This window comes from Marinobacter qingdaonensis (assembly GCF_034555935.1).
Lineage (GTDB): Bacteria > Pseudomonadota > Gammaproteobacteria > Pseudomonadales > Oleiphilaceae > Marinobacter > Marinobacter qingdaonensis.
In genome coordinates this window covers 2,976,599-3,032,873 of sequence record NZ_JAYDCJ010000003.1, presented here as the reverse complement: position 1 = coordinate 3,032,873, position 56,275 = coordinate 2,976,599, and the positions used below count along the sequence as shown (strand labels likewise).

The 56,275-nt window shown below is 62.2% G+C and carries 51 protein-coding genes and 3 tRNA genes (2 of these 54 cut by a window edge); 36 read left to right on the top strand and 18 right to left on the bottom strand.

Features of this window, described 5'->3' with window-relative positions:
- A protein-coding gene (locus U5822_RS17125; RefSeq protein WP_322856813.1) for a methyl-accepting chemotaxis protein crosses the window boundary here: on the top strand, window positions 1-1,869 show its 3' portion. It extends 162 nt beyond the left edge of the window; 1,869 of the gene's 2,031 nt are visible here — the last part of the coding sequence; its start codon lies beyond the left edge, outside the window; its stop codon occupies window positions 1,867-1,869.
- Between the two features lie 28 nt (window positions 1,870-1,897).
- On the opposite strand, the gene U5822_RS17120 is transcribed toward U5822_RS17125, so the two are convergent.
- From U5822_RS17120 to U5822_RS17100, 5 genes are all read right to left on the bottom strand, one after another.
- On the bottom strand, window positions 1,898-2,455 hold the full coding sequence (locus U5822_RS17120) for a cob(I)yrinic acid a,c-diamide adenosyltransferase (protein ID WP_322856812.1): 558 nt from the start codon (window positions 2,453-2,455) through the stop codon (window positions 1,898-1,900).
- Entirely contained in the window at window positions 2,448-3,362 is a 915-nt protein-coding gene (locus U5822_RS17115; protein ID WP_322856811.1) for a ketopantoate reductase family protein, read from the bottom strand. The genes U5822_RS17120 and U5822_RS17115 overlap by 8 nt, the downstream gene beginning before the upstream one ends.
- Window positions 3,363-3,366: 4 nt before the next feature.
- Window positions 3,367-6,219, bottom strand: a complete 2,853-nt coding sequence (locus U5822_RS17110; protein ID WP_322856810.1) for a valine--tRNA ligase — start codon at window positions 6,217-6,219, stop codon at window positions 3,367-3,369.
- Window positions 6,220-6,488: 269 nt separating this feature from the next.
- Complete coding sequence (locus U5822_RS17105) at window positions 6,489-7,001, bottom strand: DNA polymerase III subunit chi (protein WP_322856809.1); 513 nt, start codon at window positions 6,999-7,001, stop codon at window positions 6,489-6,491.
- A complete protein-coding gene (locus U5822_RS17100) occupies window positions 6,988-8,481 on the bottom strand; it encodes a leucyl aminopeptidase (protein ID WP_322856808.1) in 1,494 nt (497 codons plus the stop codon). The genes U5822_RS17105 and U5822_RS17100 overlap by 14 nt, the downstream gene beginning before the upstream one ends.
- 228 nt (window positions 8,482-8,709) lie before the next feature.
- Between U5822_RS17100 and lptF the strand changes: the two genes are divergently transcribed.
- Complete coding sequence (gene lptF, locus U5822_RS17095) at window positions 8,710-9,813, top strand: LPS export ABC transporter permease LptF (RefSeq protein WP_322856807.1); 1,104 nt, start codon at window positions 8,710-8,712, stop codon at window positions 9,811-9,813.
- Window positions 9,806-10,867, top strand: a complete 1,062-nt coding sequence (gene lptG / locus U5822_RS17090; RefSeq protein WP_322856806.1) for an LPS export ABC transporter permease LptG — start codon at window positions 9,806-9,808, stop codon at window positions 10,865-10,867. The genes lptF and lptG overlap by 8 nt, the downstream gene beginning before the upstream one ends.
- A gap of 24 nt (window positions 10,868-10,891) precedes the next feature.
- Here the strand turns inward: lptG and U5822_RS17085 are convergent, their stop codons facing one another.
- The gene (locus U5822_RS17085) at window positions 10,892-11,434 is read right to left on the bottom strand and encodes an RDD family protein (RefSeq protein WP_322856805.1); all 543 of its coding nucleotides are present in this window, start codon (window positions 11,432-11,434) and stop codon (window positions 10,892-10,894) included.
- A gap of 140 nt (window positions 11,435-11,574) precedes the next feature.
- Here U5822_RS17085 and alaS point away from each other — a divergent pair, with 140 nt between their 5' ends.
- From alaS to U5822_RS17055, 6 genes are all read left to right on the top strand, one after another.
- Window positions 11,575-14,205: an alanine--tRNA ligase gene (gene alaS / locus U5822_RS17080; protein WP_322856804.1), complete on the top strand. Its 2,631-nt coding sequence runs from the start codon at window positions 11,575-11,577 to the stop codon at window positions 14,203-14,205.
- Window positions 14,206-14,313: 108 nt separating this feature from the next.
- Complete coding sequence (locus tag U5822_RS17075) at window positions 14,314-15,552, top strand: aspartate kinase (protein ID WP_322856803.1); 1,239 nt, start codon at window positions 14,314-14,316, stop codon at window positions 15,550-15,552.
- Window positions 15,553-15,741: 189 nt separating this feature from the next.
- Window positions 15,742-15,939 (top strand): carbon storage regulator CsrA, encoded by a 198-nt coding sequence (gene csrA / locus U5822_RS17070; protein ID WP_007155535.1) that lies wholly within the window; start codon window positions 15,742-15,744, stop codon window positions 15,937-15,939.
- A gap of 126 nt (window positions 15,940-16,065) precedes the next feature.
- Window positions 16,066-16,156, top strand: a tRNA-Ser gene (locus tag U5822_RS17065).
- Between the two features lie 63 nt (window positions 16,157-16,219).
- Window positions 16,220-16,296 (top strand) — tRNA-Arg (locus U5822_RS17060).
- A gap of 25 nt (window positions 16,297-16,321) precedes the next feature.
- A tRNA-Arg gene (locus U5822_RS17055) sits at window positions 16,322-16,398 on the top strand.
- Window positions 16,399-16,444: 46 nt separating this feature from the next.
- Here the strand turns inward: U5822_RS17055 and U5822_RS17050 are convergent.
- On the bottom strand, window positions 16,445-16,981 hold the full coding sequence (locus U5822_RS17050; RefSeq protein ID WP_322856802.1) for a DUF2058 domain-containing protein: 537 nt from the start codon (window positions 16,979-16,981) through the stop codon (window positions 16,445-16,447).
- Window positions 16,982-17,089: 108 nt separating this feature from the next.
- On the opposite strand from U5822_RS17050, the gene dbpA reads away from it, so the two are divergent.
- The 4 genes from dbpA (at window position 17,090) to U5822_RS17030 (ending at window position 22,119) form a co-directional block, all read left to right on the top strand.
- Entirely contained in the window at window positions 17,090-18,463 is a 1,374-nt protein-coding gene (gene dbpA / locus U5822_RS17045; RefSeq protein WP_322856801.1) for an ATP-dependent RNA helicase DbpA, read from the top strand.
- A 225-nt stretch (window positions 18,464-18,688) separates the two neighbouring features.
- A complete protein-coding gene (locus U5822_RS17040) occupies window positions 18,689-18,940 on the top strand; it encodes an OadG family protein (RefSeq protein ID WP_008172126.1) in 252 nt (83 codons plus the stop codon).
- A gap of 40 nt (window positions 18,941-18,980) precedes the next feature.
- Window positions 18,981-20,771: a sodium-extruding oxaloacetate decarboxylase subunit alpha gene (gene oadA, locus U5822_RS17035; protein ID WP_322856800.1), complete on the top strand. Its 1,791-nt coding sequence runs from the start codon at window positions 18,981-18,983 to the stop codon at window positions 20,769-20,771.
- Between the two features lie 13 nt (window positions 20,772-20,784).
- A complete protein-coding gene (locus U5822_RS17030; RefSeq protein ID WP_322856799.1) occupies window positions 20,785-22,119 on the top strand; it encodes a sodium ion-translocating decarboxylase subunit beta in 1,335 nt (444 codons plus the stop codon).
- 236 nt (window positions 22,120-22,355) lie between these two features.
- On the opposite strand, the gene U5822_RS17025 is transcribed toward U5822_RS17030, so the two are convergent.
- The 3 genes from U5822_RS17025 to imuA are packed head-to-tail and all read right to left on the bottom strand — an operon-like array spanning window position 22,356 to window position 27,586.
- Window positions 22,356-25,475, bottom strand: a complete 3,120-nt coding sequence (locus tag U5822_RS17025; RefSeq protein ID WP_322856798.1) for an error-prone DNA polymerase — start codon at window positions 25,473-25,475, stop codon at window positions 22,356-22,358.
- Window positions 25,475-26,890, bottom strand: a complete 1,416-nt coding sequence (locus U5822_RS17020) for a Y-family DNA polymerase (protein WP_322856797.1) — start codon at window positions 26,888-26,890, stop codon at window positions 25,475-25,477. The genes U5822_RS17025 and U5822_RS17020 overlap by 1 nt, the downstream gene beginning before the upstream one ends.
- A gap of 6 nt (window positions 26,891-26,896) precedes the next feature.
- Window positions 26,897-27,586 (bottom strand): translesion DNA synthesis-associated protein ImuA, encoded by a 690-nt coding sequence (gene imuA / locus U5822_RS17015; RefSeq protein WP_322856796.1) that lies wholly within the window; start codon window positions 27,584-27,586, stop codon window positions 26,897-26,899.
- A 277-nt stretch (window positions 27,587-27,863) separates the two neighbouring features.
- Here imuA and U5822_RS17010 point away from each other — a divergent pair, with 277 nt between their 5' ends.
- The 17 genes from U5822_RS17010 (at window position 27,864) to U5822_RS16930 (ending at window position 40,363) form a co-directional block, all read left to right on the top strand.
- Window positions 27,864-28,868 (top strand): DctP family TRAP transporter solute-binding subunit, encoded by a 1,005-nt coding sequence (locus U5822_RS17010; protein ID WP_322856795.1) that lies wholly within the window; start codon window positions 27,864-27,866, stop codon window positions 28,866-28,868.
- Window positions 28,869-28,933: 65 nt separating this feature from the next.
- The gene (locus tag U5822_RS17005; protein ID WP_322856794.1) at window positions 28,934-29,428 is read left to right on the top strand and encodes a TRAP transporter small permease; all 495 of its coding nucleotides are present in this window, start codon (window positions 28,934-28,936) and stop codon (window positions 29,426-29,428) included.
- Window positions 29,418-30,722 carry a TRAP transporter large permease gene (locus U5822_RS17000; protein WP_322856793.1) on the top strand — a complete coding sequence of 435 codons (1,305 nt, stop codon included), beginning with the start codon at window positions 29,418-29,420 and terminating at the stop codon, window positions 30,720-30,722. Before U5822_RS17005 ends, U5822_RS17000 begins: the two co-directional genes overlap by 11 nt.
- A 93-nt stretch (window positions 30,723-30,815) precedes the next feature.
- Entirely contained in the window at window positions 30,816-31,163 is a 348-nt protein-coding gene (locus U5822_RS16995; protein ID WP_322856792.1) for a 4a-hydroxytetrahydrobiopterin dehydratase, read from the top strand.
- A gap of 222 nt (window positions 31,164-31,385) precedes the next feature.
- Window positions 31,386-31,712 carry a DUF2834 domain-containing protein gene (locus tag U5822_RS16990; protein ID WP_322856791.1) on the top strand — a complete coding sequence of 109 codons (327 nt, stop codon included), beginning with the start codon at window positions 31,386-31,388 and terminating at the stop codon, window positions 31,710-31,712.
- 66 nt (window positions 31,713-31,778) lie between these two features.
- A complete protein-coding gene (locus U5822_RS16985) occupies window positions 31,779-32,210 on the top strand; it encodes a GFA family protein (protein ID WP_322856790.1) in 432 nt (143 codons plus the stop codon).
- Window positions 32,211-32,478: 268 nt separating this feature from the next.
- Window positions 32,479-33,270, top strand: coding sequence for a substrate-binding periplasmic protein (locus tag U5822_RS16980; RefSeq protein ID WP_322856789.1), 792 nt, complete (start codon window positions 32,479-32,481; stop codon window positions 33,268-33,270).
- Between the two features lie 137 nt (window positions 33,271-33,407).
- Entirely contained in the window at window positions 33,408-34,052 is a 645-nt protein-coding gene (locus U5822_RS16975; protein ID WP_322856788.1) for a hypothetical protein, read from the top strand.
- Window positions 34,053-34,159: 107 nt separating this feature from the next.
- On the top strand, window positions 34,160-34,528 hold the full coding sequence (locus tag U5822_RS16970; protein WP_322856787.1) for a VOC family protein: 369 nt from the start codon (window positions 34,160-34,162) through the stop codon (window positions 34,526-34,528).
- 138 nt (window positions 34,529-34,666) lie between these two features.
- A complete protein-coding gene (osmF, locus tag U5822_RS16965) occupies window positions 34,667-35,590 on the top strand; it encodes a glycine betaine ABC transporter substrate-binding protein OsmF (RefSeq protein WP_322856955.1) in 924 nt (307 codons plus the stop codon).
- A gap of 33 nt (window positions 35,591-35,623) precedes the next feature.
- Window positions 35,624-36,781 carry an ABC transporter permease gene (locus U5822_RS16960; protein WP_322856954.1) on the top strand — a complete coding sequence of 386 codons (1,158 nt, stop codon included), beginning with the start codon at window positions 35,624-35,626 and terminating at the stop codon, window positions 36,779-36,781.
- A 22-nt stretch (window positions 36,782-36,803) separates the two neighbouring features.
- Window positions 36,804-37,751, top strand: a complete 948-nt coding sequence (locus U5822_RS16955; RefSeq protein WP_322856786.1) for an ABC transporter ATP-binding protein — start codon at window positions 36,804-36,806, stop codon at window positions 37,749-37,751.
- Window positions 37,751-38,485, top strand: a complete 735-nt coding sequence (locus U5822_RS16950; protein WP_322856785.1) for an ABC transporter permease — start codon at window positions 37,751-37,753, stop codon at window positions 38,483-38,485. Before U5822_RS16955 ends, U5822_RS16950 begins: the two co-directional genes overlap by 1 nt.
- Window positions 38,486-38,626: 141 nt before the next feature.
- Window positions 38,627-39,073, top strand: coding sequence for a cupin domain-containing protein (locus U5822_RS16945; RefSeq protein ID WP_322856784.1), 447 nt, complete (start codon window positions 38,627-38,629; stop codon window positions 39,071-39,073).
- Between the two features lie 90 nt (window positions 39,074-39,163).
- Complete coding sequence (locus tag U5822_RS16940) at window positions 39,164-39,607, top strand: hemerythrin domain-containing protein (protein WP_322856783.1); 444 nt, start codon at window positions 39,164-39,166, stop codon at window positions 39,605-39,607.
- An 80-nt stretch (window positions 39,608-39,687) separates the two neighbouring features.
- On the top strand, window positions 39,688-40,092 hold the full coding sequence (locus U5822_RS16935; protein ID WP_322856782.1) for a VOC family protein: 405 nt from the start codon (window positions 39,688-39,690) through the stop codon (window positions 40,090-40,092).
- Window positions 40,093-40,204: 112 nt separating this feature from the next.
- Window positions 40,205-40,363: a YqaE/Pmp3 family membrane protein gene (locus U5822_RS16930; protein WP_322856781.1), complete on the top strand. Its 159-nt coding sequence runs from the start codon at window positions 40,205-40,207 to the stop codon at window positions 40,361-40,363.
- A 75-nt stretch (window positions 40,364-40,438) separates the two neighbouring features.
- On the opposite strand, the gene U5822_RS16925 is transcribed toward U5822_RS16930, so the two are convergent.
- A complete protein-coding gene (locus U5822_RS16925) occupies window positions 40,439-41,362 on the bottom strand; it encodes a hypothetical protein (RefSeq protein WP_322856780.1) in 924 nt (307 codons plus the stop codon).
- A gap of 226 nt (window positions 41,363-41,588) precedes the next feature.
- On the opposite strand from U5822_RS16925, the gene U5822_RS16920 reads away from it, so the two are divergent.
- Window positions 41,589-43,781, top strand: coding sequence for an OsmC domain/YcaO domain-containing protein (locus U5822_RS16920; protein ID WP_322856779.1), 2,193 nt, complete (start codon window positions 41,589-41,591; stop codon window positions 43,779-43,781).
- Window positions 43,782-43,822: 41 nt separating this feature from the next.
- Here the strand turns inward: U5822_RS16920 and U5822_RS16915 are convergent, their stop codons facing one another.
- A complete protein-coding gene (locus tag U5822_RS16915) occupies window positions 43,823-44,425 on the bottom strand; it encodes a DUF2845 domain-containing protein (protein WP_322856778.1) in 603 nt (200 codons plus the stop codon).
- 158 nt (window positions 44,426-44,583) lie between these two features.
- Here U5822_RS16915 and U5822_RS16910 point away from each other — a divergent pair, with 158 nt between their 5' ends.
- Window positions 44,584-45,405, top strand: coding sequence for a methyltransferase, TIGR04325 family (locus tag U5822_RS16910; RefSeq protein WP_322856777.1), 822 nt, complete (start codon window positions 44,584-44,586; stop codon window positions 45,403-45,405).
- A gap of 15 nt (window positions 45,406-45,420) precedes the next feature.
- Here the strand turns inward: U5822_RS16910 and U5822_RS16905 are convergent, their stop codons facing one another.
- Window positions 45,421-46,428 carry a GlxA family transcriptional regulator gene (locus U5822_RS16905; protein WP_322856776.1) on the bottom strand — a complete coding sequence of 336 codons (1,008 nt, stop codon included), beginning with the start codon at window positions 46,426-46,428 and terminating at the stop codon, window positions 45,421-45,423.
- Between the two features lie 139 nt (window positions 46,429-46,567).
- On the opposite strand from U5822_RS16905, the gene U5822_RS16900 reads away from it, so the two are divergent.
- Entirely contained in the window at window positions 46,568-47,311 is a 744-nt protein-coding gene (locus U5822_RS16900; protein WP_322856775.1) for a hypothetical protein, read from the top strand.
- Window positions 47,312-47,326: 15 nt separating this feature from the next.
- On the opposite strand, the gene U5822_RS16895 is transcribed toward U5822_RS16900, so the two are convergent.
- On the bottom strand, window positions 47,327-48,115 hold the full coding sequence (locus tag U5822_RS16895) for an OmpA family protein (RefSeq protein ID WP_322856774.1): 789 nt from the start codon (window positions 48,113-48,115) through the stop codon (window positions 47,327-47,329).
- 19 nt (window positions 48,116-48,134) lie between these two features.
- A complete protein-coding gene (locus U5822_RS16890) occupies window positions 48,135-48,512 on the bottom strand; it encodes a DUF4398 domain-containing protein (protein ID WP_322856773.1) in 378 nt (125 codons plus the stop codon).
- A gap of 248 nt (window positions 48,513-48,760) precedes the next feature.
- Here U5822_RS16890 and yghU point away from each other — a divergent pair, with 248 nt between their 5' ends.
- Window positions 48,761-49,642 (top strand): glutathione-dependent disulfide-bond oxidoreductase, encoded by an 882-nt coding sequence (yghU, locus tag U5822_RS16885; RefSeq protein ID WP_322856772.1) that lies wholly within the window; start codon window positions 48,761-48,763, stop codon window positions 49,640-49,642.
- Between the two features lie 53 nt (window positions 49,643-49,695).
- Here the strand turns inward: yghU and ftsH are convergent, their stop codons facing one another.
- From ftsH to ggt, 3 genes are read right to left on the bottom strand one after another with little or no spacing between them, the layout of a single operon-like run.
- The gene (ftsH, locus tag U5822_RS16880) at window positions 49,696-51,603 is read right to left on the bottom strand and encodes an ATP-dependent zinc metalloprotease FtsH (protein WP_322856771.1); all 1,908 of its coding nucleotides are present in this window, start codon (window positions 51,601-51,603) and stop codon (window positions 49,696-49,698) included.
- Window positions 51,600-51,848 carry a YkoF family thiamine/hydroxymethylpyrimidine-binding protein gene (locus U5822_RS16875; RefSeq protein WP_322856770.1) on the bottom strand — a complete coding sequence of 83 codons (249 nt, stop codon included), beginning with the start codon at window positions 51,846-51,848 and terminating at the stop codon, window positions 51,600-51,602. The genes ftsH and U5822_RS16875 overlap by 4 nt, the downstream gene beginning before the upstream one ends.
- A gap of 36 nt (window positions 51,849-51,884) precedes the next feature.
- Window positions 51,885-53,648, bottom strand: coding sequence for a gamma-glutamyltransferase (ggt, locus tag U5822_RS16870; RefSeq protein ID WP_322856769.1), 1,764 nt, complete (start codon window positions 53,646-53,648; stop codon window positions 51,885-51,887).
- A 142-nt stretch (window positions 53,649-53,790) separates the two neighbouring features.
- On the opposite strand from ggt, the gene purU reads away from it, so the two are divergent.
- Together purU and gyrA are read left to right on the top strand one after the other, a co-directional pair.
- Window positions 53,791-54,645, top strand: a complete 855-nt coding sequence (purU, locus tag U5822_RS16865) for a formyltetrahydrofolate deformylase (protein WP_322856768.1) — start codon at window positions 53,791-53,793, stop codon at window positions 54,643-54,645.
- Between the two features lie 126 nt (window positions 54,646-54,771).
- On the top strand, window positions 54,772-56,275 hold the 5' portion of the coding sequence (gene gyrA, locus U5822_RS16860) for a DNA gyrase subunit A (protein WP_322856767.1). It continues 1,106 nt past the right edge of the window; the window shows 1,504 of its 2,610 coding nt (coding positions 1-1,504); its start codon is at window positions 54,772-54,774; its stop codon lies beyond the right edge, outside the window.

The following is a 56,275-nucleotide window of genomic DNA, read 5'->3' as shown; positions in this document are numbered from 1 at the left end:
GAAGGGCTGGAACAGCTGCGCAAGGTGGAAGAGTTGCTGGCCGCTTCCATGGCCTACCGGGACTACCGCGCGCCCGGTGTGCTCAAGAACGAAGACGCACTGCTGGCCGCCTCCGATGACCAGGCGGAAACCATCGACGCCACCCTGGAGTCGCTGCTGGCCGAACAGCATTCCTTCGACACGTCCGGCTCCTGGGCCCAGCAGGTGACGGCGATCCAGGAAGACTGGCAGGCGCTGCGCGCCGACGACAACTATCAGGGCAACATCGATCCCCAGTTCAAGTACTACCAGGAGTTTGTCCAGAAGGTGCTGGCGCTGCTGCCGGCGACCATCGAGATTTCCGGTCTGGGCCAGGATGCCTCGCGCCAGAACCAGCTGTTGCTGGGGCTGATACGGGAGGCGCTGCCTGAGGCCCGGAGCGTCATCGGTCAGGCCCGCTCCTACGGCACCTTCGCCCTGGTGGAAGGGCAGGTGGGCTACGCCCTGAGCGAAGTATTGAACGGCATCTACGATCAGCTGACCAACCGGGCCACGCTGCTGGAGCCGGCGCTGTCGGTGGCCAGCGACGCCTCAGACCAGTTCGCCGGCGAAGCGGGTAACACCCTCGACCGGGTCAACGAGAGCCTGATCGTGGTGCGCGACCTGCTCGAGCTGAAGGTCATTTCACCCATGCGTCTGGAGATGCCGTGGCCGGATTACGACGGCCAGATCCAGGCCCAGCTGGCCCACTACGACGAGCTGGCCGAGGCGATCTTTGACGTGGTGCAGGCCAACCTGTCGTCCCGCCTGGAGCAGGAGGTCAACCAGCGCCGGCTGATCGTGGTGGCCCTGATCGCCATCCTGCTGGTGGTGGTCTACCTGTACGTCGGCTTCTTCATGTCGGTGCGCAACGCCATCAACCGTTTCACCGAGGCGGCCCGCAACGTCGCGGCGGGCGACATGACCACCCACATCAATCTGCAGAACCGTGACGAGCTGGGCGAGCTGACCAGCGAGTTCAATAACATGACCGACCGGATTGCCGAGCTGATCCGTTCGGTCAGCCGAACCACCGCCGATGTCGATTCCCAGGCGTCCCGGGTCAAGGACACCGCGTCTGCCAACAGCGAGGCGGTGGCCCGGCAGATGGAGGAAAGCGGCCAGATCAACGAGGCCATGAACCAGATGGTGGAAGCGGTCAACGAAGTGACCGAGAGTGCCCACCGGGTGGCGGACAGCGCCGGCACCGCCGAAAGCGACACCGAGACCGGTCGTCAGGTGGTGGCCGATACCGTGTCCACCATCAACCGTCTGGCGACCGAGATTTCCGGTGCGGTCGAGGTCATCAACCGGGTCAGCGAGGACAGCGACAACATCAGCCAGGTGCTGGTGGAGATCAAGGCGATTGCCGAGCAGACCAACCTGCTGGCCCTGAACGCCGCCATTGAAGCGGCCCGCGCCGGCGAGCAGGGCCGTGGCTTTGCGGTGGTGGCGGACGAGGTACGTTCCCTGTCCCAGCGCACCCACAAGTCCACCGAAGAGATAGAAGGCATGATTTCGCGGCTGCAAAGTGGTGTGAAGGACGCGGTGTCGGCCATGACCAACAGCCGGGAAGTGACCAACACCACCGTGACCAAGTCCGGCGAGGTCACCGAGGCCCTGGATCGCATCGCCCGCGGTATCTCGGTCATCGTCGACATGAGTCACCAGATTGCCCAGGCGGCGGAAGAACAGTCGGCGGTAGCCAAGGACGTGAACACCAGCGTCGAGCAGATTGGCGATCTGGGTCAGCGCACTGCCTCCAACGCGGAAGAGACCCTGGGCTCCTCCCGTGAGATGTCGGACCTGACGGCGTCGCTTCAGCGGCTGGTGGAGGCCTTCAAGGTCTGATCAGCCTGACCTGCCAAAAATCCGGCCCTCAGAGGCCGGATTTTTTTTGCTCCCAGAGAATTTCCTCGCCACCGTTGCGCCGGGCCAGCACCCGCGCGAGCACGAACAGCAGATCGGACAGGCGGTTCAGGTAATGCCGGGCCGCCGCGTTGATGGAATCCTCATGGCCCAGAGCCACCACGATCCGTTCGGCCCGGCGACAGACGGCCCGGGCCAGATGGCACTGGGCCGCGGCTGGTGTGCCGCCCGGCAGGATGAAGTTCTTCAGGGGCGGCAGCCCGTCGTTGTACTGATCGAGGGTTTGCTCCAGCCAGCCGATGTGCTCCTCGCCGATCACCTTGCTGCCGGGAATGGCAAACTCCCCGCCCAGGTCAAACAGGTGATGCTGGATGCGACGCAGGGGCTCGATCAGGGCGTCGTCCGGGGCCAGGGCCTCGATCAGCAGGCCGATGTGGCAGTTCAATTCATCCGCCGTGCCCATGGCGTCCACCCGCTGCGCATTTTTGGCGATGCGGTTGCCGTCGGCAAGGCCGGTGGACCCGTCGTCGCCGGTCCGGGTGTAGATCTTGGAGAGGCGGTTACCCATGGGGGTGCTCCTGTTGGTGATTGGACAGTTGTTGTACCCGTTCGGCCAGCAATTGGTTCACCGGTGTGGCGATTCCGAGGCGTTGCCCCAGCCGGACCAGATAGCCGTTGATGAAGTCGATCTCGGTGCGTCGCCGGTTCTGCACATCCGCACGCATGGATGAGGTGTTGCGGGCGGTGTTGCGGGCGACGGTTTCAATCCGATGGCGAAGGTCTGCGGGTGAGACCTGGCCCTGGCCATCGGCGGTCATCAGTTGCGCCAGCTCCGTGCACAAGCCATCAATGTGGCTAAGGAACAGATCCTCGGTCAGCAGGTCGCCATTGGGGCAATCGAGCAGGGCGGTGAACGGGTTGATGCCGGCGTTGATCACCAGCTTCTGCCAGAGTCGAGCCAGGATGTCGGGTTCCGGATGCAGGGTGAGCCCGCTTGATCTGAGCCGGTTTATCACCGGCTGGACCTGAGCCTGACCGGCGTCCGTGAGCGCGCCGAGCCAGGTTTCGCCGGCACCCGCGTGCACCACGCGGTGCTCGGACGGGCGGTTGGCGCCGTCGGTGGTGCTGGCTGCCAGCACCGGCCGCTCCGGCCAGCGTTCGGCCACGGCTTGCTGGCTGCCCAGGCCGTTCTGGAACAGAACCACAGGCGCGTTTTCGGGCAACTTGTCGGCGACGTCGGCGATGGCATTCAGGGTGTCGCCGGCCTTGGTCATGACCAGCAGCAGATCGACCTGGGAGCAGTCGGTGAGCCAGGGGACGGTGGCGTTGAGTGTTGCACCCGCCAGGTTCTGAAATTCGAAACGCACCGGGTCGCCGGGCAGGGCGCCCGGCCGGGGGACAAAGGCGGCAGACTGGGCGGGCAGCGAGGCGGCCCAGAGCCGCCCCAGTGAACCCGCCCCCAGAATGGCGATCATGGCCTTACATGGCCTCGATTTCGGCCCGCTGCTCGCTGAGTCGGGACAAGCTGCCCTGGGCATCCCGGAGCTTGTCCTGCTCCTTCTCGACCACTTCGGCCGGGGCCTTGGCGGTGAACTTCTCGTTGCCCAGCTTGCCTTCGAGGCGACCGATTTCCTTCTGCAGGCGCTCCAGCTCCTTGTCCAGGCGCTTGAGCTCGGCGTCCTTGTCAATCAGGTCGGCCATGGGCACCAGCACTTCCATCTCGCCCACCAGCTGGGTGGCGGACATGGGCGCCTTGCCGCCGTCGAACCAGTCCAGGCTCTCCAGCTTGGCCAGGGACGCCAGGAACTGACGGTTGTCGTCCATGCGGCGCTTGTCGTCGGCGTTCTGGCCGCGCAGCAGCACCGGCACTTTTTTGGCCGGGGAGATGTTCATCTCGCCGCGGATGTTACGTACCGCCAGGATCACGCCTTTCAGCCACTCGATGTCGGCGGTGATGACGCTGTCCTGCTTACTGCTGTCCGGCTGCGGGAACGGCTGCAGCATGATGCTGTCGCCGGATTTGCCGGCCAGTGGCGCAATGCGCTGCCAGATCTCTTCGGTGATGAACGGCATGATCGGGTGCGCGACCCGCAGTACCGCCTCCAGCACCCGCACCAGGGTGCGACGGGTGCCGCGTTTGGCCTCGGCGCTGGCACCCTCGTCGTTCAGTACCGGCTTGGACAGCTCCAGATACCAGTCGCAGTACTCGTTCCAGATGAATTCGTACAGGGCGTAGGCGGCCAGATCGAAGCGGTACTGGTCCAGGTGACGAATCACTTCCTGCTCGCAGGTCTGCAGCTGGCTGATGATCCAGCGGTCGGCCAGGGACAGTTGCACCGGCTCGTCGTTGACGCCGCAGTCCTCACCCTCGGTGTTCATCAGCACATAGCGGGCAGCGTTCCACAGCTTGTTGCAGAAGTTGCGGTAGCCTTCCAGGCGCTTCATGTCCCAGTTGATGTCACGGCCGGTGGTGGCCATGGCCGCCAGGGTGAAGCGCAGGGCGTCGGTGCCGTGGGCGCTAATGCCCTCGGGGAATTCCTTCTGGGTGCGCTTGCCGATCTTCTCGGCCAGTTTCGGCTGCATCAGGTTGCCGGTACGCTTCTCCAGCAGGTCGTCCAGGCCGATGCCGTCGATCATGTCCAGCGGGTCGATGACGTTGCCCTTGGACTTGGACATCTTGTCGCCGTGCTCGTCCCGGATCAGGCCGGTCACGTACACGGTGTGGAAGGGCACCTGCGGGGTGCCGTCGTCGTTCTTCATGAAGTGCATGGTCATCATGATCATCCGGGCAACCCAGAAGAAGATGATGTCGAAGCCGGTCACCAGCACGTCGGTGGGGTGGAACTGCTTCAGGCGTTCGGTGATCTCCGGCCAGCCCAGGGTGCCGAAGGTCCACAGCGCGGAGCTGAACCAGGTGTCCAGTACGTCGTCGTCCTGGCTCAGGGTCAGGTCGCTGTCGAGGTTGTGCTTCTTGCGCACTTCCTCTTCGCTGCGGCCGACGTAGATGTTGCCTTCGGCGTCGTACCAGGCCGGAATCCGGTGGCCCCACCAGAGCTGGCGCGAGATGCACCAGTCCTGGATGTCGCGCATCCACGAGAAGTACATGTTCTCGTACTGCTTGGGTACGAACTGGATGCGACCGTCTTCCACCGCCTCGATGGCCGGCTTGGCCAGGGTCTTGGCGTCGGCGAACCACTGGTCAGTCAGCATCGGCTCGATGATCAGGCCGGAGCGGTCGCCCCGGGGTACGCTCAGCACGTGGTCTTCCTCGCGCTCGAGCAGGCCGGCGTCATTTAGATCGGCAACGATGGCCTTGCGGGCGGCCTCGCGGGTCAGGCCGGCGTAGGCGGCCGGCAGCTGGCCGTCGATCTCGGTGTTCTCGGTGCCGTCGAAGTTGAAGACCTCGGCGATGTCCCGGATGTTGGCGTCCTGGGTCATCACGTTGATCATCGGCAGTTCGTTGCGCTTGCCCACGGCGTAGTCATTGAAGTCGTGGGCCGGGGTGATCTTCACGCAGCCACTGCCTTTCTCGGGATCGGCGTGGTGGTCGGCCACGATCGGAATGCGGCGGTTCACCAGCGGCAGCAGCACGTGGTTGCCAATCAGGTGCTGGTAGCGCTCGTCGTCCGGGTGCACGGCCACGGCGGTGTCGCCGAGCATGGTTTCCGGGCGAGTGGTGGCGACCACCAGGTAATCCTTGCCGTCCTCGGTTTTGGCACCATCGGCCAGCGGGTAGCGCAGGTGCCAGAAGAAGCCTTTCTCTTCCTTGTTCTCCACCTCCAGGTCGGAGATGGCGGTGTGCAGTTTCGGGTCCCAGTTCACCAGGCGCTTGCCGCGGTACACCAGGCCTTCGTCGTACAGGCGGATGAACACTTCCTGGACCGCCTTGTAGAAGCCGTCGTCCATGGTGAAGCGTTCGTGGTCCCAGTCCACGGAGTTACCCAGGCGCCTCATCTGGCGGGTGATGGTGCCGCCGGACTCTTCCTTCCAGTCCCAGATGCGCTTGATGAAGTCTTCGCGGCCCAGGTCGTGGCGAGTCTTGTCTTCTTCGGCCGCCAGTTTGCGTTCGACCACCATTTGGGTGGCGATACCGGCGTGGTCGGTGCCTACCTGCCAGAGGGTGTTGTGGCCCTGCATGCGTTTGTAGCGGGTCAGCGTGTCCATGATGGTGTGCTGGAACGCGTGGCCCATGTGCAGGCTGCCAGTCACGTTGGGTGGTGGGATGGCAATGCTGTAGGACTGGCCTTCGCCGGAGGGGCGGAAGTAGCCCTTGGCTTCCCAGTTTTCGTACCACTGACGCTCAATGTTTTCTGGCTGGTAGGTTTTTTCCATGGGTTCCTGCTGGTGACCGTTGGTTAGTTCGCAAGGGAAAATTGAGACGCCCGATTATACATGGTCGCCTTCACTGCGGCGAACCCTGGCTGACCCCGTATTCAGGACTGCCGGTTGGGAGTTTGCGAGCCCGGAAGGACCTTGCCAAAACACGCTACGAGCACATCCATGTGCGCTTGTTTCGGGCCGTCCATGGCCCTCAACAGTTTTGGCAAGGCCCTTCCGAACTCGCAATCAGGCCGTGTGCTGTTCGCTTTGAAGGGCTAGATTTAACGCTTTCGTTGGTCGTGGACTTTCGGTTCGATACCGAGGGTCCGGAGCTGCTTGAAGTGAGACCGGGCCTGGTTCAGGACCGACGGGTCGTTATGGGCGACCAGCGCGAGTCGTTTGAACCGGTCGGCATCGGCCGGCAGGGTGGCGGACAACACGATCACCGTGTCCCAATCCTCTGCCACCGGTGGGCACAATAAAATGCCAACGGGGTCGGTGCAGGTGGTGGCGGAGTCGGGTACCACGCTGTGTGGGATGAAGGCGTCCGGGCTGAAGTTCCAGAGCAGTTCGTCCAGCTCTTCCGCCTGCTGCATGGTGTCGCAGACGATGCACACGCGGTCGCCCTGCTGCCAGGCCTTGTCGACCAGTTTGGCGGCGTGCAGGTTGCGGGCAGCAGGTGTGCTCTGGGCCAGGATGTGGAACCAGTAGCGCTGGTTCTTGTCGCCTGCTCCGGGGCCGCCGGCAGCGTCGCTGCCGGAGCCCGGTTGGCGGTCGGAATTACTTGTCGGCATGGGACATCAGGTAGTCAACCAGCAGCGGAACCGGTCGACCGGACGCACCCTTGGCCTTGCCGGAGTGCCAGGCGGTCCCGGCGATGTCCAGGTGGGCCCAGCGGTACTCTTTGGTGAACCGGGACAGGAAGCAGGCCGCGGTGATGGTGCCGGCGGAGCGGTCGCCGATGTTCTGCATGTCGGCAAAGTTGCTGTCCAGCTGGCTCTGGTAGTCGTCCCAAAGAGGCAGGCGCCAGGCGCGGTCGTCGGCGCGCTCGCCCGCTGCCAGCAGTTCGTTTGCCAGTTCGTCGTTGTTGGCCAGCAGGCCGCTGGCGTGGTGGCCCAGGGCGATGATGCAGGCGCCGGTCAGGGTGGCCATGTCGATCACCGCAGCCGGGTCGAATTTCTTCACGTAGGTGAGGGCATCGCAGAGCACCAGGCGGCCTTCGGCGTCGGTGTTGAGGATTTCCACGGTCTGGCCAGACAGGGTGGTGACGATGTCACCCGGGCGGCAGGCGCCGCCATCCGGCATGTTTTCGGCCGCGGCAATCACCGCCACCACGTTGATCTTGGGCTTGGTTTCAGCCAGCACCTGCATGGCGCCGAACACGCCGGCGGAGCCGCCCATGTCGTACTTCATCTCGTCCATGCCGGCGCCCGGCTTCAGGCTGATGCCGCCGGTGTCGAAGGTGATGCCCTTGCCCACCAGCACATGGGGCTTGTCCTTTGCCTTGCCGCCCCGGTATTCCATGACGATCAGTCGTGGCGGCTGGGTGCTGCCTTTGCCCACGGCCAGGATGGTGTTCATGCCCATCTTTTCCATCTGCTTTTCATCAAGTACTTCGGTCTTGATGCAGTCGTGGTCCTTGGCCAGCTTTTTCGCTTGCTGGGCCAGCCACTCCGGGTGGCAGATGTTGGGCGGGGTGTTGCCCAGATCGCGGGTGAAGTTCATGCCCCGGCCCGTGGCCAGGCCGAGGTTGAAGGCGTCTTTCAGGGCCTTGGTGCCAGCGGAAGCTGCAACCACCACCTTGTTCAGCTTGCGGGCCGGCGGCTTCTCGCTCTTGAACTCGGTAAAGGTGTACAGGTGCTCTTCCAGGCTCCGGCCAATGAGGTTCAGTCGGGCCGCTTCTTCGGCGACGGCGTCGGTTCCAACCACCGGTGTGTCGGCCAGGGCGATCAGCGCGCTCTTCGAGGGGCCGTCCTTCAGGGCATTGACGGCTGCGATCAGTGCCTTGCGGTAGGTGGCCGGTGTGCGTTCGGTGTCGTTGCCGGTGCCAACCACCAGCAGCCGGCTCCAGGGCTGATCGGTCAACGGGACCGCGCGGGCGCTGGCGTTTTTGCCGGTCAGGTCGCCGTTTTTCTGGAGTGTCTTGATCAGCCCGCCCAGGGCCTCGTCCGCCTGAGTGGTGGACTCCGGCCAGGTGCCCTTTTCAGGAAGACCGACCACGAGGCAGTCGGCTTTGGTACTGACGATGGCTTTACTGCTCAGGCTGAAATTCATGGCAACTCCTGTCGATTATTCTGAAGCGCCGCCCGCGGATGGGCGGCGGCGGTATCCAACCCAGTCTAGCATTGGGGTCAGTGGGGCGTTTATCAAGCCGCGGGCGTGGCCGGTGACTGCGCCTCCAGGGAAACACCGCGGCTCTGTCATTCGGCCCAAAGGTTACATAGAATACGCGCAGTTATCCGTTTCCTCCATGATTTTACCGGTGCTGGCAGAGAGACCCTTTTGACCATCGTTTTCCGCTATCTAATTCGCCAGGTGATGATCAGCATGATTGCCGTGTCCGGCATCCTGCTGATGGTGTTCATGAGCGGCCGTTTCCTGAAATACCTCAGCAGCGCGGCCGAGGGTGAAATTGCCGCCGACGTGCTGTTCACCATCATGGCGTTCCGGTTTCCTGGCTTCCTCGAGCTGATCCTGCCCCTCGGGCTGTTTATCGGCATCCTGCTGGCCTATGGCCGCATGTACCTGGAAAGCGAAATGACGGTGCTGTTTGCCTGTGGCGTCAGTGACCGGCAACTGCTGATCAAGACCCTGCTCGGCAGTCTGCCGGTGATGGCGGTGGTCGGGGCCATGAGTCTGTATGTGTCGCCCTGGGGTATGAAGCAGGTCGAGCAGATCTTCAACGAGCAGCGCAAGGCGACTGAGTTCGAAATGCTGGCGCCCGGGCGCTTCCAGGATTTCAGCGCCGGCAACCGGGTTACCTACACCGAAGGCCTGAGCGACGACAAGCGCCAGCTGGAGGGCGTGTTCATTGCCGAGTACGGCAAGGATGGCGAAGGGGTGACCATTTTTACCGCCGAATCCGGCTCCCAGCTGATCGATCGCGACACCGGCAGCCGGTTCCTGATCCTTGAGGATGGCGGCCGCTTCGACGGCACTCCCGGTCGGTTGGAATACAACGTCACTGGCTTCGAGGCTTACGGGCTGAAGATTCAAAGCGGTGAAAGTGGCACCAAACAGTTGGAGGAGGGCATCAGCACCCTGGCCCTAATGGAGTCCGACAATCCGGAGGATCGGGCCCTGCTGCACTGGCGCTTCTCGCTGCCGCTGATCGTGCCGATCGTGACCCTGCTGGCGGTTCGACTGAGCCGGGTCAACCCGCGTCAGGGCCGGTTCTTCCACCTGTTGCCGGCGATGTTGGTGTACATCACCTATCTGGGTCTCTTGATCGTGGCCCGCGACGCCCTGGCCGACGGCAAGGTGCCGGAGTGGGTGGGCATGCTCTGGGTGCACGCCCTGTTCCTGGCGTTCGGTCTGTGGTTGCAGTTCGGCTCGGCCTGGCGCCAGAAACGCCGGGCGCTGAAGGAGGTGCGGGCCAATGCGTAGGATTGACGGTTATGTCATGCGCACCGTCGGCGGCGCCATGTTTCTGGTCATGGTGGTGGTGCTGTCGCTGGATCTCATCTTCGGTTTTATCGCCGAGCTGGAAGATACCCGTAACGGCTATCAGACCCTCGAGGCGCTGTGGTACGTCGCCCTGACCTTGCCGCGACGGATTTACGATTACCTGCCGCTGGGCGCCTTTATGGGTTGCTTGGTGGGGCTTGGCTCCATGGCCAGTTCCTCGGAGCTGACGGTGATTCGGGCCGCCGGGGTTTCCCTCAGGCGCATCGTCTGGTCGGCCATGAAGCCGGCCCTGGTGGTCGTGGTGCTGGGCGTGTTCATTGGTGAGTACGTGGCACCGCCGGCGGAGCGCCTGGCCCAAAGTGAGAAAGCGGTTGCCCTGGGCGCCGGTCAGAACGTGGCGTCCGCCACCGGGGTCTGGCATCGGGAAGGGGATGTCTTTATCCATCTGAATGCCGTGCAGCCCAACGGCGTGCTGCACGGGGTGTCACTGTTCCGTTTTAACGAGGAACGTGAGCTGCAGTCGTCGAGCTTTGCCAAGCGGGCGATCTTCCAGGGTGATCATTGGCGCCTGGAAGATGTGCGCACCACGCGGATCGAGGGGACCGGCACCACCCTGGAAACGAATCAGTCCCTGCGCTGGGACTCTGGGCTGTCACCCCGGGTGCTGAGTGTCCTGATTGTGAAGCCGGAGAATCTGTCGATGACCGGCCTGTTCACCTACGCCAACTACCTGGAAGAACAGGACCTGAACGCCGCCCGGTACTGGCTGGCGTTTTGGAAGAAAACCCTGATGCCGCTGGGTACGGCGGTGATGGTGCTGGTGGCGATTTCCTTCATCTTCGGGCCGCTGCGCTCGGTCACCATGGGGTTCCGGGTGTTCACCGGCCTGATGGTCGGGCTGCTGTTCAAGTACATGCAGGATCTGCTCGGGCCCATGAGCCTGGTGTATGGCTTCAACCCGATGCTGGCGGTGCTGGTTCCGATTGCCGTCAATGCGGTGGTGGGGGCCATTCTGATGCGTCGGGCCGGCTGATCACCGGGCCCGACGCCGTTTCTCTCACTTGGTCTTTTTCGCGTCCTTCGGAACCTGCACCACCACGCTGCCGGACAGTCGGTCGGTAACGGACAGTCCGTTGATCGGGAAGAACAGGGCCAGAATCGCGGGCAGGGTGATGAACAGGGTGGCGGCGCCCACGTAATAGCTGGCCAGCAGGGTCACGAAAATGACCACTGCGGCGGTCACGTAGCGACGCAGGGCCTGGCTCCAGGTCACGGAGGTGCCGTCCAGGTTCTCGATGCGGATGCGCCACACCTGCATGCCCAGGGTCTGGCCGATGCGGGTCCAGAAGTAGGCGAAGAACAGGTACAGCACCAGGAACAACACGAAGGTCAGGCCCGGGTCGCCCGACAGCTGGCCGGCCTCGGCCAGTTGCTCGAACCGGTCCCATCCCGTCAGCCAGCCCCCGATCATGGTGTAAATCCAGGTCGCCACAAGCAGAACTGCAATGCTGATCAGGCCGTCATAGATAATGGCGAGACCGCGCTTGAGAAAGGTTGCTGGCGGTAGCAGTTCCTCGGCGTCATGGAAGCGTCGGGGCATGGCATCTCCTGTGATGTTTCACGTTTTTCAAGTTCTCGGCGTGTGCTAGAGTAGCGGATTTGCACACGCATGTAAGTATTCGTATTCAATCGCGGACCCGCCGCTTTTACGGCGAGTTTCTGGAAAGGTATCAAAGGGCTATGAAAACCGCAGAATTGCGACAGGCGTTTCTCGACTATTTCAAACAGCAAGGCCATGCCATTGTTTCAAGCAGTTCGCTGGTGCCGGCGGACGACCCCACGTTGCTGTTTACCAATGCGGGAATGAACCAGTTCAAGGATACCTTCCTCGGTCGCGAAGAGCGCGACTACAGCCGAGCCACCACCTCCCAGAAGTGCGTCCGCGCCGGTGGCAAGCACAACGACCTGGAAAACGTCGGTTACACCGCCCGTCACCACACCTTCTTTGAAATGCTGGGTAACTTCAGCTTCGGCGATTATTTCAAGCGCGAAGCCATCAATTTCGCCTGGACCTTCCTCACCGGCGACCAGTGGCTGAAACTGCCGACCGAGAAGCTCTGGGTCACCGTGTACGCCGAGGACGACGAGGCCTACGAGATCTGGAACAAGGAAATCGGCGTGCCGGCCGAGCGCATTGTTCGCATCGGTGACAACAAAGGCGCTCGCTACGCGTCCGACAACTTCTGGCAGATGGGCGACACCGGCCCTTGCGGTCCCTGCACCGAGATTTTCTACGATCACGGCCCGGACGTTGCCGGTGGTCCTCCGGGTAGCCCCGAAGAAGACGGCGACCGCTACATCGAAATCTGGAACGTGGTCTTCATGCAGTACAACCGCACCGCCGATGGCGAGATGCTGAAGCTGCCCAAGCCGTCGGTCGATACCGGCATGGGTCTGGAGCGGATCACGGCCGTGCTCCAGGGCGTGCACAGCAACTACGAAATCGACCTGTTCCAGGACCTGCTGAAGTCCGCCTCCGACGTACTCGGCGGCGTGGCAACCACCGAAGCCAGTCTGCGGGTGGTGGCGGACCACATCCGTTCCTGTGCCTTCCTGATTTCTGACGGCGTGATGCCCTCCAATGAGGGGCGCGGCTTCGTGCTGCGCCGGATCATTCGCCGCGCTGCCCGTCACGGCAACAAGCTGGGCGCAACCCAGCCGTTTTTCTACAAGCTCACCGGTGCCTTGGTTGAGCTGATGGGCGAGGCCTATCCGCAACTGGTCAGCAGCCGCAAGCAGATCGAAAAAGTGCTTCTGCAGGAAGAGGAGCAGTTCGCCAAGACCCTGGACAAAGGCCTGCGCCTGCTGGAGCAGGATATTGCCGAACTCCAGGGCGAGGTGATCCCGGGGGAAACCATCTTTACCCTGTACGACACCTACGGTTTCCCGGTCGACCTGACCAACGACATTGCCCGCGAGCGTGGTCTGAGCCTGGACTACGAGGGCTATGAGCGGGCCATGGAAAGCCAGCGCGAGCGGGCGCGTGCGGCCAGCAAATTTGGCATCGACTACAACGCTGCCGGCCTGAATCTGGAAGGCAGCACCGAATTTACCGGCTACGACCACATTGATGGTCACGAGCGCATCCGCACGGTCATCGTGGGTGGTGAGGAAAAGAACGCCGAGGCCGGTGACGAGGCTGTGGTGGTGCTTGAGCGCACCCCGTTCTACGCCGAATCCGGCGGTCAGGTCGGTGACACCGGCCTGCTGACCTGGAGTGGCGGCCGCTTCCAGGTCACCGATACCCGCAAAGAGGGTGACAACCACCTGCACGTGGGCACCCTGATTGAGGGCGAGCTGTTCCCGGGCCTGGAAGTGGATGCGCGCATCGACCACGCCCGGCGCGAGCGCACCAAGCGTAATCACTCCGCCACCCACCTGCTGCACGCTGCCCTGCGCAAGGTACTGGGTGAGCACGTGAGCCAGAAGGGCTCGCTGGTGGATCCGGACAAGCTGCGTTTCGACTTCTCCCATTTCGAACCGGTCACGGCGGAGCAGCTGGCGGAGATCGAGCGTCAGGTGAACGAGCAGATTCTTGACAACACCCCGGTACAGACCGAAATCACCGACATGGAGCAGGCCCAGCAGAAGGGCGCCGTGGCCCTGTTCGGTGAGAAGTACGGCGACACCGTGCGGGTGCTCAGCATGGGCACCGAGAACTATTCGGTCGAACTGTGTGGCGGCACCCACGTGGCCCGCACCGGCGACATCGGCCTGTTCCGCATTACATCGGAGAGCGGGATTTCCGCCGGCGTTCGCCGAATCGAGGCGGTCACCGGCTTCGGCGCTCTGGAATGGGTGGATAGCACCGAGCGTACTCTGCGCGACACCGCCGGCCTGGTGCGGGCTACCCGCGACACGGTGGTTGAGAAGGTGCAGCAGACCCTGGACCGCAACCGTCAGCTGGAAAAGGAAGTCGATGCCCTGAAGGCCAAGCTGGCCAGCTCGGCCGGGTCCGATCTGGCGGGCTCGGCAGTAGAGATTGCCGGCCTCAAGGTGGTGGCGTCCGAGCTGGAAGGTGCGGATCGCAAGGCACTGATGGAAACCGCGGACCAGTTGAAGAACAAGCTGGGTGAGGGCGTGGTGGTCCTGGCCAGCGTTGAGGATGGCAAGGTGACCCTGGTGGCAGGTGTCACCAAGTCCGCCACCGGCCGGATCAAGGCCGGTGACCTGATGAAGCACCTGGCCGCTCAGGTTGACGGCAAGGGCGGCGGCCGCCCCGATATGGCTCAGGGTGGCGGCAACGATCCGAGCAAGCTGGCGGATGCCTTGGCCGGTATCCCGGCTTGGGTTGAAGAAAATATAGGCTAAGCAACTATCTGTGACAGGGGCAGGGCGCTATAATCCTGCCCGACTTGTCTTGACACTGGCGAAGCAGGGGCTTCGCCGCGACTCCCCGTTCAGGATATTGGGAAGAACATGGCGCTGTTGGTTCAGAAATTTGGTGGCACCTCGGTTGGAACAACCGAGCGGATTGAGGCGGTTGCCGACAAGGTCGCGCGGTTCCGCAAGGAAGGTCATGATGTGGTCGTGGTGGTTTCGGCGATGAGTGGTGAAACCAACCGTCTGATCGGTTTGGCCAACAACATCATGGAGGAGCCAACGCCCCGGGAAATGGACGTGCTGGTGTCCACCGGTGAGCAGGTGACCATCGCGCTGCTGTCCATGGCGCTACAGAAACGCAACTGCGATGCCCGGTCCTACACCGGTTCCCAGGTTCGAATCGTGACCGACAGCACCCACACCAAGGCCCGTATCAAGCAGATCGACGAGCAGCGCATGCGCGAAGATCTGGATCGAGGTCGGGTTGTGGTGGTGGCCGGCTTCCAGGGCATCGATGAGTGCGGCAACATCACCACGCTCGGTCGTGGCGGCTCCGATACCACCGCTGTTGCCCTGGCCGCGGCCCTCAAGGCCGACGAGTGCCAGATCTACACCGACGTTGACGGCGTCTACACGACCGATCCGCGGGTCGTGGACAGTGCGCGCCGGCTGGATCGCATCACGTTTGAAGAAATGATCGAGATGGCAAGCCTGGGGTCCAAGGTTCTCCAGATTCGCTCGGTCGAGTTTGCAGGCAAATACAACGTTCCATTACGGGTACTTTCCAGCTTCCAGGAAGGGGAAGGCACCCTGATTACCTTTGAGGATGAAAACGCCATGGAGCAACCGGTTGTTTCCGGCATCGCCTTTAACCGCGACGAAGCAAAACTGACCATCGCCGGCGTCCCCGACACCCCCGGCAGTGCCCTGCGCATTCTGAAGCCGGTAAGCGATGCTAATATTGAAGTGGACATGATCGTCCAGAACGTGGGCGAGGATAACAAGACGGCTTTCACCTTCACCGTGCACCGCAACGATTTCAAGCGGGCCAAGGAAGTGCTGCAAGGCGTGGCCAACGAGCTGGGCGCCCGGGAAGTCAGCGGTGACAGCAAGATTGCCAAGGTCAGCATTGTGGGTGTGGGCATGCGTTCCCACGCCGGCGTTGCGACGAGGATGTTCGAGGCCCTCTCCAATGAGGGTATCAACATCCAGATGATCTCCACGTCGGAAATCAAGATTTCCGTGGTGATCGATGAGAAGTATCTGGAGTTGGCGGTTCGAGCGCTGCACAGTGAGTTTGAGCTGGACAAGCTCAACGTGAAAGAAGGCGACTGAAGGGGGAGGCGCCGGAATGGTCCGGAGCTGGCCCAAATAAGGGAATCATTTATTGAGCCTATGACATATCGTTTCCGTATAAGGGAATGTGCGTCTTATGGTCAGAAAGTGATCTCGCTATAAACTATAAGAAAATAAAGAAGAAACTTTTTTGTCGGAACAGGTAGCTCTGTAAAGGGAGTAAGGGATATGTTGATTTTGACTCGCCGTGTTGGCGAAACCCTGATGGTCGGTGATGAGATCACCGTGACCGTTCTTGGGGTGAAGGGCAATCAGGTGCGCATTGGCGTAAACGCCCCGAAGGAAGTTGCGGTCCACCGCGAAGAAATCTATCAGCGCATACAGTCCGAAAAAGGCTCGGAAGAGCCGGAACCGGGCAACAGCTGAGAGTAAAAAAGCCGTTCAAGAAATACTTGAACGGCTTTTTTCTTATCGGGGCAAATCGGGTTGGAAAAATTCCGTGTCAACCCTATGAAAACAGAAAAATTATGGTAGTATACGCCCCGTTCTCAAGGAGAGGTGGGTGAGTGGCTGAAACCAGTTCCCTGCTAAGGAACCATACGCATTGCGCGTATCGAGGGTTCGAATCCCTCCCTCTCCGCCATTTTCCTTTTTGGAAAAGCGAGAACAGGTTGAGGTAGCACTCGACCAGGCAAGTGAACGATGCGCGGCTGTAGCTCAGCTGGATAGAGTACCTGGCTACGAACCAGGCGGTCGGAGGTTCGAATCCTCCCAGCCGCGCCACTTCCCAAAACTTGCCCAGTTTCAAGCGGCTGTAGCTCAGCTGGATAGAGTACCTGGCTACGAACCAGGCGGTCGGAGGTTCGAATCCTCCCAGCCGCGCCATATTAAACAAAGAACCCCGCCTTGAGCGGGGTTTTTTGTGTCTGGCTTACCACATCAGATCGTCTGGGATCTCATAGCCGGCGTAGGGGTCGTCTTCTCCGGTGTCCTCGGCCTTGCGGTCGAGGAGCACGACCACCGCCTGCTCGTCCCGTTCCATGATTTTCCGGGCGACGCCTTCAGCAACGATCTCGTAGTTGTCGTTCACAAAGACGATGGCCAGTCGGCCTCGGGAGAGTTGGTCCACCATGGTGTCGTCAACGAAGATCTTCTTGATCTTCTTGTCGTGGACGAACTGGTAGGAGGTCTCGCCGCGGCTGCGGTCCAGGCGGTTGGTGTCGACCAGTTGCCGGATCTGGGCCTGGATGGCTTTCTTCTCGGCCTCCTGTTGCCGTTGCCGGTTCAGTTCCCGATCCCGTTCGGCTTTTTCCTCCCGGGCCTTGCGGGCGTTGATTTCCGCCTCGCTCACCTGGGTCGTGCCCTTGGGTTGGGTCTTGCGCTGCTTGCGCTTCTCGCTGCGTATCGCCTTGGCTTTTTTCTCGTCTGCCAAGCCGGCCTTCAATAGCTGATCCTGTAAGGATGCCATGGGTAACTCCGTTATTTGGTGGCAAAATCTGGTATCCTGACGCGCTAGTATACGCCCTCAGCATTCCGCCTCCATCACCCGAATCCTCCGATTCCAGGAATTCCTTGTATGTCGTCCTTCAACAATCTCGGTCTGTCGCCGGCGATGACCGCCAATCTTCAGCAGCTGGGCTTTGAGCGCCCCACGGATATCCAGGCCAAGGCCTTGCCTCACTGCCTGGCCCGGCGCGATGTCATTGCCATGGCCCAGACCGGGAGCGGCAAGACTGCGGCCTTCGGGATTGGCCTGATTGAGCATCTGCGCCCGCGGTTATTCGCGGTCCAGTCCCTGGTGCTGTGTCCGACCCGCGAGTTGGCTGACCAGGTGGCCAAGGCGCTGCGGGAGCTGGCCCGGGCCCGGGAGAACGTGAAAATTCTGACCCTGTGCGGTGGTGTACCCATTGGCCCGCAGATTGGCTCACTTAGCCATGGGGCCCACATTGTCGTGGGCACCCCGGGCCGGATTCAGGATCACCTGCGCAAGGGCACCCTGAAGCTCGATAAGCTTCGCTCGGTGGTGCTGGACGAGGCGGACCGGATGCTGGATATGGGTTTCGAAGAGGCGATGGAGGACATTCTTGGTCAGACCCCGGAAAACCGGCAGACCCTAATGTTCTCGGCCACCTGGCCGGCGCCGATCCGTGCCCTGAGCAGCCGGTACCAGCGTCAGCCACAGGATGTGCGCGCGGAGGCCGGGCAGGCCAATCCGGACATTCAGGAACTGTTTTATGAAATCTCACCGGGAGCGGCCCACGAGGCGGTAATGGCGCTGTTGTCGGAGCGTCAGCCGGCGTCGTGCATCGTGTTCTGCACCACCAAGCAGCAGTGCGACGAACTGGCCGATGCACTGCGTCAGCATGGATTCTCCGCGCTGGCGCTGCACGGCGATTTGGATCAGCGTGAGCGCGACAGTGTGCTTGTGCGCTTCGGTAATCAGAGTTGCTCCGTGCTGGTGGCCACCGACGTGGCGGCCCGCGGGCTCGATATCAAGGCGCTACCCCTGGTGATTAACGCCGAGCCGGCCCGGGACCCGGAAGTGCATACCCATCGGGTGGGCCGAACCGGCCGCGCGGGTGAGCAGGGCCTTGCGGTGACGTTCTGTACTCCCGCCAAGGGGCACAAGATCAGCCGGTTGGAGGCGGATCTGGGGCGCACGGTGTCCTGGGGCGATTCCGAAGCCTTGCTGGCCACGCCGTTGCAGCCGGTGGAGCCGGCGATGCGAACCCTCTGTATTGCCGGCGGTCGAAAAGAAAAGATCCGTCCGGGCGATGTCCTGGGGGCGTTGACCGGCGATGCAGGGCTGCCAGGCTCGGCGGTCGGCAAGATCGATCTGTTTGATTTCCAGTGTTTTGTCGCCATCGACAAACATCAGGCGGCAAAGGCACTCAAACGCTTGGAAAACGGGCGTATCAAGGGCCGAAAAATACGCGTTCGATATGCGTGAAATGGGGCGCGGGAATCGCTTGGGGGCGGGCGCCGGAGGAGGGGTGGCGACTCGGAAATCCCCTATGGAAAATTGCATTTAGGTTGCTCACGGCAGGCTAAACCGGTAAATTACGCAGGATTTTGCCTCCCGACAGGGTTTGGATTTCCGTTAGACTTTAGTTTAACTGGTCAGGCCAGGCAAGTCGGGGAAATCAATCAACCAATAAACAGGTAGCTATTCGATATGAATGACCTGATGTCCCAAGCCGTCGATCTGATGATTGCAGGTATGGGTTTTGTGTTCGTGTTCCTCATCATTCTGGTGTTCGCGACACTGCTCATGTCCAAGCTCATCGGACGGTTTGCGCCGCCCGAGCCGGCAACCCCGGCTAAGACACCGCGTGCCAAGCCCAAGGCCCCCGCGTCGGTAGATCCGGATACCGCCGAGGCCATCAAGAAGGCAATTGCACAATTCCGGTCGCGCCACAAGAAGTGACCCGGTAAAAGATAGAACCTTTAAACAGAAGGCTGACACGATGACTGACACAAAGAAACCGTTGGGGATTACGGACGTTATCCTGCGCGACGCGCACCAGTCCCTGCTTGCCACCCGCATGCGGCTTGATGACATGCTGCCCATTGCCGAGAAACTCGACAAGGTTGGTTTCTGGTCTCTGGAATCCTGGGGCGGAGCGACCTTCGACTCCTGCATCCGTTACCTGGGCGAAGACCCCTGGGAGCGCATCCGCGAACTGAAAAAGGCCATGCCCAACACCCAGCAACAGATGCTACTGCGTGGCCAGAACCTGCTGGGTTACCGCCACTATGCGGATGACGTGGTCGACCGTTTCTGTGAGCGCGCTGCCGAAAACGGCGTAGACGTGTTCCGTATTTTCGACGCCATGAACGATCCGCGTAACCTGGACCGCGCCATCAAGGCCGTTCGCAAGACCGGCAAGCACGCCCAGGGCACCATCGCCTACACCACCAGCCCGGTGCACACCATCGACATGTGGGTTGAGATGGCGAAAGAAGTCGCGGACATGGGCGCCGACTCCATCGCGATCAAGGACATGGCCGGCATCCTCAAGCCGTACGTGGCTTACGACCTGGTCAGCCGTCTGAAGAAAGAGTTGGACATCCCGATTCACATGCAGTGCCACGCCACCACCGGCATGTCGACCGCCACCGCCATCAAGGCGGCCGAGGCCGGTATCGACAATGTGGACACCGCGATCTCCTCCATGAGCATGACCTACGGCCATTCGCCCACCGAGGCCGTGGTTGCCATTCTGGAAGGCACTGACCGTGACACCGGTCTGGACCTGAACCTGCTGGAAGAAATCGCCAGCTACTTCCGCCAGGTGCGCAAGAAGTACGCGAAGTTCGAAGGCAGCCTGCGCGGCACCGACTCCCGTATCCTGATCGCCCAGGTACCGGGTGGCATGCTGACCAACATGGAAAACCAGCTGCGTGAACAGAACGCGAGCGACAAGTTCGACCAGGTTCTGGACGAGATTCCCAAGGTTCGTGAAGACCTGGGCTTCATCCCGCTGGTAACTCCGACCTCCCAGATCGTGGGTACCCAGGCGGTACTGAACGTGCTGACTGGCGAGCGTTACAAGTCCATCTCCAAAGAAACCTCCGCCATCCTGAAGGGCGAGTACGGCGCAGCGCCGGCTCCGTTCAACAAGGAGCTGCAGGAGCGCGTTCTGGATGGCAAGGAGCCTGTGACCTGCCGTCCGGCGGATCTGCTTGAGCCGGAAATGGACAAGCTGACCGAGGAACTGAAGAAGCTGGCCGAGGAGAAGGGCATCAAGCTGGCCGACAACCTCGAGGACGACGTGCTGACCTACGCACTGTTCCCGCAGATTGGCCTGAAGTTCCTGGAAAACCGTGGCAACCCGGACGCGTTCGAGCCGGTACCGACCGCCGAAGACGCGGCGCCGGCCAAGAAGGCGAGCGGCCCCGAGACTTACACCGTTGATGTCAACGGCAAGAAGTTCGTGGTGGCTGTATCCGAAGGTGGCGAGATCACTCAGATCCAGGGTGAGGGCGGTGCTGCTTCTGCTCCGGCCGCAGCCTCCGCTGCCCCTGCACCGGCTGCTGGCGAAGGTGAGCCGGTGGTTGCGCCTCTGGGCGGCAACATCTTCAAGGTTCTGGTTTCCCCGGGTGACACCGTGGAAGAAGGTGACGTGATGATCATCCTCGAGGCCATGAAGATGGAAACCGAGGTTCGCGCACCCAAGGCCGGTACCATCGGCGAAGTGTTCATCAAGGTCGGTGATGCCGTATCCCCTGATGATGAAATGCTGACAATCGCATAAGGGCCAGCATTCCATGGATAAAATCATGACGCTCTGGACAGGCAGCGGCCTGTTCAATATTGAACCGGGTCAGGTGGTGATGATCGCCATCGGCCTGCTCCTGCTGTTCCTTGCGATTCGCAAGGGCTTTGAGCCACTGCTGCTGGTGCCGATCGGTTTCGGCGGCATCCTGGCGAACATCCCGGAGGCAGGCCTGGCCCTGACTGCGGCGGAAAATGCCATCCACTTCGCCCTCAAGAGCGAAGCGACTCAGCTGTTGGCCGCCCTGGCGGCGCCGCTGGACGTGGCCTACCAGGCAGGTCAGGCGGTTACGCCTGAGCTGAAGGAAGCGTTCAAGGTGGCCGTGAAAGAGGCCAACTACTCTGAAATGGCCATGGCCAACGCCATCGCCCAGGACGCCGGCTACGGCAATGGCATGCTGTATAACTTCTACTCTGTGGTTATCGGCAGCACCATTGGTCCGCTGCTGATCTTCATGGGCGTAGGCGCCATGACCGATTTCGGTCCCCTGCTGGCCAACCCCAAGACCATGCTGTTGGGCGCCGCTGCCCAGTTCGGTATCTTCGGTACCGTGATTGGTGCGGCTTTGCTGGACCTGTTCGGCATCCTGGATTTCACCATCCTGGAAGCAGCGGCCATCGGTATCATCGGTGGTGCTGACGGCCCCACATCCATCTATGTAGCCAGCGTGCTGGCGCCACATCTGCTGGGTGCGATTGCCGTTTCTGCCTACGCGTACATGGCGATGGTTCCGATGATTCAGCCGCCGATCATGAAGGCGCTGACCAGCCACGAAGAGCGGGCCATCAAGATGACCCAGCTGCGTCCGGTCAGCAAAAAAGAGAAGATCATCTTCCCGCTGGTGGTGCTGATTGCCGTGGTTCTGTTCCTGCCTGACGCAGCGCCGCTGCTGGGTATGTTCTGCTTCGGTAACCTGATGCGTGAGTGTGGCGTTGTTGAGCGTCTGAGCGACACCGCCCAGAACGCACTGATCAACATCGTGACCATCTTCCTGGGCCTGTCCGTTGGTTCCAAGCTGATGGCGGACAAGTTCCTGGATGGCCAGACCCTGGGTATCCTGGGCCTGGGTATCGTAGCCTTCGGTGTTGGTACTGCGTCCGGTGTTCTAATGGCGAAGCTGATGAACCGCTTCAGCAAGGAAGCCATCAACCCGCTGATCGGTTCTGCCGGTGTATCTGCGGTGCCGATGGCGGCGCGGGTATCCAACAAGGTTGGCCTTGAGGCTAACCCGCAGAACTTCCTGTTGATGCACGCCATGGGTCCGAACGTGGCTGGTGTTATTGGCTCTGCGGTTGCTGCGGGTGTGATGATCAAGCTGCTTAGCTGATCTTCGCTTCCTCAGTATCGAAAAACCCCGCCTTTGTGCGGGGTTTTTTGTTTTCTAGCCCTTGTGCTTGGGTGCATGAGCCGGTGGGTGCCTACCTTTCAGGAACCGCTACGAGCACGTCCATGTGCGCTTGTTTCCGGCCATCCTTGGCCTCCAACATTCCTGAAAGGTAGGCACCCACCGGCTCCCATAACCTTGGTGGTGGCCGTGAGAAGGTTTGGGCGGTTTTCGGAGAGCTAGTGAAAATCCCGGGAGTCGACCGGGAGGGTTTTGATCAGGTGGCTCAGGTCGGAGAGTTTGCCGGCCATGACGTGGATGATGTCGCCCTGTTTTTCCACCACGCCTTTCACGTGCAGCAGCCGGGCAGTGAGGAGCGGTTTGCGCTGGCGGCGGGCGGTTTCGAGCCACACCACTACGTTCACGTTGCCGGTTTCGTCTTCCAGGGTGACGAAGGTGACGCCGGAGGCGGAGCCGGGGCGTTGGCGGCCGGTGACCAGGCCGGCGACCTGGACCGGGACGCCGGCCCGGGTGGTTTTGAGGTCTTCGGCGCTCAAGCAGAACTTGAGGTGGCCCTGTTCCCGGAGCAGGGCCAGGGGGTGGCGTTGCAGGGTGAGGCCCTGGCTGGCGTAGTCGGCGAGGACGTTCTGGCCTTCGGTGGGTTCCGGCAGTTGTTCGCAGGCTTCCGCGGTGTAGGTCCCGGCGGCGTCGGCGGCGAAGAGTTCGGCCGGTTGTTCGTGCCCGAGCAGTTGCCAGTAGGCCTGGTGACGGTTGGCGGTGAAGTCGGGCATGGCGTTGGCGCCGGCGAGCAGTTCCATGTCGCGCTGGTTCAGGTCGGCGCGCTGTCGCAGTTCGCTGGCGGAGCGGTAGCCCTGGGGCGGGCGTTGCTGACACAGGCGCTCGGCGCCCTTGGAGGACAACCCCTGGATCAGGCGCAAGCCCAGCCGGAGTTTGCGTTCCGGGCCTTCCAAGGTGTGGTCCCACTGGCTGTGGTTGACGTCTGGCGGCAGTACCTCGACGCCGTGGCGTTTGGCGTCCTGGACCAGTTGCGAGGGTGAGTAAAAGCCCATGGGCTGGCTGTTGAGCAGGGCGCAGTAAAAGGCGGCCGGGTAGTGGCATTTGAGCCAGGCGGAGACGTACACCAGCAGGGCGAAGCTGGCGGCGTGGGATTCCGGGAAGCCGTAGCCGCCGAAGCCGCAGATCTGCTGGTACAGGCGCTCGGCGAAGTCGGCGTCGTGGCCGCGTTCGAGCATGCCGGTAATCAGTTTGTCCCGGAACCCGGTCAGGTCGCCGTGGGATTTCCAGGCCGCCATGGCCCGGCGTAATTGGTCGGCCTCGCCAGCGGAGAAGCCGGCGGCCACCATCGCCAGTTTGATCACCTGTTCCTGGAAGATGGGCACGCCCAAGGTGCGTTCCAGCACCTTGCGGATGGCGTCGTTGGGGTAGCTCACCGGCTCCAGGCCGTGTTTGCGGCGCAGGTAAGGGTGCACCATGTCGCCCTGGATCGGGCCGGGGCGGACGATGGCCACTTCGATCACCAGGTCGTAGTAGGTTTCCGGTTTCAGACGCGGCAGCATGTTGATCTGGGCCCGGGATTCCACCTGGAACACGCCGATGCTGTCGCCTTTCTGGAGCATGGCGTAGGTGGCCCGGTCTTCCTGGGGCACGTCCTGGATCTCGAACGGCTGGCCTTTCTGTTCGCTGATCAGTTCCAGGGCCCGGCGGATGGCCGAGAGCATGCCCAGGGCCAGTACGTCCACTTTCATCAGGCCCAGGCTTTCCAGGTCGTCCTTGTCCCACTGGATCACGGTGCGATCGGCCATGGCGGCGTTTTCCACCGGCACCAGTTCGGCCAGCGGACCGGAGCTGATGACAAACCCGCCCACGTGCTGGGACAGGTGCCGGGGAAAGCCGAGCAGGGTGTTCACCAGGGTGAAGAACTGGTCCGCCACCTTGGGGTTGCGGGTCAGGCGTTTGTCGAGGATTTGCTGGCGCCAGTCGGTGGCCTTGTCACGCCAGTCGATGCCTTCCAGCAACTGTTCCACCTGGGCCGGGTCAAAGCCCAGGGCTTTGCCGACGTCGCGGATGGCGCTGCGGGGCCGGTAGCGGATCACCGTGGCGGCCAGGGCGGCCCGCTGCCGGCCATAGCGCTGGTAGATGTACTGGATGACTTCTTCCCGGCGCTGGTGCTCGAAGTCCACGTCGATGTCGGGCGGCTCGTTGCGGTCCTTGGAGATGAAGCGTTCGAACAGCAGCTCGACCCGGGCCGGGTTCACCTCGGTGATGCCCAGGCAGTAGCACACTGCCGAGTTGGCGGCCGAGCCCCGGCCCTGGCAGAGAATGCCCCGGCTGCGGGCAAAGGCGACGATGTCCTGAATGGTGAGGAAGTAGTGCTCGTACTTCATCTCCGAGATCAGGTCCAGCTCCTTGCGGATCAGCGCCTGCACGGTTAGTGGCGTGCCGTCCGGGTAGCGGCGGCGCTCGCCCTCGCGGGTCAGTCGCTTGAGGTAGGCGGCCGGGGTTTCGCCGTCTGGCACCAGGTCTGGCGGGTATTCGTAGCGCAAGCTGCCGGGTTCGAAGGTGCACTGGTCGGCAATCCGCCGGGTTTCCCGCAACCAGGGCTCCGGGAACAGGCGCTGCAGCACCGGCAGTGGCCGCAGGTAGCGTTCGCCGTTCTGGAACAGGCAATGGCCGGCCTGTTCCAGGTTGGTGTGGTGGCGCAGGGCGGTGAGCACGTCTTGCAATGGCTGGCGCTCCCGGCTGTGCATGTGCACCTCGCCGGTGGCGGTGATTGGGCAGCGCAGTTGGTCGGCCAGCCAGCGGGCCCGGGCCAGTTGCTGTTCCTCGCCGGATTCCAGGGTGCGGGCGGCAGCAATCCACAGCCTGGGTTCAAACAGCCGTTGCAGCCACTCGCCACAGGCCAGGGCCTGGTCGGCGTCGGCCTCGGTGGTGGCCGGCGGCAGCCACAGGCACAGGCAGTCGTCCAGGGGGTGGGTTTCCACGTCCCGGTAGAACAGCTGGTACTGGCCTTTCTCCGCCCGCCGCCGGCCGGTGGTGATCAACTGGCACAGCTGGCCATAGCCCTTGCGGGTGCGGGCCAGCAACACGAACCGGGGGTTGCTGGCACCGGGCGGGGCGTCGTCCAGCTCGAACCGGCTGCCGGTGATCAGTTTCACCGGGCTGTCCTTCAGGGCGGCCCAGGCCCGGGGGATGCCGGCCACCGAGCAGTCGTCGGTGATCGCCAGGGCAGCATAGCCCAGTTCGGCGGCCCGTTCGGCCAGCTCGTGGGAGTGGGAGGCGCCGGTCAGGAAGGTGAAGTTGCTCAGGCAGACCAGCTCCGCGTAGATCAGCCCGCTCATCAGCCAAACCACCCGTGCACGAACCAGCCGTCGCGCACATCCCGGAACACCCAGGCCAACTGGCCGTTGTGGAGCTGGGCGATGTAGTAATCCCGGTGCACCCGCTGGCCATCCCACCAGCCGCCACTGATGCGTTCGGGCCCGGCAAACCAGGCCGCCGGGGTTTCCGTGAGTGGCTGCGGTCCCTGTAGTAGCCACAGCGGGCGGCGCGGCAACTGGCCGGTATCAACCGATGGCCGGGTTTTGCGCTGAACGTCGGAGGCGCTCCAGGCCCGTTCCGGGCGGTGGTCGGCCTGGGGCGAGAGCTGTTTAAGGGCCTGATCGCCGAGCCGGGCCTGCAACCGGCTCATCAGGGTGTGCCAGGCTTCGTTCAGGTCCTGGGATTCACCCAGCAGGTCCTGGCCGGTATCGGCTTCACGTCCGAGAAAGCGCTTCACCGACAGCAGCAGGGCGATCACCGGCGCCCGCAGTGGCTGCTGCTCGAAACGCAGGCGAATCAGGTTCAGAAACGCCTCGGCCCGATGCTCCGGCCCGGAGGTGCGGATGCGCAGCCGGGTGGGTTCCTCGTGCCGGTGCCTCAGGATCAGCAGCAGGCTGTCGGTTTCCTGCTGGCGCCAGCACAGGTCTTCCTCCAGTTCCGACAGAATGCGCTGCAGCGGAAACAACAGCCCCTGAGACTGTTCGATCTCCTGAACAAAGTCCGCCTGCTGGCGAAAGTGGTGCGGTGGCTGCCACGGGGCCTGGGGGTCGGGCCGGGTGCCCTGGATTTTCTGGATCCGGGCCAGGGTTTCCGGCGACAGCCGGCGCGCCAGTTCCACCGGCGGCAGGTTGAATACCTCACCGAGGTTGCTCAGCCCGAGCCGCTGCAGCCGGGTGCAGGTGCGGGCATCAAACTCCGCCGCCAGCAACGGCATCTGGTCCAGGGTGCGCTGGATATGGCCTTTGTCAGCAGTGCATTCGCCCTTGCCGCTGCGGGCAATCAGTCGGGCCGCCAGGGGGGTGTGGCCAATGCCGGGCCAGGCGGTGAGCTGGCGTTCGTCCAGGGCCTGCTCCACGGTTTGCCACACCGCCGGCAGGCCGCCGTACAGCCGTTGCAGGCTGCCAATCTCGGCCATCAGACCGTTCGGTGGTACCAGCACGATGTGGGCGGCGTAGCGGTACAGCCAGCGGGCCTGGTCTTCCAGAATCCGCGCTTCCTGCTGCTGGTCCGCCCGCACCGTTCCCAGCTCCGGCACCAGGCTGAGCGCGGTTTTAAGGCGCATGCCGGCGCGCACGCCCTGGTCCCGGGCCTCCGGGCAGGCCTGAATGACCTTCTGCCCGGAGCGCTCGACAATCACCAGCGCGCCGGCGTCTTCCCGGGTGCGGCGAATGTGGTCCAGCAGCAGGTGCGTGAAGTGCAGGTACAGCCAGAGCATTGTCGTTTACCGGTGGGACGCGGGCCAGGGGCCCCGAACCACCCGGGGCGCCTCGCGGAAGCCCAGGTCGGCCCGGTGCGCCATAGCCAGGGCGCAGCGCTGTCCTGGCCAGCTGCCCCGGCGTTTGACGATGTTGATCTTCAGCTCCTGGTTGGCGCCGGGCTCCAGCTCCAGGCGCAGGGCGGCCGGGGAATTCTGCTCGGCGTAGCGGCGCTCACGGAACAGCACGCACACGTTGCTGCCGGCCTCGGCGGCCAATTGCAGGCGCCGGATATCCCGGGACGCCAGCTTGCCCGGCCAGGCCATCACCAGCCCGGTGACCGGCGAGCGCAGACAGTTTTCCAGGGTCCACAGGAAATCGCCGGCCTCGTCGGTGTGGATCATCACCACCTGGTCCAGGTTTACGCCTTCCCGGGCCAGGGCCGGGGCGTAGGGCGTGTGCGGCGGGTTCAGCCAGAACACCGTTTTGCCACTGTGGGACAGCCGCTGCATCAACGGCAGCAGCAGGTGCAGTTCGCCGATGCCGGGGGTATCCAGCAGGCATTCACTCAGCGCCCTCCGGGGCCAGCCAATGCCGCCAAGCTGATTATCCAGCACCTGATAGCCGGTGGGTTCCGCCGGTTGCGTGGTGCGCCGGTGCTTGTGCCCCTGCCAGACACGGGCATCCTGCATCAGCGTGTTCAGAAGCTCGCTCATGGGTAAGATCTCAAAATACTGTTTAAATATACAGTATTCTGAAAGCGGTCGAATTTCAAGGCATGAATGTCTGCTACCACATGGCATGGAAGAGGGCGGATTATGACCGGGAGCCGGCCTGAATCCCTGCGGGGTAAAATCCAGTTCCACAATCAAAGCGGGACGTTTTATCTTTGCGTCTCGTTGAATCTCCCCTCTATAATCGCCTGCTGTTGCTGAGTGTTAATGAGCCTCAGAACCACCTGCGGAATACCATAACCATAAGAAGGACCAACCTATGTTGAAGCGTCGAATTCTCCTGGCCACTACCGCCGCCACGCTCCTGTTCAGTGCTGCGGCCACGGCCCAATACAAAGACGAATACACTGTATCCACCGTGCTGCCATCTGCTTTTCCCTGGGGGCAGGCCGCCGATAAGTGGGTGGAACTGGTGCGGGAGCGTTCAGACGGACGCATCAACATGAAGATCTACAGCAACTCCCAGCTGGTGTCCGGTGACCAGACCAAGGAGTTCTCCGCCATGCGTTCAGGGCTGATCGACATGGCCGTGGGCTCCACCATCAACTGGTCGCCCCAGGTCCCGGAACTGAATCTGTTTTCCCTGCCGTTCCTGATGCCGGATTACGAGGCCATCGACGCCATTACCCAGGGCGAGGCCGGTGAGACCATCTTTGCCGCCATCAAAAAGCGGGGCGTGACGCCGCTGGCGTGGGGCGAGAACGGCTTTCGCGAGCTGTCCAACTCCAAGCGCAAGATCACCGGTCCCGACGATGTGGAGGGCCTGAAAATCCGCGTGGTGGGTTCGCCGCTGTTCCAGGACACTTTCACCACCCTGGGGGCCAACCCGACCCAGATGAGCTGGGCCGACGCCAAGCCCGCCCTGACCACCGGTGCGGTCGATGGCCAGGAGAACCCGATCTCGGTGTTCGACGTTGCCCGTATCGACCAGGTTGGCCAGACCCACCTGACCCTGTGGCATTACATGGCCGACCCCCTGGTGTTTGCGGTGAGCAACCGGGTCTGGAGCCAGTTCAACCCCGAGGATCAGGCCCTGCTCAAACAGGCGGCCATCGATGCCGGCCAGTGGGAAATTGAAAAATCCCGGGGCGAACTGGAAGCCACCCTTGAGGCGATCAAGGCACGCGGCGTGCAGGTGGTGGAGCTGACGCCGGAGCAGCACGCGGCCTTCGTAGAAGCCACCCGCCCCGTGTACGAAAAATGGACCGACCGTATCGGTGAGGATCTCGTGGAGCAGGCCCAGGAGGCCGTCGCCAACCGCTAACCTCGGGCGTTGCCCCCAAAAGCACCCGTCCACGGGCGGGTGCTGCCATCCACTCCGGAGTTCTCATGTCTGCTCGCCCCCCGAAGTTCAGGCCCGACGCCTGGCTGGCCACCCTGGCTTTGACCGGCATCTGTGTCATCAGCCTGGGTAACGTCGTGGTCCGCTATGCCACGGATGCTTCATTCGCCTTCACCGAAGAATACTCTGTGTTTTTGCTGGTGGTGCTGACCTTCGCCGGTGCGGCGGTGGCGGCCCGCCACAACCAGCACATCCGCATCGAGTTGATTGAGCACGTGCTGCCACCGCGCCTCAAGAAGGTGGTGTACGTGCTGCAGTGGCTGGCCGGGGTGACGGTACTTGGCATTACCGTGTGGTACGGCAGCAAATTTGCGCTCGAGGAGTACCAGTGGGAATCCCTGTCGCCGGGGCTGGGGCTCCCGAATTGGATCTACGTGATCTGGCTGCCGGTGCTGTCGCTGGCCATCATCATCCGGATGACCCAGAACCTGATAGACCGCCTGCGCGGCAAGGTGGATCCGGAGGTCATCCATGAGTCCTGATCTGCTGCTGATTGGCACCTTTCTGCTGGCCCTGCTGCTGGGGGTGCCGGTGGCCATCGCCCTTGGTCTGGGGGGCGTGGTGGGTATTCTGGCCGGGTTGTCGCCGGACATGCTGGCCACCCTGGGGACCAACACCTACAACAGCGTGGCCAAATACCCGCTGATTGCGATTCCCCTGTTCATCCTCACCGGCCTGATCTTCGAGCGGGCCGGGGTGGCCGCGAGCCTGGTGCGCTTTGCCCAGGCCATCATTGGTCCCCGCCACGGCGGGCTGACCGTGGTAGCGGTACTGGTGTGCCTGATCATGGGCGGCATGAGTGGCTCCGGGCCGGCCGACGCCGCCGCCGTGGCCATGGTCATGCTGCCGAGCATGCGCAAGGCCGGTTACCCCCAGCCGTTTTCCGCCACGCTGATTGCGGCGTCGTCGTCCACGGCCATCCTGATTCCACCCTCCATCGCGCTGATCCTGTACTCCATCGTAGTGCCCGGTGTGGACCTGCGGGCATTGTTCGCCGCCGGCGTGTTCCCGGGCATCCTGGCGGGGCTGTCGCTGCTGGTACCAGCCCTGTTCCTGGCGCGCAAGTACCGCTGGGAAGACCCGGAGGAATCTGAGCGGCCGCCATTCTGGCCCAGTTTCAAGGCCGCGCTGCCGGCGCTGTTCGCCCCGGTCATCATCCTCGGTGGCCTGAGATCCGGGCTGTTCACCCCGACCGAGGCCGCCGTGGTCGCCGTAACCTACGGCATCATCGTGGGCTGCCTGGTGTACCGCAACCTGAGCCTCCGCAACCTGTTCAGCCTGATCACCGACGCCGCCGTGACCTCTGGGGTGGTCATGCTGATCATCGCCCTGGCCGGCATTTTCGCCTGGGCCGGCACCACCCTCGGCACCTTCCAGCATCTGGCCGAGGCGCTGTTGTCCCTGTCCAGCAATGGCTGGGTGTTGCTGGGGCTGGTCATGGTGCTGGTGCTGATTGCCGGCATGCTGCTGGATGCGGTGTCGATCTACCTCATCCTGATCCCCATCGTGCTGCCGCTGATGACCCATTTCGGCTGGAACCCGGTGTGGTTCGGCATACTGCTGGCCATGAACATCGCCATTGGTCAGTTCACCCCGCCGGTGGCCGTCAACCTGATGGTGACCACCCGCATCGCCAATATCCGGCTGGAGCACACCCTGGGTTGGGCCATGGTGTTCATTGCGGCCATGGCCGTAAGCCTGTTGCTGGTAATGCTGTTGCCGGGGATCGCCCTGTGGCTTCCGGAGCAGCTCGGGTTTGTTGTGGGGCAGTGGTAAGGCTGCAGCGGGGATAAAACCGGGGGCAGGGTTGATAAAGCCCCCGGTGCGACCCACGCTAGTAATACAAGCCATCAACCAGGGAGGTTGGTCATGAGTGAGCTAACCCAACAGCACTGCCAGGCGTGCCGCAAAGACGCGCCAAAAGTCACCGAGGCCGACAAGAAAACGCTGTTAAAGGAAGTGCCCGACTGGGCCATTGATGAGATCGATGGCGAGGAACAGCTGCTCAAGGTGTTCCGGTTCAAGAATTTCACCGGAGCGCTGGCCTTTACCAACAAGGTGGGCGAGTTGGCTGACTCGGAAGACCATCATCCGGCCATCTTGCTGGAGTACGGCAAAGTTACCGTGCGCTGGTGGACCCACGCCATTGGCGGCCTGCACCAGAACGATTTCATAATGGCGGCGAAAACCGACGCGGCCTACACCGAGCCCAAGTGACCTCTGCGTGGCGGAATCGGCCTTCCGCCACGCTCGCCCCGCCATTCGGCGGGTGGGCGTTATTCATGTGATGCGGATTCCGGCCAGGTGTTGGGAAAGCTGAGCAGGATACGAACCCGTTCGCAAAACCGCAGGAGGCCCCAAGGATCGCGGGTTTCGGATCTGCTATGGTGGAAGCACTGGAAGGTACACGTGCTCAACAACCATTAATCAAGGAAGATCATGCGAATATCCACGCTCCCCCTCGTTGTCCTCTGTCTCTTCATGGGTTTCACTTTCTGGGTTATGGCAGGCGCCGAGCAGTCCCTGCTGGCCTTCGGTGCCCAGCTCATGTCGAGTCCGGATACCGCCCAGGTTGTCATCGATCTCTACATTCTGGCCGCACTGGCTTGCGTCTGGATGTACCAGGACGCCAAACGCCGCGGTAAGGGGCTGGGTTATCTTATTCCGTTCTTCGTTCTGACCGCGGTGTTTGTGTCGGCCGGGCCGCTGCTTTATTTGGTGCTGCGTGGTGGGCAAGAACCGGAAGCCGAAGCCAGCAAAATATAAAAGGCCGCTTAAGGTTGTTTCTGGCCTGTCGGCCGTCCACCGGACGCCCCCGTCGGGGCGCCGCTAATGGCAGGCGTTATCAGACAAGGAAGTGAATCAATGAAGCAAACGGGCAGTTGTCTCTGCGGAGGCATCCAATACGAAATCAACGGTCCACTGACCGATGTGCTGAATTGTCACTGCTCAATGTGCCGGAAGCTACACGCATCAGCGTTCAGAACCCGCGCAAAGGTAAAGTCCTCCGACTGGCATACCGTCAAAGGTCAGGAGTTGATGAAATTCTACGAATCCTCTCCGGGTGAGCATAAGGGCTTTTGCTCGAACTGCGGTTCAAGCCTCTACACGAAATTCGATGCAAATCCGGATATCTATGGATTCCCACTCGGAACACTCGACACAGACCCAGGAGTAAAACCCGAGCGGCACGTATTCGTTGCTAGTAAGGCTCCCTGGTTCGAGATTACGGACGATCTATCTCAGAATGCGGAGTATGACTGAGACGGTGATAACAAGCCGCGTCACTCGGACGGCCTTGTCAGGCCGCTGGTGCGCTCAGCGTTAAATGCCAAGGAAAGGTATGATCATCGGCAATTAACAAGGTCTTGCAGTTCGTTCCTGCCTGCAGCCTCTACCGGAAACAACTGCCGTGGCACCTCATAGCGCTGTATTGCGGCCGGCTTGGGGATTGGCAGGCTTGCGGCTCTTGTCCCTTTGGCGCCATGATTACGGGTTCAGACAAGCGCAAAGCTCCTCAGAGGTAACCTTGGTGATTGAACGTCGTTTGAATGGGTTTGTGGTGCCCTGGTGCCTCGTAGTACTGATTGTTCTCCTGGCTTCGCCGGGTTTCGTATTGGCGAAAAGCAAGCTGACCTTCGCGTTCAGCGAAAAATCACCGCCGTACAGTTTCTCGCTTGACGCGAAGGCGGTCGGGCTTCTCCCGGATCTGGTGCAACTGGCGTTCAGTTTTATCCCCGACTACAGCACGGAAAACGCAGTGATGCCGTGGTCAAGGGCGCAGTTCAACGTTCGGCTGGGTCTCTCCGATGGTTTTCTCACCTATCCGTCGAAAGAGCGACAAGGCTACGCCCTCTTTTCGAAATCGCCGCTCTTCACCCAGGACTTTGGCTATCTGGTGTACTCGGCGGACAACCCCAACCTAGGCGTGATTGAATCGGCTACCAGCTTCGCTGACTTGTCCAGTCTGACGGTGATCGTCGAGAAGGGCTCCAAATGGGAGGAGGACAATATCCCCGACTTTCTGGAGACGGTATCAGGCCGAGATGTGAATACGATGATGCATCTTCTTATGCTGCGGGAAGCCGGGGATTTTTTTGTGCAGCCGGCCGAAGACGCCCGATTCATCGCTCAAAAGCTTGGCTATTCGGAGAAGCTGAAAGTTCGCAAGGTTGATTTTGTTCCGAATTCCCTGATCCCCTTTCATATTGGCGTATCGCGCGAACTTCCATCCGCCGAGACGGTGATCAATAAGGTCGATGCGATCATGCGGGATCCCGAATTCCAGTCACAACTCGACCTTCTGCTTGAGAGTTATCGATGACTCCGAGTGGTTTAATCTTTCGTTTCCACGGATTGGACATACGGTTTTTTGCGCTCTAGTTCCTCATCCCATGCACTAGCTTGGGGATACAATCATTATCGAACAGCAGAAGTATTGGATACCAAGGAGGGTTACTCTTGTCTAATGTAAGTATCGAATTCGGATTCAGCGTCCCGCAATCGACGGTGATGCGGTGGGTGTTAAAGCAGTTCATTGGTTATACCGGCTATTTCATGACTGCCTTGACCGCTGCTGTCTGGATGGCTCTGGGTTTGTTCGTTGTCGCCTTGTTTTCACAAAACGCCGTTGTCGCTATCTTGGCATTATTCGTGGAGTGGGGAGGGGAGGTATTCGCGCCTTTGAAAGACGGTGGGAGCCTGGTTTTTGGGAATCACCAAGCCCAGAGAGGGGAAAACGACGTGAGCGGCCTGCAGGCCGCACTCTCGATCGTTGCGAGTGTTTCCTTCGTGCTGTATTTCCTGGCCGCTGTGGTGAAGGCGATATTTGATAGAGAACTGACCCTGGCTCAGTCCGTAAAGTACACCTTCGTTAAGCGCACCTCCCTTATCGTTTTTGTGGCAATTCCTCTTGCCAGCGTTTTTCAGCTCAAATCTGGTATCGCGCCAGATTCACTCTTTATTTCAGTATTTCTTGCGGTCTTTATTGCTCCTGCGCTGTTACTCAGTGGGTATTGGTCCGTTTTCTGGAATCAACTGGTCAGTCAGGCGATTTGTTACGTGGATGCGGGCGGTGAAAATGCTCCTATGCAATCGCTGTCCTAAGCGCTACCAACACCGAATGTTCTACATTCATTTAATCGAGTCAGGAATGGCCGCCCGACTTTAACCCCCAGGCCCAGCGGCTACCGGCATTGAGGAGAACGCACGCCATGAGCGCAGACTTTCAGCCCGGCCGTAACATCGCGATGAAAATTCCCGCCCACGAATACGAGAGCACGGTGCGCTTTTACCGGGAGGTGCTCAGGTTCAGGGAGCTGACCGGCAGCAACGCTGACGACACGCCCAGGTTTGAATTCGGCGACAAGGTGCTCTGGCTCGATCGGGTCGCCGGTTTGAGTCAGGCCGAGATCTGGCTGGAAGTCATTGCCAGTGATATTGACCAGGCATCGGCCTATTTCCGGCAGCAGGGCTGTTCCCGGTGCGATGAGATCGAGCCGTTGCCGGAGTCCATTAAGGCGTTCTGGATCGCCAGCCCGTCCAACATCATCCACCTGGTGTCGTCGGGGGAGGGCACCTGAAACCCGGCAAGCCTAGTGCCTGCGGCGGGCAATCCGGCCTTGCCATTGACGTTGTGTGTCATAGACTTAAGCTAACTGGCGGCAATGACTGAAATTGTTGCCGGCAACCCCCCCAAGAACGCTCACCGACCAAGAGGACTGGCCGTGCCCCTATTCTCCCGTTTTCGTCACGCCGTGACGCTCTCCCTCACGCTGCTTGCCGGGCAGACTTTCGCCGCTGACCCGGTGGTGGTCTCGTCCAAGATCGATACCGAGGGTGCGGTTCTGGGCCAGATGATCCTGCAGTCGCTGGAGCAGGCGGGCATTCCGGTGGAGAACCGGTTGCAGCTGGGCGCGACCAACATCGTTCGCAACGCCATCAAAGCGGGCGAAATCGATCTCTATCCCGAGTACACCGGCAATGCCGCTTTCTTCCACGACCAGGCCGATCGCGATCTCTGGAAAGATGCCGACAAAGCCTACGAGCGGGCGGCCAGCCTGGACAAGGACGCCCACAACATCATCTGGCTGAAGCCGGCGCAGGCCAACAACACCTGGGCCATGAGCGTGCGTGGTGACCTGGCCCGGGACAACGGTTTGCAGACGCTGGAGGACCTGGCGGCTTACATCAATGGCGGTGGGGCGTTCAAGTTTGCGGCCAGCGCCGAGTTTGTGGAGTCGGCCAGCGCCTTGCCAGCGTTCCAGGAAGCCTATGGCTTTACCCTGAGCGCCGACCAGCTGCTCGTGCTCTCGGGTGGCAACACCGCCGCCACGCTGCGGGCAGCGGCCCTGAACAACAACGACGTCAATGGCGCCATGACCTACGGCACCGACGGCGGTCTGAACGCGCTGGATCTGAAGGTAATGGAAGACACCCTGGGCGTTCAGCCAGTGTACCAGCCGGCGCCCATCGTGCGCGCGGAAGTGCTGGAGGCTTACCCCGCGATCCGTGAGGTGCTGGAGCCTGTGTTTGATGCCCTGGACCTAGAAACCCTGCAGCGCCTGAATGGCCTGGTGGCCGTGAACGGGGTGCCGGCGGAGCAGGTGGCGCGGGATTACCTGGATTCGCTGACCCAGGACTGAGGTTTGCCGAGTTCCACGCCCTCCCCACAGCCGATGACGCCGAACCGCGTAGTCCCGGTGTTGGCGGTCCTGGCCCTCATCCTGGCCTGGCTGCTGGATTTTGGCACCATCCAACCCAATCGCATCGTCCCGGGCACCGGTCACGGTCTGCTGTCGGCGCTCGGCTGGCCGGGAGCAGGGCTGGTAACTCTGGTGCTGGCGGCGTCGATTCTGCTCGCCATCCGGCCCATTCGAATTCGCTATCCGCTGTTGCTGGGTCTGGTGGGCCTGTCCCTGGCCTTGCTGCCACTGTTACTGCAGGTCTTTGCCGGTCGCCATCTGCCCGAGGATGCGCCCTATGCCCGGTCCTCGGTCGGGGCTGGCTTCTGGTGCCTGCTGTTTCTGCTGTCGTTGATGCTGGTTGAGGCCCTCGGCCGCTATGGCACCCGGCGCGGGTTGCAACTGGCGCTACTGCTGGGCCTCGCGGGCAGTTGGTTATGGCTGCTGCGGAGCGATGGCCTGGCGAGCCTGTCCCTGGTGCGGGAGTTCGATGCCCGCCCCGGTGCGTTTGAGCAGGCGCTGTGGACTCATCTGGCGCTTGCGTTGGGCGCCGTATCCCTCAGCGCCGGTCTGGCGTTTGTGCTGGCGCTGAAAATGATGCGCAGCCCGGCCTGGCAACGACCGGTGCTGGGTGCCGTGAGCTTCCTGCAGACCATTCCGAGTCTGGCCGTGTTTGGCCTGTTGATAGCACCCCTCAGTGCCTTGTCGGAGGCGTTTCCGGTCCTGCAGGCCCTGGGCATCCGGGGCATCGGCTGGGCGCCCGCATTGCTGGCCCTGATGGCGTACAGTCTGCTGCCGATGGTGCGCAACACCTTCGTTGCGCTTACCGAAGTTCCGGAACACCTGGTCGACGCGGGCCGGGGAATGGGCATGACGGACCGACAGCTGTTTTTCCAGCTCAAACTGCCCTTGGCCATGCCGGTCATCATTGAGGGCGTGCGCATCACCACCATTCAGGCGATCGGCCTGACCGCGGTGGCAGCCCTGATTGGTGCCGGTGGCCTGGGCAGTTTCATTTTCCAGGGTCTGGGGCAGGCGGCCATGGACTTGGTGCTGCTTGGGGCCTTGCCTACCATTGCGCTCGCGCTGCTGGCGGATGCGCTGCTCACCATGCTGGCCAACAGTTTGAAGCCAGCCCCCGTAACCACATGATTGCCAAAAGGCCCATGTCCGGATGATTGAACTGAAAAACGTGACCCGGCGCTTCGGCGAAGCCATCGCCGTGGACAACATCAACCTGACCGTGGAAACCGGCGAGGTCTGCGTGCTGGTGGGCAGTTCCGGGTGCGGCAAATCCACCACGCTGCGCATGATCAACCGTCTGTTGCCCCACAGTGCCGGCGAGATTCTGGTGGACGGCGAGAGCGTGACCGCCATGAATCCCGACCAGTTGCGCCTGAACATGGGGTACGTGATTCAGGGCACGGGGTTGTTTCCCCACTGGACGGTGGCGCGCAACATCGCCATGGTGCCGCAGTTGCTGAAATGGCCCAGGGACCGAATTGAGGCACGGGTGCGGGAGTTGATGACCCTGCTGGACCTGGACCCGGCCACGCACGCCCACAAATACCCCCAGCAGTTGTCCGGTGGCCAGGCCCAACGGGTCGGAGTTGCCCGGGCACTAGCGGCCGATCCCAACATTTTGCTGATGGACGAACCCTTTGGCGCGCTGGATGCCATCACCCGGGAGAATCTGCAGCTGGAAATGCTGCGGATTCAGCGACAGGTCTGCAAGACCACGGTGTTTGTGACCCACGACATCGATGAAGCCCTGCGGCTGGCGACGCGCATCGCGGTGATGGACCAAGGCCGGATCATCCAGCACGACACACCGGAGAACATTCTGCGCCGGCCGGCGTCGGCCTTCGTGGAGAGTCTGGTGGGCAAGCAGGACCGGGGGCTCAAGCTGATGAGTCTGCGGCCGGTGCGGGAACTGATGGTGCGCCACCCGGAACCCAGACCAGGAACGCCCGGCGAGGACGGCCTGCACGAAGACGACAGCCTGCGCCTGGCGCTGTCGGTCATGCTCTGGCGCGACCGGCCTGAGGTCGCCGTGCTCGATGACCAGGGGCAGGAGGTCGGGGTGATCACCCGCGAGCGCCTGCTGCAGGGCGGAATCTGATGCGCGCCTGGCTGCCGCCCGCCTTGTTGATTGCGTTGCTGTGCGGGTTGTCCGTCGGCATGACCCTGCTGGAGCCAATGTTCCGGTGGCTGCAGCCGGACAAGCAACAGGTGCTGTACGATCGCGACAGCTTTCTGTTCCTGTTGCAGAACCACCTGCTACTGGTCGCGGTGTCCGCGGCCATCGGTACGGTCGCGGCCGTGGCCGGCGGAATCTTTGCCACCCGGTCGGCGGGCCGGGATTTTCTGCCCCTGGTCAGCCAGGTGGCGTCCATCGGCCAGACCTTTCCACCGGTGGCGGTGCTGGCGCTGGCGGTGCCGGTGCTGGGCTTTGGGGAGGCGCCGATTCTGGTGGCGCTGATTCTGTACGGTCTGCTGCCCATCCTGCGCAACACCCTGGCCGGACTGGAGGGCATTGATCCGGCCGTGCGGGAGGCGGCACGGGGCATGGGCATGTCGCCGGTTCAGGTCCTGGTGCAGGCGGAGCTGCCGCTGGCGGGCCGGGTGATTCTGGCCGGGATCCGCACCTCCGTCACCATCAACATCGCCACGGCGGCCATCGGGTCCACCATCGGAGCCCGGACCCTGGGCGATCCCGTTATCGCGGGCCTGGTCAATGACAACACGGCCTATGTCCTGCAAGGGGCCCTGCTGATCGGCTTGCTGGCGCTGACCACCGACAGCGTGTTCGAGGCGCTGGAGCGGACCTGGGAGCGTCGGTTGCCGAGCCGGTAACGAGGCTGGCAAGTTCCCTCGGGTCGCACCACCCGGTCGTTCTGGCCTGTGCTATGGTTGATTAAAGCTGCTCTCTGTTGCGGAGTGTGGATGTCTCTGAGAGTTCTGGGTATCACCAAGAATCGAAAGAGGGATCAAGCCATGAACGCCACTCCGCTCGCTTTCACTATCAGTCTTGCCGCTGCCTGCGCCTGTGTCAGCGCACAGGAAAAACCATTGGTCATTTCCCACGAGGACCCGGGGCTTGAGTGGATGCCGTGCCCGGATTTCATCCCGGAAGGCTGCCAGATCGCTGTACTGAAGGGAGATCCGGCCGACACCAATCTTGACATTTTTTTCAAGGTGCCCGGGGATTTCGAGATACCCCCACATTTTCACACCTCCCAGGAGCGTATGGTGCTGGTGTCTGGCACGCTGGAGGTCGTGTACGAGAACCATGAGAAAGAGACCATCAGCGTCGGCGAGTACGCGTACGGACCCGCGGAACTGCCGCACTCAGCATACTGTCATGCGGGCGCGGACTGTGTTCTGTACATTGGCTTTGTGGCCCCCCTGGACGCGATTCCCATTGAGGGCATCAACGACTAGTTTTCGGTCCGGGCCGGATGGGGCGAACCAATGCCGGTTGCCTGACGTAGCTTTTGGGACCGTCAACGCCACGAATCAGGGAGGCGATCCATGACCATTTTTGAAGAGCTTCGGGCCGATCACGACAAACAGCGCAAAATGATCGAACAAGTGCTGGCGACCAGTGGAGCCAGTGACGAACGCAAGCGGCTGTTTCTCAACCTGAAGAAAGAGTTAGCGGACCATGCGCTTGCCGAGGAGCGGCATTTTTACGTGCCGCTGATGCAGTACGACACGACCCAGGAACAGGCCCGGCACAGCGTCGCGGAGCATCACGAGCTGGATGAGTTGATTGAAGCGGTCTCGTCCGCCGAGGAGGACTCGCCGGGCTGGCTGGCGCACGCCAAGAACCTGGCCCACAAGCTGTTGCACCACCTCGAGGAAGAGGAAAAAGAGGTGTTCACCGTGGCCGGCAAGGTACTGGCGGATGCCGATAAAACGTCCCTCGGGGCTGACTATCGGGGTGAAATGGACAAACGGGCGGAAACGCCGTAAGCCGGGCGGACAAACGCCCAGGCTCAACCGAACAGACGCGACGGCCAGGGGAGCCTACCGCCGCTGCAAGGAGTGCAGTCATGAAAGCAAAGATCAGCCTGGTCACCCTGGGGGTCGATGATCTGGAACGGGCCACCCGGTTTTACGGCGAGGGCCTGGGGTTGCCGCGCCATGAGTTCGAGGGTGGCGGCATTTCCTTCTTCAGCCTGCAAGACACTTGGCTGGCGCTGTATCCCCGGGCCGAGCTGCTGAAAGATCTCGGGCTTCCGGCGAGCACCGAACCGGGCTTCTCCGGCATTACCCTGGCCCACAATGTGGCAACCAAAGCGGAGGTGGATGCGCTGCTCCAGCAGGCAGTAGCCGCCGGTGCCACCCTCACCAAACCGGCGGAGGAGGTGTTCTGGGGCGGCTATTCCGGCTATTTCCAGGACACCGAGGGCCACTACTGGGAGGTGGCCTACAACCCCTTTCAGGACCTGACGTGATGATCGCGCCCGGTATGGTGAGTCGACCGACGCTCTGATCGCCGTCCGAGGTCCCGAAAGTCCTGTCCTGGATTAACCCGCGAATCCGGGCCACAACACATGGAGAGACGCCATGGATATTGTTCGCATCATCGTTGCCATTCTTTTGCCGCCCCTGGGAGTGTTCTTGCAGGTCGGCTTGGGTAAGCACTTCTGGATCAATATTGTGTTGACGTTACTGGGCTATCTGCCGGGGATTGTGCACGCCGTATACATCATCGCCAAGAAGTGAGCGGCCGTTGGCGTTGAGCGTGGCAGGTGTTGGCAGTGCGGGGGATTCCTCAGCGAACCTCCCGCACTGATGCGTTCAATATCCGTTGGTAAAGCCCACAGTGCTGCAATCGGGGTAACTCTCGACCACCTGACCATCAATCCAGACCGCCACCGCCTGTGCCGTGCCGCTGGCACTGCTGCCGTAACGCACCTCGGCGCTGCCATCACTGGCGATTCTGATGATGCCCTCGATCGGGCAGGCCTCGGTGTCGGAAATCACGACCGGTGCCGGGGTTGAGAGTTGGACATAGCCGCCGATGTCCGAGCCGAGGATTTTGCCGGCGATGCTGAACTCGGTGGTGGACTCGGTGCGGTTGATCCGAATGTCACCGCCGGTGATGGCGGCGTAGTCGGAGCCCAGTTTGATTTCAAAGGCGTCAATCGTATTGGTCAGGCTGAAGTTGTCGGGGTTGCCGCCGGCTCCACTGACGATTCGAATGTCGGTGGAGCCGAGGATTTGCAGTGGCTCGCCGGTCGTTAGTCGCTCCCCCGTGATATCGTAACTGGCGGAGGCGCTGGCCTCAGTCTCACCCGAGACGGTGAGCACCGCGTCGTAGCCACCGTTCAGCAGCACGGCGCCGTAGCTGCTGGTGGTGACGACACAGGCGTTGAACGTCAGGGACTGTTCCGCACCCTGACCGTTTTCCACGTAGGACACCGTGAGGGTTCCGCCCCCGTCACAGTCCACGGTGGTCGATTCTTCTGCGCCGGCGGGCAGCAGGGTGCCCTCAACTTCCCCAACCAGCGCCAGTCCTTCGGCAATGCCATCGTAGAGTCCGACCAGGTTCTGGACATTGGCGTCGGCCGAGATGGCAATCTGCTTGTTGGCGTAGTTTTCGGTATCGAGAGACAGGGCAGAGCTCGAACTGCCTCCGCCGCCGCCACCTCCGCCACAGGCCGCAAGCACAGCGGCGCCGGACACGAGCATCACGCCTTTCACAATGGGTTGTTGTTTCATAAGTCTTCCTTGTTGACTGTGGCTGATAGCTGTCGCGAGTACTCCAGGCGGAATTGAGCGACGCCTCCATTGGAAGTGAAAGTGCCCATAAAGTCCAGAGGGCCCAGGCCGACGGAAGGAGGGCGGCGTACTGGTAATCACCCAAGACGAGCGGCACCAAAAACTGGATAATGGCGGGTCAATCAAGCCACGGCGCGCCCAATTCTCCAACGCTGGTACCCTCGTAATGGAAATCAACGTCAACTTCCTCGACAACCTCAGACTTGAAGCCAAGTTTGATGATTTTACTGTCGTTACTGACCAACCCATCCGCTACAAGGGCGACGGCTCCGCCCCCAGCCCGTTCGATTATTTCCTGGCGTCGTCCGCCCTGTGTGCGGCCTATTTCGTGCGGGTCTACTGCAAGGCCCGGGACATCCCGACCCACAACATCCGGCTGTCCCAGAACAACATCGTCGACCCGGAAAACCGCTACAACCAGATCTTCAAGATCCAGGTCGAGCTGCCGGAGGACATTTCCGACAAGGACCGCCAGGGCATCCTGCGCTCCATCGACCGCTGCACGGTCAAGAAGGTGGTGCAAACCGGCCCCACCTTCGAAATCGAAACCGTCGAGAATCTGGCTGAAGACGCCCAGGCCCTGCTGATGGCCGAGCCGGAGGGCGGCACCCGCACCTTCATCGAGGGCAAGGACCTGCCGCTGGAGCAGACCATCGCCAACATGACTGGCATCCTGGCCGATCTGGGCATGAAGATTGAGATTGCATCCTGGCGCAACATCGTGCCCCACGTGTGGTCGTTGCACATCCGGGATGCGGCCTCGCCCATGTGCTTCACCAACGGCAAGGGTTCCACCAAGGAAAGCGCCCTGTGCTCGGCTCTGGGTGAGTTCATCGAGCGTTTGAACTGCAACTTCTTCTACAACGACCAGTACTTCGGTGAGGAAATTGCCAACAGCGATTTCGTCCATTACCCCAACGAGGAATGGTTCAAACCCGGGCCCAACGATGAGCTGCCAGCCGGGATTCTCGACGACTACAGCCTGGACATCTACAACCCGGACGGTGACCTGCGGGGCTCTCACCTGATCGACACCAACTCGGGCAAGGTGGAGCGGGGCATTGTCTCGCTGCCGTTCGTGCGCCAGTCCGACGGCGAGGTGGTGTACTTCCCGTCCAACCTGATCGAGAACCTGTTCCTGAGCAATGGCATGAGTGCCGGCAACACCCTGTTCGAGGCCCAGGTCCAGTGCCTGTCGGAGATCTTCGAACGGGCCGTGAAGCGGGAAATCCTGGAGCAGGAACTGGCGCTGCCTGACGTGCCGCTGGAGGTGCTGGAGAAGTACCCGGATATCCTGGAGGGCATTCGCGCCCTGGAAGAGCAGGGCTTCCCGATCCTGGTGAAGGACGCCTCCCTGGGCGGCCAGTTCCCGGTCATGTGCGTCACCCTGATGAACCCGCGCAACGGCGGCGTCTTTGCTTCCTTTGGTGCCCACCCCAACTTCGAGGTGGCGCTCGAGCGCAGCCTGACCGAATTGATGCAGGGCCGCAGTTTCGAGGGCCTGAACGATGTCCCGGCGCCCACGTTCAACAGCCTGGCGGTCACCGAGCCCAACAACTTCGTGGAGCACTTCATCGACTCCACCGGGGTGGTGTCCTGGCGCTTCTTCAGCGCCAAGTCCGATTACGAGTTCTGCGAATGGGATTTCTCCGGCACCAACGAGCAGGAGGCCGCCGGCCTGTTTGGCATTCTTGAGGAGATGGGCAAGGAAGTGTACATGGCCGTGTACGAGGACCTGGGGGCGCCCACCTGCCGGATCCTGGTGCCCGGATACTCCGAGGTCTACCCGGTGGAAGACCTGATCATGGACAACACCAACATGGCCCTGGACTACCGCGAGGACATCCTCAACCTGCACACCCTGAGTGACGAGCAGCTGGCGGATCTGGCGGAGCGCCTGGAGGCCAGCCAGCTCGACAACTACATGACCATCATCAACCTGATTGGCGTGGAGTTTGATGAGAACACGGTATGGGGTCAGCTGACCATCCTCGAACTGAAACTGTTGATCTGCCTGGCCCTGCAGTGGCATGAGGAGGCGCTGGAGTTCGTCGACATGTTCCTGCAGTTCAACGACAACACCGTGGAACGGAACCTGTTCTACCGGGCCGTGTACGCCGTGCTGGAAGTGACCCTGGACGAGGAGCTGGAACTGGACGACTTCATCGTCAATTTCCGCCGCATGTACGGCGACGACACCATGGCTGCCGTGGTCGGCTCGGTGGATGGCAGCGTGCGCTTCCACGGCCTGACGCCCACCAACAGCCAGCTCGAGGGCCTGGAGAAGCACCAGCGCCTGATTGAAAGCTACAAGAAGCTGCACGCCGCCCGGGCGCGCAAGGCCGGCCTGGCCGGCTGAACCGGTCCGCGCCTGGGCCGGGCAGGGGCCGCGCTCCCTGCCTAGCGCCCGGGCCGTGACTGGATCTCCACCACCCGACCGTTCCGCAGGGTCACTACCTGACGGAACTGGTTGTCGGAGAAGTCGTACAGCCACTGCTGGATCAGCACTGGCTGGAGCACCTGCCAGTTCTCGTACCGCCCCAGTGGTCGCGGCAATTGCCACTCGATCCGCTTGGACGCAGGTTCCCCGCAGCGGGCAATCAACTCGTACTCGTTCTGTACATGCCGGAGGGTGTTGAGGCTGCAACGGCCGCTCCTGGGCGGATGGAACCCATAGCCTAGACTTTCCACCCGGGCCAGCCGGCCATTGCGGAAGGTCAGCCGCTGGATGAAGCGCTGGGGGCCAGGGTTGTAGTACCAGTGCATTTCCGTTTGCACCACGCCCAGGCCCGGGATAGTGGCCGAGGGGTATTCGGCCACATAGTCGGGCGGACCGCAGCGCTCTTCCACCTCGATCGGCCAGGCATCGTCGCTCACCAGTGCCGACCCGCACCGCAAGGCAGCCGTGCTGGTACCCGACCAGAGCGCCAGAACCAGGAACAGGAGCGGGGCAAGGCGCTCACGAAGGCGCGGGGGAAGCTGCTGTGAATGGGGCTGTGTCATGGTTCACCGGCAGGATGAGTTGACTGTTTTAAGTGTAGGCGGTCAGCACCGGTGGCGCGGTGCCTGGAAAAACCGGTCAGCGGTCCCCGGGCGGGGCGTGAAAAATCGCCATTGCCTGCTAGGGTTAATAATCATGGGCTTCGATAGGAGCAGAGGCCATGTTTCGACGTGCCAGGGAATTGCTGCATCAGTTCGAACAGATTCCAGTCATCAACCACGCGCTGGATCGACACTATTCCAAGGAATTCGCCCACGCCACCAACGTCAACTGGTTCAAGGGCGTGTACCCCGACTTCGCCACCGCCAGCGCCGACGCGCCCGCCAGCAAACCGCTGGGCTACGACAACGACGCCCCCGCCTCCGCCGACATGTACCGCTTCCGAATGCAGGCCATTTCCCCCTGCGATTACCCGGTGGCGTTCTGGTTGAATCGGTTGATGCAGCCGAACCAGGCACTGCTGGATTTCGGCGGCCATGTCGGGGTGCTGTACTACGCGCTGCAGAAGTACCTGAACTTCCCGGAGCCCTTCGAGTGGCGTATCTACGACGTACCGGCGGTTACGCGCGAGGGCCGGCGGTTTGCCGCGGAGAACGGCAATCCGCCGCACCTGAGTTTCGTGGACGATCTGGGCCAGAGCGGCGAGCTCGACTGGGTGTTGTTCTCCGGTTCTTTACAATATGTGGAGGAGTCCCTGAGTTCGATCGTGGCACGCCTGCCCAGCCGGCCGACCCACCTGCTGATCAACATGCTGCCGGTCCATCCCCGGGAAAGCTACGTCACCCTGCAGAACATCAGCACGGCGTTCTGTCCGTACCGGATCTACGGGGCGGAGGACCTGCTGGAGGAGATCAAAGAGCTCAAGGGCGAGGTGGTGGACCAGTGGCGTAATGACGACAAGGAATGCGTGATTCCCTACCACTCGGACCATTCCCTGAACCATTACCGTGGCATGCTGGTGCGCCTGGACCCGCTTCATTAGCCTCGGGCGGGGTAGTCAACGCTGGAACTTGCGTCGGTAGTCCATGGGCGAGACGCCGACCCGGTCGGCGAACAGGCGCCGGAACGAATTCGGATCCTCGTACCCGACCTGGTAGGTGATCTGCTCAAACGAGGCCTTGCTCGATTCCAGTCTCTGCTTGGCGTCTTCCAACCTGAGATTTTGCAGGTACTGGCCGGGCGACTGGCGGGTGGCGGCTTTGAAGCGGCGGACAAAATTACGGTGGCTGAAGCCGAACCGGTCGGCCAGCGCCCCGACCTGCAGTGACTCTCTGTAGTTCTGGTCCAGCCAGTCCTGGACGCGATGGATGGCATCGTCCTCGTGGCGGCGGTTGAATGAGGCCGTTCGATAGGGGGACTGATCGGTGCGACTGCTGTCGATCAGCAGTTTCTTGGCGAATTCCCGCGCCAGCGCCCGGTCGACAAAGGTCTCCAGGAGGTAAAGCAGCAGGTCGTTGCCTGCGGTGGCACCTCCGGAGCACAGCAGTTGGCCGTCGACGGTGACGGTCTGGCTGTCCTGCAAATTGACCTTGGGATAGCGCTTGCGAAAGGTGTCCGCGTAATACCAGTGTGTGGTCGCCCGCCGATGGTCCAGCAGCCCGGCCTCGGCGGCCAGGAAGGCGCCGGTGCACACCGTGGCGATCGTGCTGCCCGCGGCATGGTGCTGGCGCAGCCAGGGCAGCCAAGCCGACAGGCGGGGCAGCAGCTCCATAATCCGGAACAGGAATCCAGGCACAATGACCAGGTCCGCTTCGGTCGCGGTGTCGATGCGGTGTGTCGGTCTCAGGGTTACGCCGCCGGATGCAGTCACCGGTTGCCCGTCCAGGGACACCGTGGTCACCCGCAACCGGGCTTCTCTCGCCCCCCGGCTCAATGCCAGGAAATTGATACTCTCGAAGACCTCCAGCATGGAGGCAACGCTGGTCGCCGAGCAGCCCTGGGCAAGCAGAATGCTGATTCGCAGCCTGGGGCTGTCCGGCGATGTGGGCTGGTTGGGATCTGTCATGGCAAATCTTGCGATGGCGTAAATGGCGTGAATAAAGTCATATATGCCTGTTCTGGCTCCCGGCGTCAATCGATAGCCTTGAACACCTGAGCCAGAACCGGCGGAGCCGGAGTCGAACGACCACAGCGAGACTGCTTTCATGACCAGCAAGAAACCCAAAACCCGCCTGAAACTGAATGCCCGCATTGTCTCGGGGCCCGAGGCGTCAGACCTCGATCTGGATGCCATGTGGCGCCTGCGCCTGGATTATCTGGACCTGCGGCTGCCGGAACAGGAGGACTGGCAACGGTTCTGCCGCTTCTGCCGGAAAGAGCGCACGGTGCTGGCGCTGTTCGAGGACGCCGATGGGGCGTTGCAGGGGTATTTCACCTTCACCTTCGAACCCATCGCCCGGACGGGCCGCAAGGCGTTGCTGATCCATTCCAAGTACTACTACGTGCGCACTGCGGCGCGTGGCCATCCCAAGATCACGACGGCGGCCTGGCGCCTGTTGCCGGGGCTGTTACGCCGGTATGGGCTGCGACGGCTGTACGTGATTGCCTTCGCCTTTCCCACCAGTTTTGTGTCCCTGAGCCGCACCTTCGGCGGGGCCATGACCATTCAGGATCCGGCGACGCCGAACTGGGAGCGGGAAGTGCTGGCCGACTTCTCCCGGGAGCAGGCCGGAGCCGACTGGGACCCGGAGGCGGGGGTAATCCGCTACCAGAGCGTGCCCCAGGGGGAGAACCGGCCGGTGCCGACCGGCATTCAGGCCTTGCAGGCCCGCTACGAGGGCTTCAATCCGGATTGGCAGGACGGCGTGTCCCTGCCAATCATGATGAAGCTGGATGCGCCGACGGTGTGGAGCACCATGAAAACCAACCTCCGGCGGATGTTGCGCTGATCCAGGAGGCCCGCATCAGCGGGTCTCGATCTGGCCGGTTTCGTCGGAAATCACGATCTCGACCCGGCGGTTTTGCTGGCGGCCGGAGCTGGTGCTGTTGTTGGCGACCGGATAGGCCTCGCCGTAGCCTTCCACCTCAACCCGGGCGCTGGATATGCCCATGTTCAGCAGAGCCTCGTATACGGCCATGGCGCGGCGCTCTGACAGACGCTGGTTGTAGGCCTCGTCGCCGGTGCTGTCGGTGTAGCCTTCGACCCGAACCCGCCGGTTTTCGTACTTCATCAGGAAATCGGCAAGGCGCGCCACCGTGCGCTCCCCGGAGGCTTTCAGCTCGGCCTCGTTGAGGTCGAACAGCACATCGCCCAGGGTCAGGACCATGCCACGTTCGGTCTGCTCCGCCTGCATGGCGGCCATCTGGGCCCGCAGGGCCTCCGCTTCGTTGGTTTTCACCTGCAACATGATCTGCCGTCGACGCTCCTCGGCGGTGTCCACCTCGGCCTCCAGCGCGGCGCGCATGCCTTGCTGCTCGGCGATTTCCGCATGCCGGTTGGCGAGGTAGGCGGCGTGTTCAACGTCCGTCACCTCCTCATCCTCTGCCAGCAGTCGTTCGGCGCGGTCAATCTGGAGCTTGGCGGCGCGCAGTTGGCTGGCGCCGCTGCGGGCCACGTCCGGATTCTCCTCCAGGCTTTGGTACTTTGCCCGGGCCTGGTCGAGGCTGGCGTTGTAGGGCGGCGAGCTGGCACAGCCGGTCATCAGGGTAATCAGCCCGACCGCGATGCTGAGGGATAGTCTGCGAGTCATCATCTCAATCTCCTTGTCGGGCTCAGGGTTGGTTGGACTCGAGCTGGGCTTCCAGCTCACGGATACTGCGATTGATTTCCGCCACCGCGCGTTGGGCTTTTTCGGTCTCAGAGCGCGCCGCCGCCAGTTGTGCATCCACGGCGGCTTTCTCCAGCAATCGCTTGGCTTGGCCGTAGGCTTCGCGGTCCATCATCTCCTTGGCGTCGGCCACCCGGTTCTGGGCCTGGTTCAGCAGGACCGGGTTAAACTTGCGCGCGTCCGAGGCTTCGGCCTGCTGGATGGAGGATTCAGCAATTTGCAGTTGGCTGTCGGGTCTCGGGCCGGGACCGGCGCAGGCGATCAACGCGGCACTCAGGCCCAGAGCCAGGAGCGGGCGTAGCATGAGGGTTTGCGGCTTCATGGGGAAACTCCCTTGTCTCCGGTAGCGCCGCCGACCAGCGGCAGGAACGGGATTGTGAAAGAGTGTAAAACCACTGAAAGTAACTATAGCAGGGGATTGTTGATTACGGCGGTATCGGCCCAATAACTGGGAGATACCGGCAAGAGGAGTGTCGATGGTCTTTCGCCCGTTAAGCGGCGTATGACTTACAGCAATTACGCAGGATGGCGCACCGGCGCGGTCCCGGCTCGACAGCAGAGGAGTTTGATATGAGTGACCCCACCTACACACCGCCAAAGGTCTGGAAATGGGAGGCCGAGAGTGGCGGAACCTTCGCCAAGATCAACCGGCCGATCGCCGGCGCGACCCACGACAAGGCGCTGCCGGTTGGCGACAACCCCCTGCAGTTGTACTCCCTCGCCACGCCCAACGGTGTCAAGGTCACGGTGATGCTCGAAGAGCTGCTGGAGCTGGGTAAGCAGGGGGCGGAATACGACGCGTATCCCATCAAGATCGGCGATGGCGACCAGTTCGGCAGCGGCTTTGTCGAGGTAAACCCCAACTCCAAGATCCCGGCCCTGGTGGACCGCAGCACCGATCCGGCCATTCGGGTGTTCGAATCGGGGTCGATCCTGTTGTACCTGGCGGAAAAGTTCGACGCCTTCCTGCCCAAGGACCTGGCCAAGCGCACCGAGACCCTGAACTGGCTGTTCTGGCAGATGGGCAGCGCGCCCATGCTGGGCGGCGGCTTTGGCCATTTCTACGCCTACGCCCCGGAAAAGTACGAGTACCCCATCAACCGCTACACCATGGAAGTGAAGCGTCAGCTGGATGTGCTGGACCGTCAGTTGGCCAACAACCAGTTCATTGCCGGGGATGAGTACACCATTGCCGACATGGCGATCTGGCCCTGGTACGGCGCGCTGGTGACCAACAAGGTCTACGACGCCGCGGAATTCCTCGAAGCCCACACCTACACCAATGTGTTGCGGTGGACCGACGAAATTGCCCACCGGCCGGCGGTCCAGCGCGGGCGCATGGTCAACCGGACCTGGGGCGAGCCGGAGGAGCAGTTGCACGAACGGCACGACGCGTCCGATTTCGAGAACCGTACCGAGGACAAGCTGGCCGCCACCCTGGGGCATTCCTGATCCCCGATTCCTCTCCGCCGGCCGGTGTCTGACCGGCCGGCCTGACAGGGAGGTCAGGCGATCTTGCGGGCATCGACCTCGCGCAGGACCTGCTCAATTTCCTCGGACGACAGGGTTTCCTGTTTGAGCACCGCTTGGGCCAGGGCTTCCAGCTGCTCCCGATGCTCGGTCAAAAACTCCACCGTCGCTTTCTCCAGCGCCAGCAACTGGGCCTGGATTTCCGCATCGATCAACTCCGCCATCTTCTCGCTGAATTCCCGGGGCAGCCCCATTTCCCGTCCCAGGAACACGTGCTCCTCACCGATGCTGAGTCCCAGGGGGCCAATCTTCTCGCTCATACCCCATTGGCCAATCATCCGGCGGACCAGGGCGGTGGCTTCCTTGAGGTCGTTCTGGGCCCCGGTACTGACCTCGCCGTACACGATCTTCTCGGCGGAGCGGCCGCCCAGCATCACCTTGATGCGATCTTTCAGATAGCTCTCGGTGTAGGTGTATTGATCGTCTTTCGGAGTCTGCTCGGTGACGCCCATGGCCATGCCGTGGGGAATGATGGTGATTTTGGTAAGCGGGTCGGCCTTGGGCAGGTAATAGGCCATGATGGCGTGGCCGCATTCGTGGTAGGCCACCGCCTCCCGCTCCTCGGGCGACAGGTGGGCGTCGCGCTCCTCGCCCAGGATGATCCGGTCCCGGGCCACTTCGAAGCAGTGGGCGGTGACTTCCTCCAGGTCTTCCCGGGCCGCCGTCAGGGCGGCTTCGTTCACCAGGTTTTTCAGGTCCGCGCCGGAAAAACCGATGGTGCGGGCGGCCAGCTGCTCCAGATTCACGTCCTCGGCCAGCGGCACCTTGCGGGCGTGGACCTTGAGGATGGCGGCCCGGGCCTCCTTGTGCGGGCGGTCCAGGGTGATCTTGCGATCGAACCGGCCGGGCCGGAGCAGGGCGCTGTCGAGCACATCGGGACGGTTGGTGGCGGCCAGCACCAGGATGTTCTCGTGGGGCTCAAAGCCGTCCATTTCGGTCAGGATCTGGTTCAGGGTCTGCTCCCGCTCGTCGTGGCCGCCGCCCAGGCCGGTGCCCCGGGAGCGCCCGATGGCATCCAGTTCATCGATGAAAATCAGCGCCGGCGCCTCCTTGCGCGCAGTCAGGAACATGTCCCGCACCCGGGCGGCGCCGACTCCGACGAACATCTCGATGAATTCCGAGGCGCTGATGCTGAAGAAGGGCACGTCCGCCTCGCCGGCAATGGCCCGGGCCAGCAGGGTTTTCCCGGTCCCGGGCGGGCCTACCAGCAGCACCCCCTTGGGCATCTCGGCCCCCAGGGCCCGGTATTTCTGCGGCGATTTGAGAAAGTCGATGATTTCGGTGATTTCCCGTTTCGCCGACTCTATGCCGGCAACGTCGTCCAGGGTGGTGGTCGAGGTTTCCTTGCGCGCCAGTCGGGCCTTGGACTTGCCGTAGTCGAAGGGACCGCCACCCTGGCTGATGCGGCGCTGGGCGATGCCCCAGAACCAGAACATCAGGGCCAGCAACAGGATCCAGGGCAGGAAGCCGCGGATCATCTCCTGCCACCAGGGCAGCCCGGAGGGCTGGGCCCGAATGGTGACTTCGTAGGCTTCCAGCAGTTCCAGCAGGGCGGGGTCGTCCATGGGCGGGCGCACGGTGTGGAAGCCGGCGCTGCCGTCCTGGCTGCCGGGCTCGGCGCTGAAACGGCTGGCGCCGCTGTCGGTGAATTGCCCGGTGATGGTTTCGTTGTGGAGGGTGACCGACGCCACCTGCTCGTTGGTGACGGCGGTCTTGAACTCGGAGTAGGCCAGCTCCTGCAGTTGCGGCTGGCGCTGGTCCTGCAGCCAGAGCACCATCAGGAAGATGGCCGCACTCAGCCACAGGAAGGAGTACTGGTTGGGTATGACCGGCCGCGGGGAATCCGGCGGTTTCCGGCCTCCAGGCTCGTCCGGGTCGGTCATTTGGGCCTCCGGTCACCCTCCATGATCTTGGCCACGAATACCGATTTGCCGTAGGTTTCGAAGGACCATTTCATGGTGTCTGACAGTACCTTCATGACCTCATCGTACTCACCGAACAGTTCGGTGCTCATGCGTCCCGGGTAGACTTCCAGCCCGGTCTGCTCCAGGCGGGCGATGAGATCCCAGATCGGTTGCTTGTAGTCGTCTTTGAGCGGGTAGCAGCTCAGTTGGACCGACAAATACATGGTCGCCTCCTCGGTTGCTGAATCGTTGGGACGGCCTCAGTAGCCCTTCGCGGACGAGGTGCTGCGCCTGGGGTCGGCGCCGCCGTACAGTGTGCCGTCCTCTCCAATCATAATACTCTGAATGGCGCCCATCGCCGAATCGGTGACCACGGTGTGGCCGCGCTGCTCCAGCAGCCGGATGGTGTCCGGGCTGACGCCTTGTTCGATGCGGATTTCGTCGGGCAGCCACTGGTGGTGAATGCGCGGGGCGTTGACCGCGGTCTGGATGTTCATGCCGTGGTCGATGACGTTCAGGATCACCTGCAGGGTGGTGGTGATGATGCGCGAGCCGCCCGGGCTACCGGTCACGATCACGTTGCGGTCGCCTTTGCGGACGATGGTGGGCGACATGGAGCTCAGCATGCGTTTGCCCGCCTCCACCTTGTTGGCTTCGCCGCCGATCAGACCGTAGGCGTTGGGTACGCCGGGTTTGGCGCTGAAATCGTCCATCTCGTTGTTGAGCAGGAAGCCGGCGCCCGCCACGGTAATGCCCGAGCCGTAGCTGAAGTTGATGGTGTAGGTGTTGGACACCGCGTTGCCCCACCGGTCCACCACCGAGAAATGGGTGGTTTCCGGGCTTTCGTAGTCGGCCGGTTCGCCGGGGCCAATGTCGCTGGCCGGGCGTGCCCGTTTCGGGTCGATGTCAGCCCGCAGGGACTCCGCGTAGGCTTTGCTGGTCAGGCCGTCCAGGGGCACGGTGACGTAATCGGTGTCACCCAGGTACTGGGACCGGTCGGCGTAGGCCAGTTTCATGGCCTCGGCCATCAAGTGGATGGTGTCGGCCGAATTGTGGCCATGGTCCCCCAGCGGATAGCCCTCCAGGATATTGAGAATCTGGACAATGTGGGTGCCGCCGGAGGAGGGCGGTGACATGGAAAAGATGTCGTAACCCCGATAGCTGCCATGCACCGGCGTTCGAACTGCCGGCGCATAGGCCTTCAGGTCCTGCTCGGTAATGAGTCCGCCGTGGCGCTGCATTTCCTCGGCGATCAGGCGGGCGGTGTCGCCCTCGTAAAAACCTTTCACGCCCTGATCGGCAATGCGCTGCAGGGTCTCGGCCAGGTCCGGCTGGCGAAAGCGCTCGCCCGGTTGGTAGGCGCTGCCATCCTCCTTATAGAAGGTTGCCCGTGTGGCCGGCCAGCGCTCCAGCCGGTCACGGGCCTGTTCCAGTCCTTCGGTGAAGCGCAGCGGCACGATGAAGCCCTCCCGGGCCAGCTTGATCGCCGGCGCAAGCGCCTGGTCGAGCGTCAGGGTGCCGTGGCGCTCCAGCGCCAGCGCCAGCCCGGCCACGGTGCCGGGCACACCGGCCGCCAGGTGGGTAAACCGGCTGCGGTTCTGGACCACCTCTCCGGCCTCATCCTGAAACATGGTTTCGGTGGCGGCCGCTGGGGCTTTTTCACGGTAATCAATGGCTTCGGGGGCGCTGCCGTCGCCCTTGGCCACCAGCATAAAGCCGCCGCCACCGATATTGCCGGACCGGGGCTGGGTCACCGCCAGGGCGAAGCCGGCGGTGACCGCGGCGTCGACGGCGTTGCCACCGTCCTTCAGGACCTGCAGGGCAACCTCGGTGGCCAGGGTGTGGCTGGTGGCGACCATGCCGTGCTTGGCCACGACCGGGTGAAAGCGTTCGCCTTCGAGAATGGCCTGGGCGAGGGCGGCGGTCGGGCCGGTGAGGGCGAGCAGGAAGGCCAGGGCGCAGAGGCCGCCTGAGCGCCTGCTGACGCGGGTTTCTCGGTTTTGCTGCGGTGGGGCACTGACCATGACTGCACTCCTCGTTTCTGATGTTCAGATAGGCTATGATAGCCGGTCATTTTCATAGGTGCGTACCGTCAACCTGTCGACTCGCCGCCAGCGATTCCCCTGCGCACCTGCTTTCCCGGATTTCAGTTAAGGAAAGGCTTTCATGGAGCACACATACCGTCTTGTGATTTCCTGCCCCGATCGGGTCGGGATTGTCGCCAAGGTGAGTAATTTTCTGTCCACCTACAACGGCTGGATAACCGAGGCAAGCCACCATTCGGACACCCAGACCGGCTGGTTCTTCATGCGTCACGAGCTCAAGGCCAGCTCCATTCCCTTTGGTCTGGACCAGTTCCGGGCGGCGTTCGAGCCCATTGCCCGCGAATTCAACATGAACTGGCACATCGCCGACTCCGCCCAGCCCAAGAAAGTCATCCTCATGTGCAGCAAGGAGTCCCATTGCGTGGCCGACCTGCTGCATCGCTGGCACAGCAAGGAGATGAACGCCGAGATCGTGGCGGTGATCTCCAACCACGACGACCTGCGTCGCATGGTGGAATGGCACGAGATTCCCTACCACCACGTGCCGGTCAGCAAGGAAAACAAGGCCGAGGCCTTTGCCCACATCGACGAGCTGTTCCAGCAGTACGCGGCCGACGTGGTGGTGCTGGCCCGCTACATGCAGATCCTGCCGGCCGAGCTGTGTGCCCGGTACGCAGGCAAGGTCATCAATATTCATCACAGTTTCCTGCCGTCCTTCGCCGGGGCCCGGCCCTACCACCAGGCCTACAGCCGCGGCGTGAAACTGATCGGCGCCACCTGCCACTACGTCACCCAGGATCTGGACGAAGGGCCGATCATCGAACAGGACGTCATCCGCATCACCCACAGCGACTCCATCGAGGACATGGTGCGCCTGGGTAAGGATGTGGAAAAGAACGTGCTGGCCCGGGGCCTGCGTTCCCACATTGAGGATCGGGTGATTACCTACGAAAACAAGACGGTAGTGTTTGATTAACGCTGTCCCACAGTTGCCCCGGAACGGGAGCGATTGTGGTAGACTTGGCGGCTTGTTGAAGAATAATTAGGGGGCCTGGAAAAGGCCCTGACACGACTTCCAGATAACGCAAAGGAACCTTTCTCGATGGGTGAGTTAGCCAAAGAGATCCTGCCGGTCAATATTGAAGACGAGCTGAAGCAGTCCTACCTCGATTACGCCATGAGCGTCATCGTGGGCCGGGCGCTGCCGGATGTGAGGGATGGCCTCAAGCCGGTGCATCGCCGCGTTCTGTTCGCCATGTCCGAGCTGAACAACGACTGGAACAAGGCTTACAAGAAGTCGGCCCGTGTGGTCGGTGACGTGATTGGTAAATACCACCCGCACGGTGACTCCGCGGTTTACGACACCATCGTTCGTATGGCTCAGCCGTTCTCGCTGCGGTACCCGTTGGTGGATGGTCAGGGCAACTTCGGTTCCATCGATGGCGACAACGCCGCCGCCATGCGTTACACCGAGATCCGCATGGAGAAGATCGCGCACTCCCTGCTGGCGGATCTGGACAAGGAAACCGTTGATTACGTCGACAACTACGACGGCACCGAGCGCATCCCCGACGTACTGCCGACCCGGGTGCCTAACCTGCTGGTGAACGGCTCCTCCGGTATCGCCGTGGGCATGGCCACCAACATTCCGCCCCACAACCTGACCGAAGTGGTCAACGGTTGCCTGGAGCTGATCAACAACCCGGACCTGACCGTCGACGAGCTGATGGAATTCATTCCGGGCCCGGACTTCCCGACCCAGGGCATCATCAACGGCCGTGCCGGCATCGTCGAGGCCTACCGCACTGGCCGTGGCCGGATCTACATCCGCGCCCGGCACGAGATCGAGCACGACAAGAAGACCAACCGCGACGCCATCATCATTACCGAGCTGCCGTATCAGCTCAACAAGGCGCGCCTGATCGAGAAAATCGCCGAGCTGGTCAAGGAGAAGCGCGTTGAGGGCATCTCCGAGCTGCGGGACGAGTCCAACAAGGAAGGCATCCGGGTGGTGATCGAGCTGCGTCGTGGGGAAAACCCGGACGTGATCATCAACAACCTGTTCGCCCAGACCCAGCTGGAAACCGTGTTCGGCATCAACATGGTCGCGCTGATCAACGGCGAGCCCAAGACCCTGAACCTGAAGGAAATGCTGGATGCGTTCGTGCGCCACCGCCGCGAAGTGGTGACCCGCCGGACCATCTACGAGCTGCGCAAGGCGCGCGAGCGCGGCCACATCCTCGAAGGCCTGACCGTTGCCCTGGCCAACATCGACGAAATCATCGAGCTGATCAAGGCCTCGCCGTCCGCCGCCGAAGCCAAGGAAAAGCTGATGGACAAGGGCTGGGCGCCCGGTGACGTCATGGCGATGCTGGAGCGTGCCGGTGAGGACGCCTGTCGTCCGGACGATCTGCCGGAAATCTACGGCGTTCGCGACGGTCTGTACCACCTGTCCCCCGAGCAAGCCCAGGCCATCCTGGATCTGCGCCTGCACCGCCTGACCGGTCTGGAGACCGAGAAACTGCAGAACGAGTACAAGGAAATCCTCGAGAAGATTGCCGACCTGCTGGACATCCTGGGTGACCCGGAGCGTCTGCTGCAGGTGA

Excerpts from the sequence above, each read along its gene's own strand:
- U5822_RS16925 (WP_322856780.1), bottom strand. The coding sequence starts at position 41,362 with ATGAAACAACAACCCATTGTGAAAGGCGTGATGCTCGTGTCCGGCGCC.
- dbpA (WP_322856801.1), top strand. The coding sequence starts at position 17,090 with ATGTCGTCCTTCAACAATCTCGGTCTGTCGCCGGCGATGACCGCCAAT.
- U5822_RS17030 (WP_322856799.1), top strand. The coding sequence starts at position 20,785 with ATGGATAAAATCATGACGCTCTGGACAGGCAGCGGCCTGTTCAATATT.
- U5822_RS16920 (WP_322856779.1), top strand. The coding sequence starts at position 41,589 with ATGGAAATCAACGTCAACTTCCTCGACAACCTCAGACTTGAAGCCAAG.
- U5822_RS17005 (WP_322856794.1), top strand. The coding sequence starts at position 28,934 with ATGTCTGCTCGCCCCCCGAAGTTCAGGCCCGACGCCTGGCTGGCCACC.
- U5822_RS16910 (WP_322856777.1), top strand. The coding sequence starts at position 44,584 with ATGTTTCGACGTGCCAGGGAATTGCTGCATCAGTTCGAACAGATTCCA.
- yghU (WP_322856772.1), top strand. The coding sequence starts at position 48,761 with ATGAGTGACCCCACCTACACACCGCCAAAGGTCTGGAAATGGGAGGCC.
- U5822_RS16990 (WP_322856791.1), top strand. The coding sequence starts at position 31,386 with ATGCGAATATCCACGCTCCCCCTCGTTGTCCTCTGTCTCTTCATGGGT.
- ggt (WP_322856769.1), bottom strand. The coding sequence starts at position 53,648 with ATGGTCAGTGCCCCACCGCAGCAAAACCGAGAAACCCGCGTCAGCAGG.
- U5822_RS17115 (WP_322856811.1), bottom strand. The coding sequence starts at position 3,362 with ATGATCGCCATTCTGGGGGCGGGTTCACTGGGGCGGCTCTGGGCCGCC.
- oadA (WP_322856800.1), top strand. The coding sequence starts at position 18,981 with ATGACTGACACAAAGAAACCGTTGGGGATTACGGACGTTATCCTGCGC.
- U5822_RS16900 (WP_322856775.1), top strand. The coding sequence starts at position 46,568 with ATGACCAGCAAGAAACCCAAAACCCGCCTGAAACTGAATGCCCGCATT.
- lptG (WP_322856806.1), top strand. The coding sequence starts at position 9,806 with ATGCGTAGGATTGACGGTTATGTCATGCGCACCGTCGGCGGCGCCATG.
- U5822_RS17075 (WP_322856803.1), top strand. The coding sequence starts at position 14,314 with ATGGCGCTGTTGGTTCAGAAATTTGGTGGCACCTCGGTTGGAACAACC.
- U5822_RS17000 (WP_322856793.1), top strand. The coding sequence starts at position 29,418 with ATGAGTCCTGATCTGCTGCTGATTGGCACCTTTCTGCTGGCCCTGCTG.
- U5822_RS16890 (WP_322856773.1), bottom strand. The coding sequence starts at position 48,512 with ATGAAGCCGCAAACCCTCATGCTACGCCCGCTCCTGGCTCTGGGCCTG.
- U5822_RS16915 (WP_322856778.1), bottom strand. The coding sequence starts at position 44,425 with ATGACACAGCCCCATTCACAGCAGCTTCCCCCGCGCCTTCGTGAGCGC.
- U5822_RS17100 (WP_322856808.1), bottom strand. The coding sequence starts at position 8,481 with ATGAATTTCAGCCTGAGCAGTAAAGCCATCGTCAGTACCAAAGCCGAC.
- U5822_RS16945 (WP_322856784.1), top strand. The coding sequence starts at position 38,627 with ATGAACGCCACTCCGCTCGCTTTCACTATCAGTCTTGCCGCTGCCTGC.
- U5822_RS17050 (WP_322856802.1), bottom strand. The coding sequence starts at position 16,981 with ATGGCATCCTTACAGGATCAGCTATTGAAGGCCGGCTTGGCAGACGAG.
- U5822_RS17110 (WP_322856810.1), bottom strand. The coding sequence starts at position 6,219 with ATGGAAAAAACCTACCAGCCAGAAAACATTGAGCGTCAGTGGTACGAA.
- U5822_RS17020 (WP_322856797.1), bottom strand. The coding sequence starts at position 26,890 with ATGCTCTGGCTGTACCTGCACTTCACGCACCTGCTGCTGGACCACATT.
- U5822_RS17120 (WP_322856812.1), bottom strand. The coding sequence starts at position 2,455 with ATGGGTAACCGCCTCTCCAAGATCTACACCCGGACCGGCGACGACGGG.
- csrA (WP_007155535.1), top strand. The coding sequence starts at position 15,742 with ATGTTGATTTTGACTCGCCGTGTTGGCGAAACCCTGATGGTCGGTGAT.
- U5822_RS16930 (WP_322856781.1), top strand. The coding sequence starts at position 40,205 with ATGGATATTGTTCGCATCATCGTTGCCATTCTTTTGCCGCCCCTGGGA.
- ftsH (WP_322856771.1), bottom strand. The coding sequence starts at position 51,603 with ATGACCGACCCGGACGAGCCTGGAGGCCGGAAACCGCCGGATTCCCCG.
- U5822_RS16895 (WP_322856774.1), bottom strand. The coding sequence starts at position 48,115 with ATGATGACTCGCAGACTATCCCTCAGCATCGCGGTCGGGCTGATTACC.
- U5822_RS17025 (WP_322856798.1), bottom strand. The coding sequence starts at position 25,475 with ATGAGCGGGCTGATCTACGCGGAGCTGGTCTGCCTGAGCAACTTCACC.
- U5822_RS16875 (WP_322856770.1), bottom strand. The coding sequence starts at position 51,848 with ATGTATTTGTCGGTCCAACTGAGCTGCTACCCGCTCAAAGACGACTAC.
- U5822_RS17040 (WP_008172126.1), top strand. The coding sequence starts at position 18,689 with ATGAATGACCTGATGTCCCAAGCCGTCGATCTGATGATTGCAGGTATG.
- U5822_RS16985 (WP_322856790.1), top strand. The coding sequence starts at position 31,779 with ATGGCAGGCGTTATCAGACAAGGAAGTGAATCAATGAAGCAAACGGGC.
- U5822_RS16950 (WP_322856785.1), top strand. The coding sequence starts at position 37,751 with ATGCGCGCCTGGCTGCCGCCCGCCTTGTTGATTGCGTTGCTGTGCGGG.
- purU (WP_322856768.1), top strand. The coding sequence starts at position 53,791 with ATGGAGCACACATACCGTCTTGTGATTTCCTGCCCCGATCGGGTCGGG.
- imuA (WP_322856796.1), bottom strand. The coding sequence starts at position 27,586 with ATGAGCGAGCTTCTGAACACGCTGATGCAGGATGCCCGTGTCTGGCAG.
- U5822_RS16960 (WP_322856954.1), top strand. The coding sequence starts at position 35,624 with ATGACGCCGAACCGCGTAGTCCCGGTGTTGGCGGTCCTGGCCCTCATC.
- U5822_RS17010 (WP_322856795.1), top strand. The coding sequence starts at position 27,864 with ATGTTGAAGCGTCGAATTCTCCTGGCCACTACCGCCGCCACGCTCCTG.
- U5822_RS17105 (WP_322856809.1), bottom strand. The coding sequence starts at position 7,001 with ATGCCGACAAGTAATTCCGACCGCCAACCGGGCTCCGGCAGCGACGCT.
- alaS (WP_322856804.1), top strand. The coding sequence starts at position 11,575 with ATGAAAACCGCAGAATTGCGACAGGCGTTTCTCGACTATTTCAAACAG.
- U5822_RS16905 (WP_322856776.1), bottom strand. The coding sequence starts at position 46,428 with ATGACAGATCCCAACCAGCCCACATCGCCGGACAGCCCCAGGCTGCGA.
- U5822_RS16970 (WP_322856787.1), top strand. The coding sequence starts at position 34,160 with ATGAGCGCAGACTTTCAGCCCGGCCGTAACATCGCGATGAAAATTCCC.
- U5822_RS16995 (WP_322856792.1), top strand. The coding sequence starts at position 30,816 with ATGAGTGAGCTAACCCAACAGCACTGCCAGGCGTGCCGCAAAGACGCG.
- U5822_RS17085 (WP_322856805.1), bottom strand. The coding sequence starts at position 11,434 with ATGCCCCGACGCTTCCATGACGCCGAGGAACTGCTACCGCCAGCAACC.
- U5822_RS16935 (WP_322856782.1), top strand. The coding sequence starts at position 39,688 with ATGAAAGCAAAGATCAGCCTGGTCACCCTGGGGGTCGATGATCTGGAA.
- U5822_RS16940 (WP_322856783.1), top strand. The coding sequence starts at position 39,164 with ATGACCATTTTTGAAGAGCTTCGGGCCGATCACGACAAACAGCGCAAA.
- U5822_RS16955 (WP_322856786.1), top strand. The coding sequence starts at position 36,804 with ATGATTGAACTGAAAAACGTGACCCGGCGCTTCGGCGAAGCCATCGCC.